General features: G+C 68.1%; 53 protein-coding genes and 1 other RNA gene (1 of these 54 running past the window's edge). 33 read left to right on the top strand and 21 right to left on the bottom strand.

All coding sequences use genetic code 11. From position 1 onward, the window contains the following. Both ACZ7KI_RS02155 and ACZ7KI_RS02150 read right to left on the bottom strand, forming a co-directional pair. On the bottom strand, positions 1-872 hold the 5' portion of the coding sequence (locus ACZ7KI_RS02155; protein ID WP_470271414.1) for a sensor histidine kinase. Its footprint begins 268 nt before the window's first position; the window shows 872 of its 1,140 coding nt (coding positions 1-872); it begins with the start codon at positions 870-872; the stop codon falls past the left edge of the window. After that, positions 869-1,564: a sensor domain-containing protein gene (locus ACZ7KI_RS02150; protein ID WP_470271413.1), complete on the bottom strand. Its 696-nt coding sequence runs from the start codon at positions 1,562-1,564 to the stop codon at positions 869-871. The genes ACZ7KI_RS02155 and ACZ7KI_RS02150 overlap by 4 nt, the downstream gene beginning before the upstream one ends. A gap of 152 nt (positions 1,565-1,716) precedes the next feature. Between ACZ7KI_RS02150 and ssrA the strand changes: the two genes are divergently transcribed. The 6 genes from ssrA (at position 1,717) to ACZ7KI_RS02120 (ending at position 5,035) form a co-directional block, all read left to right on the top strand. Next, positions 1,717-2,089, top strand: a transfer-messenger RNA (tmRNA) gene (gene ssrA, locus ACZ7KI_RS02145). 245 nt (positions 2,090-2,334) lie between these two features. Then, positions 2,335-3,258 (top strand): type IV toxin-antitoxin system AbiEi family antitoxin, encoded by a 924-nt coding sequence (locus ACZ7KI_RS02140; protein WP_470271412.1) that lies wholly within the window; start codon positions 2,335-2,337, stop codon positions 3,256-3,258. Positions 3,259-3,289: 31 nt separating this feature from the next. Further along, entirely contained in the window at positions 3,290-3,421 is a 132-nt protein-coding gene (locus ACZ7KI_RS02135) for a hypothetical protein (RefSeq protein ID WP_470271411.1), read from the top strand. Positions 3,422-3,680: 259 nt separating this feature from the next. Then, positions 3,681-3,839, top strand: a complete 159-nt coding sequence (locus ACZ7KI_RS02130) for a hypothetical protein (RefSeq protein WP_470271410.1) — start codon at positions 3,681-3,683, stop codon at positions 3,837-3,839. A gap of 107 nt (positions 3,840-3,946) precedes the next feature. After that, positions 3,947-4,684 carry an alpha/beta fold hydrolase gene (locus ACZ7KI_RS02125; RefSeq protein WP_470271409.1) on the top strand — a complete coding sequence of 246 codons (738 nt, stop codon included), beginning with the start codon at positions 3,947-3,949 and terminating at the stop codon, positions 4,682-4,684. A gap of 135 nt (positions 4,685-4,819) precedes the next feature. Next, positions 4,820-5,035 carry a hypothetical protein gene (locus ACZ7KI_RS02120; RefSeq protein WP_276367184.1) on the top strand — a complete coding sequence of 72 codons (216 nt, stop codon included), beginning with the start codon at positions 4,820-4,822 and terminating at the stop codon, positions 5,033-5,035. Here the strand turns inward: ACZ7KI_RS02120 and ACZ7KI_RS02115 are convergent. After that, positions 5,023-5,808 (bottom strand): IclR family transcriptional regulator, encoded by a 786-nt coding sequence (locus tag ACZ7KI_RS02115; protein ID WP_470271408.1) that lies wholly within the window; start codon positions 5,806-5,808, stop codon positions 5,023-5,025. The genes ACZ7KI_RS02120 and ACZ7KI_RS02115 overlap by 13 nt on opposite strands. Before the next feature lie 177 nt (positions 5,809-5,985). Here ACZ7KI_RS02115 and hutH point away from each other — a divergent pair, with 177 nt between their 5' ends. From hutH to hutI, 5 genes are read left to right on the top strand one after another with little or no spacing between them, the layout of a single operon-like run. Beyond that, positions 5,986-7,512 (top strand): histidine ammonia-lyase, encoded by a 1,527-nt coding sequence (gene hutH, locus ACZ7KI_RS02110; RefSeq protein WP_470271407.1) that lies wholly within the window; start codon positions 5,986-5,988, stop codon positions 7,510-7,512. A 4-nt stretch (positions 7,513-7,516) separates the two neighbouring features. Further along, positions 7,517-9,169: a urocanate hydratase gene (gene hutU / locus ACZ7KI_RS02105; protein WP_470271406.1), complete on the top strand. Its 1,653-nt coding sequence runs from the start codon at positions 7,517-7,519 to the stop codon at positions 9,167-9,169. Beyond that, positions 9,166-10,362 (top strand): allantoate amidohydrolase, encoded by a 1,197-nt coding sequence (locus ACZ7KI_RS02100; RefSeq protein ID WP_470271405.1) that lies wholly within the window; start codon positions 9,166-9,168, stop codon positions 10,360-10,362. The genes hutU and ACZ7KI_RS02100 overlap by 4 nt, the downstream gene beginning before the upstream one ends. Further along, positions 10,359-11,654 (top strand): formimidoylglutamate deiminase, encoded by a 1,296-nt coding sequence (locus ACZ7KI_RS02095; protein WP_470271404.1) that lies wholly within the window; start codon positions 10,359-10,361, stop codon positions 11,652-11,654. Before ACZ7KI_RS02100 ends, ACZ7KI_RS02095 begins: the two co-directional genes overlap by 4 nt. After that, complete coding sequence (gene hutI, locus ACZ7KI_RS02090) at positions 11,642-12,805, top strand: imidazolonepropionase (protein ID WP_470271403.1); 1,164 nt, start codon at positions 11,642-11,644, stop codon at positions 12,803-12,805. The genes ACZ7KI_RS02095 and hutI overlap by 13 nt, the downstream gene beginning before the upstream one ends. A gap of 30 nt (positions 12,806-12,835) precedes the next feature. On the opposite strand, the gene ACZ7KI_RS02085 is transcribed toward hutI, so the two are convergent. Beyond that, positions 12,836-13,594, bottom strand: a complete 759-nt coding sequence (locus ACZ7KI_RS02085) for a hypothetical protein (protein WP_470271402.1) — start codon at positions 13,592-13,594, stop codon at positions 12,836-12,838. Beyond that, complete coding sequence (locus ACZ7KI_RS02080) at positions 13,591-13,800, bottom strand: hypothetical protein (RefSeq protein WP_470271401.1); 210 nt, start codon at positions 13,798-13,800, stop codon at positions 13,591-13,593. The genes ACZ7KI_RS02085 and ACZ7KI_RS02080 overlap by 4 nt, the downstream gene beginning before the upstream one ends. A gap of 140 nt (positions 13,801-13,940) precedes the next feature. Here ACZ7KI_RS02080 and ACZ7KI_RS02075 point away from each other — a divergent pair, with 140 nt between their 5' ends. Together ACZ7KI_RS02075 and ACZ7KI_RS02070 are read left to right on the top strand one after the other, a co-directional pair. Next, entirely contained in the window at positions 13,941-15,521 is a 1,581-nt protein-coding gene (locus ACZ7KI_RS02075; protein ID WP_470271445.1) for a sensor histidine kinase, read from the top strand. Then, a complete protein-coding gene (locus tag ACZ7KI_RS02070) occupies positions 15,496-16,170 on the top strand; it encodes a response regulator transcription factor (RefSeq protein WP_470271400.1) in 675 nt (224 codons plus the stop codon). Before ACZ7KI_RS02075 ends, ACZ7KI_RS02070 begins: the two co-directional genes overlap by 26 nt. On the opposite strand, the gene ACZ7KI_RS02065 is transcribed toward ACZ7KI_RS02070, so the two are convergent. After that, a complete protein-coding gene (locus ACZ7KI_RS02065) occupies positions 16,115-17,236 on the bottom strand; it encodes an FAD-dependent monooxygenase (RefSeq protein WP_470271399.1) in 1,122 nt (373 codons plus the stop codon). The two genes, ACZ7KI_RS02070 and ACZ7KI_RS02065, sit on opposite strands and share 56 nt — an antisense overlap. A gap of 43 nt (positions 17,237-17,279) precedes the next feature. Between ACZ7KI_RS02065 and ACZ7KI_RS02060 the strand changes: the two genes are divergently transcribed. Then, positions 17,280-17,825 (top strand): TetR/AcrR family transcriptional regulator, encoded by a 546-nt coding sequence (locus ACZ7KI_RS02060; RefSeq protein WP_465503060.1) that lies wholly within the window; start codon positions 17,280-17,282, stop codon positions 17,823-17,825. Positions 17,826-18,075: 250 nt separating this feature from the next. Here the strand turns inward: ACZ7KI_RS02060 and ACZ7KI_RS02055 are convergent, their stop codons facing one another. Genes ACZ7KI_RS02055 through ACZ7KI_RS02045 form a run of 3 tightly spaced genes read right to left on the bottom strand, consistent with a single transcriptional unit; the run spans position 18,076 to position 20,767 of the window. After that, positions 18,076-18,822, bottom strand: coding sequence for an ABC transporter permease (locus ACZ7KI_RS02055; protein ID WP_470271398.1), 747 nt, complete (start codon positions 18,820-18,822; stop codon positions 18,076-18,078). Next, positions 18,819-19,853, bottom strand: a complete 1,035-nt coding sequence (locus ACZ7KI_RS02050) for an alpha/beta hydrolase family protein (RefSeq protein WP_470271397.1) — start codon at positions 19,851-19,853, stop codon at positions 18,819-18,821. The genes ACZ7KI_RS02055 and ACZ7KI_RS02050 overlap by 4 nt, the downstream gene beginning before the upstream one ends. Continuing rightward, the gene (locus ACZ7KI_RS02045) at positions 19,850-20,767 is read right to left on the bottom strand and encodes an ATP-binding cassette domain-containing protein (protein ID WP_470271396.1); all 918 of its coding nucleotides are present in this window, start codon (positions 20,765-20,767) and stop codon (positions 19,850-19,852) included. The genes ACZ7KI_RS02050 and ACZ7KI_RS02045 overlap by 4 nt, the downstream gene beginning before the upstream one ends. 135 nt (positions 20,768-20,902) lie before the next feature. Here ACZ7KI_RS02045 and ACZ7KI_RS02040 point away from each other — a divergent pair, with 135 nt between their 5' ends. Beyond that, on the top strand, positions 20,903-21,691 hold the full coding sequence (locus ACZ7KI_RS02040) for an ion transporter (protein ID WP_470271395.1): 789 nt from the start codon (positions 20,903-20,905) through the stop codon (positions 21,689-21,691). Positions 21,692-21,695: 4 nt separating this feature from the next. Here ACZ7KI_RS02040 and hrpB read toward each other — a convergent pair whose 3' ends face one another. Together hrpB and ACZ7KI_RS02030 are read right to left on the bottom strand one after the other, a co-directional pair. Further along, positions 21,696-24,083, bottom strand: coding sequence for an ATP-dependent helicase HrpB (hrpB, locus tag ACZ7KI_RS02035; RefSeq protein ID WP_470271394.1), 2,388 nt, complete (start codon positions 24,081-24,083; stop codon positions 21,696-21,698). Next, complete coding sequence (locus tag ACZ7KI_RS02030; RefSeq protein ID WP_470271393.1) at positions 24,080-24,910, bottom strand: glutamate ABC transporter substrate-binding protein; 831 nt, start codon at positions 24,908-24,910, stop codon at positions 24,080-24,082. The genes hrpB and ACZ7KI_RS02030 overlap by 4 nt, the downstream gene beginning before the upstream one ends. Before the next feature lie 91 nt (positions 24,911-25,001). On the opposite strand from ACZ7KI_RS02030, the gene ACZ7KI_RS02025 reads away from it, so the two are divergent. Together ACZ7KI_RS02025 and ACZ7KI_RS02020 are read left to right on the top strand one after the other, a co-directional pair. Continuing rightward, entirely contained in the window at positions 25,002-25,490 is a 489-nt protein-coding gene (locus ACZ7KI_RS02025; protein ID WP_470271444.1) for a MauE/DoxX family redox-associated membrane protein, read from the top strand. Positions 25,491-25,492: 2 nt separating this feature from the next. Then, positions 25,493-26,293 (top strand): DsbA family protein, encoded by an 801-nt coding sequence (locus tag ACZ7KI_RS02020; protein ID WP_470271392.1) that lies wholly within the window; start codon positions 25,493-25,495, stop codon positions 26,291-26,293. 74 nt (positions 26,294-26,367) lie between these two features. Here ACZ7KI_RS02020 and ACZ7KI_RS02015 read toward each other — a convergent pair whose 3' ends face one another. Then, positions 26,368-27,252 (bottom strand): LysR family transcriptional regulator, encoded by an 885-nt coding sequence (locus ACZ7KI_RS02015; RefSeq protein WP_470271391.1) that lies wholly within the window; start codon positions 27,250-27,252, stop codon positions 26,368-26,370. 134 nt (positions 27,253-27,386) lie between these two features. Here ACZ7KI_RS02015 and ACZ7KI_RS02010 point away from each other — a divergent pair, with 134 nt between their 5' ends. Continuing rightward, positions 27,387-28,202: a ThuA domain-containing protein gene (locus ACZ7KI_RS02010; protein WP_470271390.1), complete on the top strand. Its 816-nt coding sequence runs from the start codon at positions 27,387-27,389 to the stop codon at positions 28,200-28,202. Between the two features lie 72 nt (positions 28,203-28,274). Here the strand turns inward: ACZ7KI_RS02010 and ACZ7KI_RS02005 are convergent, their stop codons facing one another. Together ACZ7KI_RS02005 and ACZ7KI_RS02000 are read right to left on the bottom strand one after the other, a co-directional pair. Continuing rightward, positions 28,275-28,982 carry an RraA family protein gene (locus ACZ7KI_RS02005; protein ID WP_470271389.1) on the bottom strand — a complete coding sequence of 236 codons (708 nt, stop codon included), beginning with the start codon at positions 28,980-28,982 and terminating at the stop codon, positions 28,275-28,277. Positions 28,983-28,991: 9 nt separating this feature from the next. Further along, positions 28,992-29,942 (bottom strand): hypothetical protein, encoded by a 951-nt coding sequence (locus ACZ7KI_RS02000; protein WP_470271388.1) that lies wholly within the window; start codon positions 29,940-29,942, stop codon positions 28,992-28,994. 183 nt (positions 29,943-30,125) lie between these two features. Here ACZ7KI_RS02000 and ACZ7KI_RS01995 point away from each other — a divergent pair, with 183 nt between their 5' ends. From ACZ7KI_RS01995 to ACZ7KI_RS01975, 5 genes are read left to right on the top strand one after another with little or no spacing between them, the layout of a single operon-like run. Further along, positions 30,126-31,319, top strand: a complete 1,194-nt coding sequence (locus ACZ7KI_RS01995) for a lipid-transfer protein (protein WP_470271387.1) — start codon at positions 30,126-30,128, stop codon at positions 31,317-31,319. 20 nt (positions 31,320-31,339) lie between these two features. Next, a complete protein-coding gene (locus ACZ7KI_RS01990) occupies positions 31,340-31,771 on the top strand; it encodes a type II toxin-antitoxin system Rv0910 family toxin (protein WP_470271386.1) in 432 nt (143 codons plus the stop codon). After that, the gene (locus ACZ7KI_RS01985) at positions 31,768-32,613 is read left to right on the top strand and encodes a MaoC/PaaZ C-terminal domain-containing protein (RefSeq protein WP_470271385.1); all 846 of its coding nucleotides are present in this window, start codon (positions 31,768-31,770) and stop codon (positions 32,611-32,613) included. The genes ACZ7KI_RS01990 and ACZ7KI_RS01985 overlap by 4 nt, the downstream gene beginning before the upstream one ends. 10 nt (positions 32,614-32,623) lie before the next feature. Then, positions 32,624-33,493, top strand: a complete 870-nt coding sequence (locus ACZ7KI_RS01980) for an SDR family oxidoreductase (RefSeq protein WP_470271384.1) — start codon at positions 32,624-32,626, stop codon at positions 33,491-33,493. After that, positions 33,490-34,704: an acyl-CoA dehydrogenase family protein gene (locus tag ACZ7KI_RS01975; protein WP_470271383.1), complete on the top strand. Its 1,215-nt coding sequence runs from the start codon at positions 33,490-33,492 to the stop codon at positions 34,702-34,704. The genes ACZ7KI_RS01980 and ACZ7KI_RS01975 overlap by 4 nt, the downstream gene beginning before the upstream one ends. Positions 34,705-35,940: 1,236 nt before the next feature. On the opposite strand, the gene ACZ7KI_RS01970 is transcribed toward ACZ7KI_RS01975, so the two are convergent. After that, positions 35,941-39,735 (bottom strand): DNA topoisomerase (ATP-hydrolyzing), encoded by a 3,795-nt coding sequence (locus ACZ7KI_RS01970; RefSeq protein ID WP_470271382.1) that lies wholly within the window; start codon positions 39,733-39,735, stop codon positions 35,941-35,943. 29 nt (positions 39,736-39,764) lie between these two features. Then, entirely contained in the window at positions 39,765-41,816 is a 2,052-nt protein-coding gene (locus ACZ7KI_RS01965) for a DNA gyrase/topoisomerase IV subunit B (RefSeq protein WP_470271381.1), read from the bottom strand. A gap of 284 nt (positions 41,817-42,100) precedes the next feature. On the opposite strand from ACZ7KI_RS01965, the gene ACZ7KI_RS01960 reads away from it, so the two are divergent. Next, on the top strand, positions 42,101-43,042 hold the full coding sequence (locus ACZ7KI_RS01960; RefSeq protein WP_470271380.1) for a hypothetical protein: 942 nt from the start codon (positions 42,101-42,103) through the stop codon (positions 43,040-43,042). Here the strand turns inward: ACZ7KI_RS01960 and ACZ7KI_RS01955 are convergent. Beyond that, positions 43,026-44,453 carry a glycoside hydrolase family 76 protein gene (locus ACZ7KI_RS01955; protein ID WP_470271443.1) on the bottom strand — a complete coding sequence of 476 codons (1,428 nt, stop codon included), beginning with the start codon at positions 44,451-44,453 and terminating at the stop codon, positions 43,026-43,028. The genes ACZ7KI_RS01960 and ACZ7KI_RS01955 overlap by 17 nt on opposite strands. Before the next feature lie 158 nt (positions 44,454-44,611). Between ACZ7KI_RS01955 and ACZ7KI_RS01950 the strand changes: the two genes are divergently transcribed. The 5 genes from ACZ7KI_RS01950 to ACZ7KI_RS01930 all read left to right on the top strand — a co-directional run bounded on the left by ACZ7KI_RS01950 (position 44,612) and on the right by ACZ7KI_RS01930 (position 48,464). After that, complete coding sequence (locus ACZ7KI_RS01950) at positions 44,612-45,697, top strand: LLM class flavin-dependent oxidoreductase (protein ID WP_470271379.1); 1,086 nt, start codon at positions 44,612-44,614, stop codon at positions 45,695-45,697. Then, positions 45,694-46,278 carry an FMN reductase gene (locus ACZ7KI_RS01945; protein WP_470271378.1) on the top strand — a complete coding sequence of 195 codons (585 nt, stop codon included), beginning with the start codon at positions 45,694-45,696 and terminating at the stop codon, positions 46,276-46,278. The genes ACZ7KI_RS01950 and ACZ7KI_RS01945 overlap by 4 nt, the downstream gene beginning before the upstream one ends. A gap of 115 nt (positions 46,279-46,393) precedes the next feature. Further along, positions 46,394-46,807 carry a PGPGW domain-containing protein gene (locus tag ACZ7KI_RS01940; protein WP_465503037.1) on the top strand — a complete coding sequence of 138 codons (414 nt, stop codon included), beginning with the start codon at positions 46,394-46,396 and terminating at the stop codon, positions 46,805-46,807. 20 nt (positions 46,808-46,827) lie between these two features. Continuing rightward, positions 46,828-47,520, top strand: a complete 693-nt coding sequence (locus ACZ7KI_RS01935) for a TetR/AcrR family transcriptional regulator (RefSeq protein ID WP_470271377.1) — start codon at positions 46,828-46,830, stop codon at positions 47,518-47,520. Positions 47,521-47,606: 86 nt separating this feature from the next. Next, positions 47,607-48,464, top strand: coding sequence for an oxidoreductase (locus ACZ7KI_RS01930; protein ID WP_470271376.1), 858 nt, complete (start codon positions 47,607-47,609; stop codon positions 48,462-48,464). A 58-nt stretch (positions 48,465-48,522) separates the two neighbouring features. On the opposite strand, the gene ACZ7KI_RS01925 is transcribed toward ACZ7KI_RS01930, so the two are convergent. Both ACZ7KI_RS01925 and ACZ7KI_RS01920 read right to left on the bottom strand, forming a co-directional pair. Next, a complete protein-coding gene (locus tag ACZ7KI_RS01925; RefSeq protein WP_470271375.1) occupies positions 48,523-49,347 on the bottom strand; it encodes an ABC transporter permease in 825 nt (274 codons plus the stop codon). Then, positions 49,337-50,233, bottom strand: coding sequence for an ABC transporter ATP-binding protein (locus ACZ7KI_RS01920; protein WP_470271374.1), 897 nt, complete (start codon positions 50,231-50,233; stop codon positions 49,337-49,339). The genes ACZ7KI_RS01925 and ACZ7KI_RS01920 overlap by 11 nt, the downstream gene beginning before the upstream one ends. Positions 50,234-50,387: 154 nt before the next feature. Between ACZ7KI_RS01920 and ACZ7KI_RS01915 the strand changes: the two genes are divergently transcribed. Beyond that, entirely contained in the window at positions 50,388-50,846 is a 459-nt protein-coding gene (locus tag ACZ7KI_RS01915; RefSeq protein WP_470271373.1) for a hypothetical protein, read from the top strand. 67 nt (positions 50,847-50,913) lie between these two features. On the opposite strand, the gene ACZ7KI_RS01910 is transcribed toward ACZ7KI_RS01915, so the two are convergent. Both ACZ7KI_RS01910 and ACZ7KI_RS01905 read right to left on the bottom strand, forming a co-directional pair. Beyond that, positions 50,914-51,261, bottom strand: a complete 348-nt coding sequence (locus ACZ7KI_RS01910; RefSeq protein ID WP_470271372.1) for a hypothetical protein — start codon at positions 51,259-51,261, stop codon at positions 50,914-50,916. Positions 51,262-51,313: 52 nt separating this feature from the next. Further along, entirely contained in the window at positions 51,314-51,940 is a 627-nt protein-coding gene (locus ACZ7KI_RS01905) for a hypothetical protein (RefSeq protein ID WP_470271371.1), read from the bottom strand. 370 nt (positions 51,941-52,310) lie between these two features. On the opposite strand from ACZ7KI_RS01905, the gene ACZ7KI_RS01900 reads away from it, so the two are divergent. From ACZ7KI_RS01900 to ACZ7KI_RS01890, 3 genes are all read left to right on the top strand, one after another. Beyond that, positions 52,311-52,484 carry a hypothetical protein gene (locus ACZ7KI_RS01900; RefSeq protein WP_470271370.1) on the top strand — a complete coding sequence of 58 codons (174 nt, stop codon included), beginning with the start codon at positions 52,311-52,313 and terminating at the stop codon, positions 52,482-52,484. A gap of 89 nt (positions 52,485-52,573) precedes the next feature. Further along, positions 52,574-55,186 (top strand): CHAT domain-containing protein, encoded by a 2,613-nt coding sequence (locus ACZ7KI_RS01895; protein ID WP_470271369.1) that lies wholly within the window; start codon positions 52,574-52,576, stop codon positions 55,184-55,186. Between the two features lie 227 nt (positions 55,187-55,413). Continuing rightward, the gene (locus ACZ7KI_RS01890; RefSeq protein WP_470271368.1) at positions 55,414-55,929 is read left to right on the top strand and encodes a lytic polysaccharide monooxygenase auxiliary activity family 9 protein; all 516 of its coding nucleotides are present in this window, start codon (positions 55,414-55,416) and stop codon (positions 55,927-55,929) included. Positions 55,930-56,044: the final 115 nt, after the last annotated feature.

Here is a 56,044-nt window from a genome sequence, read left to right as displayed (position 1 = left end):
TCGACCGCCGCGGGTGGCCGCGGTTCGACGTCCACCTTGACGTCGACGTGGATCGGCGACTTCGCGGCCTGCGCGGACAGTGCGGCGTCGAGGCCGCGGTCGCCGAGCACTGCCGGGTAGATGCCCCTGGCGAGGTCGCGCAGCTCCGACACCGCGAGCTTCGCGTCGAGATGTGCTTCGTCGATCAGTTCACGCACGGCGTTGGGGTCATGGTCGAATTTCGACTTCGCGCGGCCGAGGCTCATCGCGACGGCGACCAGGCGCTGCTGCGCGCCGTCGTGCAGGTCGCGTTCGATACGGCGCCGTTCGGCTTCGGCGGCATCGACACCGCGGGCCCGCGATGCCTGCAGGTGCTCCGCCTTCTGCTCCAGCCGCTGAGTGCGGTTCGGGCCGAGCATCGAGAACGCCAGATTGCCGTGCAGCCAGGCGATCCACGGGGTCACCCAGATCGCCATCGGCAGCAGCACGATCGACGCGATCGCGATCGGGAGTTCCACACAGGCCAACGGGAACGCCACCATCAAGTAGGCGAAGTCGCGCCAGGTCGTCGGGTCGGTCAGCCGGGTCAGCCACCGCTTGACCAGTGAGAGTCCCTCGACGGGAAGCCGCTCGATCGGCTCCAGCGGGGTGTCGAGCATCTTCCTCGCCCAGCCCCGTTCGCGGTCGCCGGACCAGCGGATGAAGCTGGTCGTGGCCATGAGGATCGGGAAGCCGATCCACACCACCGCGGTCGCGATGCCGACCGCGAGACCGACGATGATCAAAATGAACTGGAGGAGCCGGAACAGGAAGCTGACGAACATGTAGACGATCGATCTCAGCGGCCGTGGCCGCGGAATCTCGACGTGCTTCACCTGCTGTTCGATCGTCATCCGCGCACCGCGTCCATCGTTGGAACCTCGCCCCATGAATCCTCCAGACGGCGGCGCTGGGCATAAGTGGGCCCGAGCAGCGCCGTCGCCAGCCGGGCATGCATTCCCGCCAGCGCTTTCGTCAACGCTACCGAGAGCGCGACGCACAGCACGCCGAGAGCCGCCCAAGGCAACGCCGAGACCGTCGAGTCGACGGTGAACCACGGCAGGTCCCAGCTGGGGAAGCGGTACTCGCCACCCGGGAGGAAGCGGTAGTAGATCGGCAGGCCCGCGAGCCCGAGACTGGTCGCCCAGAAAACCGTGACCAGCACGAACTCGATGACGCCGATCGGGAAGAGCAGGAAGAAGTAGCCGAGGTCGCGCCACGTCGAGCCGTCCTTCAGCCGCGCCTTCCACCGCGAGGACTGGCTCGCGTCGGGCAACGGGAGGTACGGCAGGTCGATGTAGCGGTCGAGCAGCGCGTACACCCTGGCGCGTTCCATCCGGGCCGCACCGCGGACCGACAGGATCACCAGCGCGAGAATGGGGACGCCGATCCAGATGATCACCGTGCCGATGCCGAGCCAGAAGAACGACATCAGCAGCGCGAAGGCCAGCACGCCCATCGGCAGGTTCATCAGCAGGTAGGCCAGCGAGCCGCCGAACGACGGATCGGACCTGCTCGGCTCCCGCTCGGCCGCTAGCGAACTCATGGTCGTGCTCCCTTCCGAAGTCGATGGGACGAGCATCGCCCTCCGGAGGGGCCGGACGACATGGTGTGCGCGGGCATCTCGCAGGTGGGGCTAGCCCCACCGCCGGAAATAACCCTGTTGCCGTCCGCGTTATGATGGACAGGTCCCTACAAGGGGGTGAACGGTTTCGACTTTGGACGTTGAATCAGGAGAAGCGTGCCGGTGCAGGCGAGAGACCACCGTAAGCGTCATCGCAAACCAATAAGCGCCGAGCCTAAGAGCCAGCGCGAGTTCGCTCTTGCTGCCTAAGCAGTAGAGCAACTCTGTCGGTCCGGGGTCGCCTCCGACCCGGTCACCGGCATCAGCTAGGAGGCTTACCGCCACACTCGGCTACGGGGTGTGGTTGGGAAACAAACAGTGGCTGGGCTCGTCACTTCAGCTTGTTCGCGTGACTGAAGGGGCCAAGTAGAGACATAGCGGACTGCGCACGGAGAAGCCCTGGTGATACGCCAGAGGACCCGGGTTCAATTCCCGGCACCTCCACTGGACGACTGAAGCGGTCCTGCCTCTCGGGGTGGGGCCGCTTCGTCATGTCGGGTGGTGGCGGCGAGTTGCGCTGAAGGGGTACGTGCGTTCAAAATATCGGCATGTTCAATTTGAATGAACATGAGGGATCACTGAACGCGGCTGGTTGGCCTGCGGAAGTGCGCTCTCGGCTTCAGGAACTGGGCCTCCATGTCGACGTACTCGGCACAGAAGTACGAGATCCTGGGGACCCGCAGGGGCATCGATTGGATGCCCTCGTAAAGCTCACCACAGGATCCGGTGCGACCCGGACGTACGGTGTCGAGCTCAAGCAACGGATGACCGCGGAGCTGGCCACGGCGGTCCATTTCCCGTCGACCCCTCGGCCGCTGCTGTTCACCACGTACCTCAGCGAACCGATCGCCGAGCGGCTGCGTGCCCGGGGGATCGACTACGCGGACACCGCGGGCAACGCCCACCTCGCCTGGGATGACGTCCTGATCGACATCCGTGGCCGTCGCAAGCCCGCCATGCCCGCCGGACGAGTCTCGCCGCGCGGCGCGGGTGCCTTCGGCCGGGCCGGCCTCCAGGTTCTGTTCGTCCTGCTCAGCTGGCCGGAGACGGCTGACCTTCCGTACCGCCGGTTGGCCGCGATGAGCGGCGTGTCCCTCGGCACGGTCAAGACCGTCATCGAAGAACTCACCGGCGCCGGCTACCTGTACGAACGGGCAAAAGAGCGACGGCTCGCCCGGGGAGCGGAGCTGCTCGACCGGTGGTCGGAGGCATACTCGATCACCCTGGACGCCGCGCTGGCGCTCGGTGAGTTCACCGCGGCCGACCTTGCGTGGTGGCGCGGCGCGGAAGCCGACTTGCTTTCCTCGGGAGTCCAAGTGGGTGGGGAAGCAGGGGCGAGTCTCATCGATCCGCGTCTGCGGCCCGCCTCGCTCACTCTCTACGCGACCGGGCTGCCGGTACAGCTCATCGGCCGGCATCGCCTGGTCCGGGCGGAAAACGACGGCAACGTACACGTCCGGACCCGGTTTTGGCAGGCGCCCGGACCGGAGCCGTGGATCGTGCCGTCCACTCTGATTTACGCTGATCTGCTGGCCTCGGGGGAGCCTCGCCAACGCGAGCACGGGGACCGGATTCGGAGCGGTGATGATCGACTTAAGCGCATCGACCGAACCTGATCTTCTTCTCGCCGCGAGAGTGCTGGCTCGGGTGGACGCCGTCGCCCGTGCCGTGGCAGTCGAATACCTCGTGGTCGGGGCGACCGCGCGCACGATCCTTTCGATCGGGCTGGTCGGTGGCCCGCCGGACGGGCCACCCAAGACATCGACATCGCAGCGGTGATGGGGCACCTGGGACGACTTCGAACGTTTCGTGGGCAGACTGCGACGGCACGGCGGGACCATCGTATGAACGTCCGCGGGCTGAGTGAAGCCGTGGCATCGGCCGAGTCGGTCCTCCTGCCCGGCGGGCTCGTCGTGAAGGTTCCCGCCGTACCGGCGTTGGCGCTCCTCAAGCTCTTGACCTGGTGGGATCGGCGTGCCAAGACCACACGCGACGCCATCGACCTCGGGACGATGATCGGCTGGTACTCATCGGGGCCGTGCTGGGCGGTCTGCTGGATTCCGAAGGTGTGGCGGTACTGCTCGACATCGTCGGTGACGACGATGTGCTTGCCCGGTTGGCCAACGATGTTCGACTCGCTCGTGGGTCGGACCTTGTCGGCGCGCTGGCCGACGGCATCAAGGAAACGCACCCTTAGTACGACGGACTCGGCGCACTGCTTGTCACTCATGCCGTGCTGTGGAGTCCGCGGAGTGTGCCCGATCGGGCACACTCAACGCGCGAGAACGTCCTAGCCTCATGGGTATGCGGCTTCATGTACATCAATGGGGATCGGGACCGCGCGTCGTGCTCGTTCATGGCGTCCTGCTCGGCGGACGGGAGGCGTGGCGGGCGCAGCGGCCGTTGACCCAGCGGTGGACGCTCCTCGCGCCGGACCGTCTCGGTCACGGGAGGTCGCCGGACGGCGTGCAGGACTTCGAGGTCGACGCCGGGCTGATCGCGGAGCAGCTGCTCCACGAACCGGCACATCTGGTCGGCTTGTCCTATGGCGCGATCGTCGCGATGGGGGCGGCCGTCCTACGGCCGGAGATGGTCCGGTCGCTCACCGTGGTCGAGCCGCCGGCGACCGGGGTGGTTCGCGGGAACGAGGTCGTCGACGCGTGGGACGCGGAGCTGCGGAGGTTCCTCGACGGGCCGTTGGAAGACTCTCGCGAGGTCTTCGAGGCGTTCTTCCCGCTCGCGGGTGTGCCACTGCCGATCCCGGATCCGGTGCCGGAGACGCTGCGACGCGGGGCCCGCGCCCTGATCGGGATGCGACCGCCGGGAGACGCGGAATTGCCGCTCGATGTGTTGGCATCAGCGGATTTCCCGATGCTCGTGCTCACCGGTGATCATCGGCGGGAGTACGAAATCATCGCCGACGAGATCGCGAACAGAACCGGTGCGCACCGCCACGTCGTGGCGGGGATGGGGCATTTGGTGCCCGATACAGGGGAGCCGTTCAACGCCCGGCTTGAGACATTTTTGGATCACGGAGAGTAGTAAAACCAAGGTCATTTTCATCTCAATTCACCCGCGCCGGGAACAGCTGCGGGGCGGGATGTCATGCTGTGTGTTCGACCATGGCCCTCTTTCGAACCGACCCCGTGTCGCCGGAGGGCCGGAAGAAGGTGTCAGATGACCTGGGCCAGGCATTCCAGTCGTCCCGATCCCGCAGAAGACCAGAGCCGCATGGCAGGTGTGCGGGCTGAGGAAGAAATCCGCCTCACCGTGCAGAACGGCAGGGCCGCAAGGACCGTTGCCGGGCACTCTTCGGACGCACTCGACTGCGCCGAACTGCTGGCGATGCTCGGCCTCGAGGGAGTCCAGAAAAGGCACGCTCAGCGCGCCTGACCCCCGATCCGGGTGGTCAATTCGGCCGCGGTCAAGCGGACTTCCTCAGCGAGGTCAGGCCAGGTTCCTTCGCATCCTTCCGCCCCTGGGCAAAGGTGGCGCAGGGTCACGCTGATCGCGGCCATCGGACGGCCGCCGTGGTCGAAGACCGGGCAGGCGACCGAGGCGAATCCCTCGGTGACGTGGCCGTCTTCGACCGCCCAGCCGAGCCTGCCCTCCGCGTTCAGCGTGCGGCGCAGTTCGGCGAGGGTGCGCGGGCCGCGGCCGGTACGCAGGACGAACGCGGACGCGGCCGGGAAAAGCGCGCGCACATGCGGCGACGGCAGATGCCGCAGGATCGCCCTGCCCGACGCCGTGAGCTGGCCCGGTAGCCGGACGCCGACCTCGGTGACCAGCGTTTCCGGGCGTGTGGGCCGCTCCTTGACCAGGTAGAGCGACTCGTTGCCGTGCAGCACGCCGAGATGCGCGGTGTGGCCGACGCGGTCGGCGAGTTTGCGCAGCAACGGGACGGCGAGCCGCTCCAGCGGGTCGTGCCGCAGGTAGGCCGAGCCGAGTTCGAACGCGGCGATGCCGAGGCCGTATCGGCGCTCGGTGGGCAGGTGCGCCACGAAACCGGCGGACTCCAGTTCGGCGAGCAGGTGATACGTCGTCGAGCGCGGAAGACCCAGTTCGCGCGCGATCGCGGCCGCGGACACCGGACCCGGACGCGCGGCGAGGGCGCGAAGGATGCCCAGGCCGCGTCGCAGAGCTGGTACTTCGCTGCTCTCACCCATCTCGACCTCCTCTTCGTTCGACTCCGGGAGAGCAAGGGACCTTTGCTATCGCTTGCTGAGCATGCCTAAGTAAGCGATAGCAAAGGTCCCTTGCTCTCTTCCGCTGTGTCTTGGATATCAGACACAACCACCGGTTGGGGCCGCCCACCAGCGGGCATGGCGTTGTCCAATGGGGCTATGCCGGAAACCGTACTTCTGGGGACCGAACCGCTTCGGCCCGAACAGGTCGTCGCGGTCGCCCGTGACCACTCGCCCGTCGCGGTCAGCGAAGCGGTCGAGAAGAACCTCGCCGCGACGCGTCAGCACATCGACAACCTCGCCCACGCCGAGACGCCGACGTACGGCGTGTCGACCGGCTTCGGGGCGCTCGCCACCAGGCACATCCCGCTCGAGAGGCGCACCGCGCTCCAGCGGTCGCTGATCCGCTCCCACGCGGCAGGCGCGGGCCCGGTCGTCGAGACCGAGGTCGTGCGCGCGCTGATGCTGTTGCGTCTCCGCACCCTCACCAGCGGCTACACCGGCGTTCGCCCGCAAACGGCGCAAGCGCTTGCGGCCCTGCTCAACGCCGGAATCACCCCGCTCGTGCACGAGTACGGCTCCCTCGGCTGTTCCGGCGATCTCGCACCCCTGGCCGCCGTCGCGCTCGCGCTGATGGGAGAGGGTGAAGTCGCGTACAGGGGCGAAGTCGTCCCGGCTGGCGAAGCGCTGAAGCACGCTGGGATCGAGCCCATCGTCCTCGCGGAGAAGGAGGGCCTCGCCCTCACGAACGGGACCGACGGCATGCTCGGCATGCTCCTGTTGGCCGCGGCCGACCTGCACAAGCTCCTCGACACCGCCGACATCACCGCGGCGATGAGCGTCGAAGCGCTCCTCGGCACCGATCGCGCCTTCGCCGCCGACCTCCAGGCCCTGCGCCCGCACCCAGGGCAGGCGCTGAGCGCCCAGCGCATGTGGACCGCGCTTCAGGACTCCAAGATCGTCGAGAGCCACCGCGGCCCGGACTGTAACCGCGTCCAGGACGCCTACTCCCTCCGTTGCGCGCCCCAGGTGCACGGAGGCGCACGCGACAGTCTCACGCACGCCGAACTCGTCGCCGAGCGTGAGCTGCATTCCGCGGTCGACAACCCGGTCGTGTTGTCCGACGGCCGGGTCGAGTCGAACGGCAACTTCCACGGCGCGCCGGTCGCGTACGTGCTCGACTTCCTCGCCATCCCGCTCGCGGACGTCGCGAGCATCGCGGAGCGCCGCACCGACCGCATGCTCGACAAGGCCCGTTCGCACGGCCTGCCGCCGTTCGTCGCGTTCGACCCCGGCGTCGATTCCGGCCACATGATCGCCCAGTACACGCAGGCCGCCGTGGTCAGCGAACTCAAGCGGCTCGCGGTGCCGGCGTCGGTCGATTCGATCCCGAGCAGCGCCATGCAGGAGGACCACGTCTCGATGGGCTGGTCCGCCGCGCGCAAGCTGCGCAAGGCCGTCGAGGGGCTCAACACCGTCCTCGCCATCGAACTGCTCACCGCCGCGCGGGCACTCGACATGCGCGCGCCCCTCGTCCCGTCGCCGGTCACCGGCCGCGTCCGGGATCTGGTCCGTACCAAGGTCGAGGGCCCCGGCCCCGACCGTCATCTGGCGCCGGAGATCGCCGCCGCCGAAGAACTCGTCGCGTCGGGCGCCGTCCTCGCCGCGGCCCGACTGGAGGTCTGAGCACATGTCACGCACGGTCCGTGCCGCCCGAGGCACCACACTCACCGCGAAGAACTGGCAGACCGAAGCCGCGCTGCGGATGTTCCACAACAACCTCGATCCCGAGGTCGCCGAGCGCCCCGACGACCTGGTCGTCTACGGCGGCACCGGCAAGGCCGCCCGCAACTGGGCCAGTTTCGACGCGATCACCCGCGAACTGACCACTTTGGAGCGTGACGAGACCCTGCTCGTCCAGTCGGGCAAGCCGGTCGGCGTGTTCCGCACACACGAATGGGCGCCGCGCGTGCTCATCGCGAACTCCAACCTCGTCGGTGACTGGGCGACCTGGCCGGAGTTCCGCCGCCTCGAGGCGCAGGGCCTGACCATGTACGGCCAGATGACCGCGGGGTCCTGGATCTACATCGGCACGCAGGGAATCCTGCAGGGTACCTACGAGACCTTCGCCGCTGTCGCGAAGAAGCGGTTCGGCGGCAGCCTCAAGGGCACGCTCACCGTCACCGCCGGCCTCGGCGGCATGGGTGGCGCGCAGCCGCTGGCCGTCACGATGAACGACGGGGTCGCGCTCGTCATCGAATGCGACCCGCAGCGCGCCCACCGCCGGGTCGAGACCCGCTACCTCGATGAGGTCGCCGACGATCTCGACGACGCGATCCGCCGCGTGGAAGCCGCGAAGAAGGAGAAGCGCGCGCTGTCCGTCGGCGTGGTCGGCAACGCCGCCGAGGTGCTGCCCGAACTGCTGCGCCGTGGTGTCGAGGTCGACATCGTCACCGACCAGACCTCCGCGCACGATCCGCTTTCCTACCTGCCCAAGGGCGTCGGCGTCGACGAGTGGCAGGACTACGCGGACAAGAAGCCCGACGAGTTCACCGAACGTGCCCGCGAGTCCATGGCGGAGCACGTCGAGGCGATGCTCGGCTTCCTCGACAAGGGCGCCGAGGTCTTCGACTACGGCAACTCCCTGCGCGGAGAGGCGAAACTCGGCGGCTGCGAGCGCGCGTTCGACTTCCCGGGGTTCGTGCCCGCCTACATCCGGCCGCTGTTCTGCGAGGGCAACGGCCCGTTCCGCTGGGCGGCGCTGTCCGGTGACCCGGAGGACATCGCGGCGACCGACCGCGCGATGCTGGAACTGTTCCCGGAGAACGAATCCCTCGCCCGCTGGATCAAGCTGGCAGGCGAACGCGTCGCCTTCCAGGGGCTTCCGGCGCGGATCTGCTGGCTCGGCTACGGCGAGCGGCATCTCGCGGGTCTGCGGTTCAACGAGATGGTCGCCAGCGGCGAGTTGAAGGCACCGGTCGTCATCGGGCGCGACCATCTCGACTCGGGCAGCGTCGCCTCGCCGTACCGCGAGACCGAAGGCATGGCCGACGGGTCCGACGCGATCGCCGACTGGCCGCTGTTGAACGCGCTGGTCAACACCTCGTCGGGCGCCAGCTGGGTGTCGATCCACCACGGCGGCGGTGTCGGCATGGGCCGCTCCATCCACGCCGGTCAGGTCAGCGTGGCCGACGGAACCCTGCTGGCCGCGCAGAAACTCGAGCGCGTGCTCACCAACGACCCGGGTATGGGCGTCATCCGCCACGTCGACGCGGGCTACGACCGCGCGGCCGACGTCGCCGACGAGCGCGGGGTCCGCGTGCCGATGCGGGACGCCGAGTGACCGCGTCCTCGCTGCTGGCGGAGATCGCGGACGTCGGCCGCGACCCGAAGCGTGGCGGCTATTCCCGCCACGCCTTCGACGCGGCCGAAACGGAGCTGCGCGCGTGGTTCGTCGAGCGCGCGGGACGACTGGGACTGGGCGTCGAGACCGACCGCAACGGCAACGTCTGGGCCTGGTGGGGCACGCCCGGCCCGGACGCCGTCGTCACCGGCAGCCACCTCGACTCGGTGCCCGGTGGCGGCGCCTTTGACGGCCCGCTCGGGGTCGCGAGCGCGCTCGACGCGGTGGAGACCTTGCAAGCCAGAGGATTTCGCCCCGCCAAGTCGTTCGCCGTCGTGGTCTTCGCCGAGGAGGAGGGCGGCCGGTTCGGCGTGCCGTGCCTCGGTTCGCGGCTGCTGACCGGGACCATCGACGCGGACAAGGCACGCGGTCTGCGCGATCCCGACGGCGTCACGTTCGCCGAAGCGGCGGCGAAATCCGGTCTCGACCCCGAGCGGGTCGGCCGGGACTCCGAACGCCTCGGCCTGATCGGGCGGTTCCTCGAACTGCACGTCGAGCAGGGGCGCGGGCTGATCGACCTCGGCTCGCCGGTCGCCGTCGGCAATACGGTGATCGCGCACGGCCGGTGGCGCTTCTCCTTCCAGGGCCAGGGAAACCACGCAGGTGCGACGCTGATCGGTGATCGTCGCGACCCGATGATCCCGGCGGCCGAGACCGTGCTCGCCGTGCGGAAACTGGCGAAGGCGACGGCCGACGCCAGGGCCACGGTCGGCAGGCTGGTGCCGATTCCCGGCGGGACCAATGTCATCGCGTCCACTGTGGACTTGTGGCTGGACGCGCGGGTGCCGGGTGCCGGCACGCCCGAATTGGTCGCGGAGATCGCGAAGCTGGCCGAGCAGGCGGCGGGCCAAGAGGGCTGCCGGGTCGAGGTCACCAGGGAGTCGTACTCGGGCGACGTGGTCTTCGACGACGCGCTGCGCCGTGACCTGGGTACTTGGCTCGGCGGACCGCCGGAGCTGCCGACCGGCGCCGGGCACGACGCGGCGATCCTCGCCGGGTTCGTCCCGTCCGGCATGCTCTACGTGCGCAATCCCACCGGGATCAGCCATTCTCCGGAGGAGTTCTCGGAGGCGGAGGATGTCGACCACGGTGCCCGCGCGCTCGCGGACGTCCTGGAGAAACTGTCGACATGACGACATATTGGTGTGAACGGGCCTGGTTGCCGGACGGGATCACCGAAGCCGTCCGGATCGAGGTCGACGCCGGGACGATCACGTCCGTGGCGGCGAACGCGCCCCGCGCCGGGATGGTCCTCAATGGACTGACGCTGCCGGGGTTCGCGAACGGGCACTCGCACGCGTTCCACCGTGCACTGCGGGGCCGGACGCACCACGACCGCGGGACGTTCTGGACCTGGCGTGAGCGGATGTACTCGCTCGCGTCCAGGCTCGATCCGGACTCGTACTACCGGCTGGCGCGCGGTGTCTACGCCGAGATGGTGCTGGCCGGGTACACGAGTGTCGGCGAGTTCCACTACCTGCACCACGCGCCGGGCGGAAAGCCTTATGCCGAGCCGAACGCGATGGGGGAGGCACTGCGGCAGGCCGCCGCCGACGCGGGGATCCGGCTCACGCTGCTCGACACCTGTTATCTCGCGGGCGGCATCGGCGTGGAACCCGACGAGGTGCAGCGACGGTTCTCCGACGGGTCCGCCGCGAAGTGGGCGCGACGAGTCGGCGAATTGCGGGAGCGGGAGACGTTCCGGGTCGGCGGCGCGATCCATTCGGTACGCGCCGTTCCCGAAGCTCAACTGTCCGAAGTGGATAGTGGGTCCGGGCCGCTGCACATCCATCTTTCCGAGCAGCGGGCCGAGAACGAGCAATGCCTGGCGGCCTATGGCCGGACGCCGACAGGCCTGCTTCACGACCACGGTGTGCTCAGCGAACGGCTCACCGCGGTGCACGCGACGCAGCTGACCACGGAGGACGTCAAGTGGCTGGGCGAGGCGCGGAGCCGGGCCTGTTTCTGCCCGACGACCGAACGGGATCTCGGTGACGGCATCGGTCCCGCGCGGACGCTGCTGGACGCGGGGGTGCGGCTGTGCGTCGGGAGTGACAGCAACGCGGTCGTCGACGCGTTCGAGGAGACCCGGGCGCTGGAACTGAACGAACGGCTGGCCAGCGAGCAGCGCGGCCGGTTCACCGCGGAGGAGCTGCTCGCGGCGGCGACGGATCACGGCGCGATCGGCTGGCACGAGGTCGGCGAGCTGGCCGCGGGGGCGGGCGCGGACTTCGTCACGGTCGGCCTCGATTCGGTGCGGACCGCGGGAATCGAGCCGTCCGGGGTGGTCTTCGCCGCGTCCGGGGCGGACGTGCGGAACGTCGTGGTCGCCGGGCGTGAGATCGTCCGCGATGGCGCACACCAGCTGATCGACCGGCCGGAAACGGTCTTGGCCAAGGAGATCGAGGCATTGTGGCAGTCCTGATCACGGGTATCGGCGAGCTCACCACGAACGACGCCGAGCTGGGCAAACTCCGCGACGCCGCCATCGTCGTCGAGGGCGAAACGATCGCTTGGGCCGGTTCGGCGGCGGACGCGCCCGACGCCGATGAGCGGATCGACGTCGAGGGACGCGCGGTGCTGCCCGGCTGGGTGGACAGCCACACGCACCTCGTCTTCGCCGGGGACCGGACGGCCGAGTTCGAGGCGCGGATGGCCGGTAAGGCGTACAGCGCCGGGGGTATCGCGGTCACCGTCGAGGCGACGCGGTCGGCTTCCGACGAGCAGCTGGCGGCGAACCTGCGGCGTCACGTCGACGAAGCGGCGAAGCAGGGCACGACGTGCCTGGAGACGAAGACCGGATACGGACTGAACGTCGAAGACGAGGTCCGCTCCGCGCGGATCGCCGCCGACGTGGCCGACGAGGTCACCTTTCTCGGCGCGCATCTGGTGCCACCGGGTGCCGACGCGGAGTCCTATGTGGACTTGGTCTGCGGCGACATGCTCGACGCCGTGGCGCCGCTCGTGCGGTGGGCGGACGTGTTCTGCGAGACCGGCGCGTTCGACGACGCGCAGTCCGGGCGGGTGCTGAAGGCGGCGCGGGAACGCGGCCTCGGGCTGCGCGTGCACGGGAACCAGCTGGGCGAGGGGCCGGGCGTGCGGCTCGCCGTCGAGCTGGGGGCGGCGAGCGTCGACCACTGCACGTACCTGAGCGAAGCGGACGTCGAGGCTCTCGCCGCTTCGGACACCGTCGCGACCCTGCTGCCGGCATGCGACCTTTCGACCCGGCAGCCGTTGGCTCCGGCGCGGCGGCTACTGGACGCCGGGGCGACGGTCGCGCTGGCGAGCAACGCGAACCCGGGCAGCTCGTACACGACGTCGATGGCGTTCTGCGTGGCGACCGCGGTGCTGCAGATGCGGATGACGATCGAGGAGGCCGTCTGGTCGGCGACGGCTGGCGGCGCTCGGGCTCTGCGAAGGGACGACGTCGGGGTGATCCGGCCCGGCGCGCGGGCGGACCTTCAGGTGCTTGAAGCGCCTTCGGTCACGCACCTCGCGTACCGGCCGGGGGTGCCGCTGACGGCCGGCGTGTGGCGGCGCGGAAGGCTGCTGACCAGCGGTTTCGCTGCAAAGTGATAGCAAAGGTCCCTTGCTCCCCCGCCGGGATCAGGAGGCCCGGCCGAGGGTTTCTTCGACGCGCTCGCGCAGGGCGGGCGGGAGTTCGCCGAGCAGGTGTGACCACTGCTCGATCCGCTTCTCGCTCAGGTGGGTGAGCAGGTCGAGCACGGGCGGCCACAGGCTCTCGTCGGCTGCCGCGACCCGGAGGAGGCCACGGAACCGGTCTTCGGACAGCAGGCCGAGGACGTGATCGATCCGGCCCTTGTCGTCGAGGACGAACGCGATCCGGATCAGCGCTTCGTCGCCGATGACGTCGAGAGCCTTCCGAACCGTCGGATCGGGCAGGTGGCCGACGAACCGGCCGACGGTGATCCAGTCCTCTCGACGCACCAGTTCCCCGGCGACCGCGACGACAGTGTCGAGCGGGATCCGGGTGATGATCGCGCTCGCCCGGCGCGGGTCGAGTTCGGCCGCGACGTCGGCCAGGAAGCGCGGCTTCAGCCGCTTCGCGACGTCGACGCCCCGAGAGACGTCCACCAGCCCGGCGATCCGGGCGCACAGAAGCGGACCGAAGACCTTCTCGGCGATCTTCGCCAGGATCGGGCCGGGGACGAGCTTGCTCGCCATCGCCATCCGCTCGAGGACGGCGAGGTTGGCGTCGAACAGCGTGTCCGTCACCTGGTCACGGAACGCCTGCAGTTCGGCGGCGTCCACGCGGTCGAGGTAGGCGAGCCGTTCGGGCGTGGTGCCCAGGACGCGCGCGAGCTTGAGGATCTCCGCCTGCGAGGCGAAGTTTTCGGTGGTCACAGGCCCACCACCCGGCGGACGGTGCCACGAAGAAGGGCGGGTACGTACTTCAGGCCCTCTTCGCCCGCTTCCGCCAAGGCCTTGGCCTGGCGGTGGCGCGCGTCGCGCAACGCGTCGGAGAGGTCCTGTTTCGCGTGGTCGGCCAGCGCTTCGATGCCTGCCGGGACAGGACCGCCTAGCTGACCGGAGAGTGTGCGCTCGGCCATGGTCGATCATCATGCCTCATGGAACCGGGGGAAGCAGGGGACCTTTACTTTCGTCCATGGTGGGCCGCTCGTCACGGCTTGTAGCGTCCAGGTCTGTGAAGGACGAGGAGGAGCCCGCGCGGCGCGGGCGGCGGCTGATCATGGACGTCGCGCTGTGGCTCGGGCTCTGTGGCTGGGTGGTCATCGACGCCGGCTCCAGCACGAAGCACTGGGAACTGCTCTTCGGGCTCACCGCGACCACGGCCGCGATCGCGGTGTCGCGCCGGTACCCGCTGATCTCACTCGCCATCGCCATGGTCGCGAGCTTCGTCGTGCTGGGCAGCTTCGGTGGCCGGGTGCCGATCTGGGAGGGCTTCCTCCTCGTCGCCGTGAGTTACCTCGCGGGCTACCGGCAGCCGGTCGCGAAGCCGATGTTGCGGGTATTCACCGTCGTCTCCTTGATCGCGGTCCCGGTGGCGCTGCTGTGGAGCAAGGACGGTTTCTCGTCCTGGGGAGCGCTGCTCGGCATCCTGGTCTTCGCGTCGGTGACGCCGTGGCTCTTGGGCCGCTACATCCGGCAGCGCGAGGACATGGCGCGGGACGGCTGGCGCCGCGCCGAGGAGATGGAGAGCCGCCAGCGGCTCATCGCCGATCGCGCGCGGCTGCGCGAACGCACCCGGATCGCCAGCGACATGCACGATTCGCTGGGCCACGAGCTGAGTCTCATCGCGGTGCGCGCGGCGGCGCTGGAGGTCGCGGGCGGGCTCGACGAGCAGCAGCGGCAAGCCGCCGGAGAATTGCGGCAGAGCGCCGCGACGGCGACCGAGCGGCTGCGCGAGATCATCGGGGTGCTGCGCGAGGACGACGCCCCGACCGAGCCGGTGGACGAGAGCATCGACGAACTGCTCGACCGCGCGAGGGCGTCCGGCGTGCTGATCGAGTCCTCTGTGGACGCTCCCGTCGACGGCGAGCCGGGGATGGTCGACCGCGCGGCGTATCGCGTGGTCCAGGAGTCGTTGACGAACGTCGTCAAACACGCGCCGGGAGCCGCCGTCACCGTCCGGGTCACGCGTTCGGCAGGGCGGACGGACGTCGTGGTCACCAACGCGCCACCGCCCGCGGGGCCGCTGCCGGGCCGGTCTTCCGGACGCCGTGGCTTGATCGGCCTGCGCGAGCGGGTCCGGCTGGTCGGCGGGACACTGCGCGCGGGGCCGAGCGGCGGCGGGTTCGAGGTCAGCGCGACCCTGCCGCATGACGCGGCGCCTTCGGAGGAATCGCCGGAGAGCCAGGCGGCGATGGACGCGGAGGTCGGGCAGTCGACATCGGCCAGGGAACTGGAACGTGCCCGCCGCGACGTCCGGCGCAGCCTGATCCAGGCGATCGTCGTGCCGATCGGGCTCTTCGGCCTGGTGGTGGGGATCAGCGGGGCGGTGTTCCTCGTCCAGTGGTACGGCTCCGAACTCCCCAGCGGAGCCTACGAGCGGATCCGGGTCGGCCAGACACGGGCGGAGATCGCGCCGGTCCTGCCCGGCGGTCAGCGGATCGCGCGGCCGCGGACGGTGGAGCCGCCGGTGCCCGCCGGAGCGGTATGCGAGTACTACGGCACCGAGCGCACCGTGTTCAACTTGAACTACGAGGCCTATCGGCTGTGTTTCGCCGACGGGAAACTCGTGGCGAAGGACGTGATCAGTGAGGACGAGCAAAGGGGGAACCCGGATGATCCGGGTGGTGCTGGCCGATGACGAGGCGATGATCCGGGCCGGCGTGTCGGCGATCCTGGCCGCCGACAGCGAAATCGAAGTGGTCGCGGAGGCCGAGGACGGCCGTTCCGCCGTCGAGCAGGTGCGCGCGACCAGGCCGGACGTCGTGCTTCTCGACATCCGGATGCCGGTCATGGACGGGCTCAAGGCGGCGGAGGAGATCCGGCGGCTGCTGCCCGAGGTCGGCGTGATCATGCTGACCACGTTCGGCGAGGACACCTACATCGAACGCGCGCTCGGCCTCGGCGCGAGCGGTTTCCTGCTGAAATCCGGTGATCCGCGCGAACTGCTGTCCGGGATCCACGCGGTCGCGGGTGGAGCGGCGTTCCTCTCACCGAAGGTCGCCCAGCGGGTCATCGCCCGGTTCTCCGGCAACCAGGTGTCCCGCGCGGAAGAGGCGAAGGCGCTGATCGGCAAGCTGACGCCGCGTGAACAGGAAGTGCTGGCGCTGCTGGGTTCCGGACTGTCCAATGCGGACATCGCGGGCAAGCTGTTCGTGGTCGAGGGCACGGTGAAGGCCTACGTGAGCACCATCCTCAACCGGCTCGGCGCACGGAACCGCGTGCAGGCCGCGATCACCGCGTACGAGGCGGGGCTGGTCGGCGGGGAACCGGAGGCGTCCAGCCGCTGATGCCTGCGCCGATGCGGGCGGTGAGCGCGCCGGGAAGCAGCCGGAACACGCTGTTGCGTACGGCCACGGCAAGCGGGTTGCTCAGCTGTGGGCCCATTTTTCCCGCCTGAATCGACGATTTGACCACCGACTGGCTGCGCGGACGGCGCTGCTCGTCGTAACTCTTCAGCGCCGCGTCGACGTCCTCGGTGGAACTGAACGCGGCGGCGAGGACGACGGCGTCTTCGATCGCCTGGCAGCCGCCTTGGCCGAGGAACGGCGGCATCGCGTGCGCCGCGTCGCCGAGGAGCGCGACCCGCCCCTTCACGTAGGACGGCAGGGGAGTGCCGAGCAGGTGGAGGTCGTGGTGGAGCAGTGTCTCGGGGGTGGTGGCGTCGATGAGCTCCGGGATCGGTTCGTGCCAGCCGCCGAAGCGTTCACGGAGATAGGCCTTGGGGTCTTCGTGGCGGATGCCTGCTTCGGCGACGTAGCTCGCCCACCAGTAGACGCGGCCGTCGTGGAGCGGGATGACGCCGATCTCGGCGCCGTCGTCCCAGCTGGTGCTGAGCTCCGTCGGATGCGGGAGCGCGGTCACCGCGCGGAAGGCCGTGCTGCCGCTGTAGACCGGTGCGGGATGCCGCGGCCACAGCTGCTTGCGGAGTCCGCTGTGGATTCCGTCGGCGGCGATGACGACGTCCGCGTCGAGATCGCCGACGTCGGTGACCGCGGTGCCGGTGCGGACGCTTCCGGCGGGCAGGGCGTCACGGAGTGCCTCGATGAGGTCTGCGCGGTGGATGGCGGCGAGCGGGCGGCCGTGGTGACGGCGGAACGCGTCGGCGTCCCATCGGGTGATGCGGCGGCCTTTCCGGTCGTGGAGGCCGCCGGACGATTGCTCTCGGAGCTTGTCGAGGCGGATGCCCAGTGTTTCGAGTGAACGCAGGGCATTCGGCCACAGGGAGATTCCCGCGCCCGCGGCGGTGAGTTCCGGCGCCTGTTCCAGGACGGTGACCTCCCAGCCGATGCCGTGCAGCCCGATGGCGGCGCTGAGTCCGCCGATTCCCCCGCCGACCACGATCGCTTTGCGCATGTCGACCTCCTCTACGTTTGTAGAGTACTACTACACTTGTAGAGTGCGAAAGGCGATAATCGGAGACGCGGCCATCGAGGTGATCGCGGCTGAGGGGATGCGCGGGCTGACCCATCGCGCGGTCGACCGGTTCGCGGGGCTGCCGTCGGGATCGACCTCGTATTACGCGCGGACGCGGGCGGCGCTGTTGGAGCTGGCGATCTCGCGGATGGTCGAACTCGACGAGGTGACCATCGAGCCGCGGCCCGGGAAACTGGCCGAGTATCTGGCGGGGTTCGCGCACGCGGCGATCACGCGGGGGCGGACGCGGATGCTGGCGCGGTACGAGTTCGCTCTGGAGGCGACGCGGCGGCCGGAGCTGCGCGAGGCCTACGACCGCGGCGGGCTGGTGATCCGGCGAAGGTGCGCCGAGGTGCTGGCCGACCGCGGGTCGGCGGAGCCGGAGCGGCACGCGCGGGTGCTCGTCGCGTGGCTGGACGGGACGATCTTCGACGCGCTGGCCGGGACCGGGTCGCTGCGGCCGCCGGGGCTGGCGGAGCTGACGCGGGACGCGGGGGAGGTTCTGGCTGGGCTCGGGGTGGCGGGGTAGCAAGGGACCTTTGCTCTCGCCTGGGGCTCTGACCTGCGGAAAGAGAGCGGGGGACCTTTGCTGTCGCTGGAGCCGCGACGGGAGGGGCAGGCCGCGTAGCGATGGGTGCGGACTGTGTGGATTTTGCTGCGTTAGATGGAGCGAAATCCACACAGTCATGGCGTCCACCTGCGGAAAGGGAGCAAGGGACCTTTGCTCTCGCTCGCTTAGGCATGCTAAGTAAGCGAGAGCAAAGGTCCCTTGCTCCCCCTCAGGAGTCCCGGCGCCGGAGCACGGTGGAACCGGTGACGAGACCGGCCGCCGCCCACGCTGTACAGAGCGCGATGCCGACCCAAGGCGCGTAGGGCGCGACGCCGCCGAAGATCGGGTTCGGCTCCCCTGAAGTGACCATCGCGTTGACGCCCGCGAAGCCGGGGAAGTAGTTCACGATGTCCTCCCCGCCCAGCGAACCGGCGAACATCGGGATCATCACCAGGAGCACGAAGACCGTCACGATCGTCCCCGCCGTGCTCCGCAGCGCCGTCCCGAGCCCGAGGCAGAGCAGGCCCAGGAGCGCGAAATAGCCGCCCATGCCCGCCGAGGTCGCGAGGACGTCGCCCACCGAGGAATCCCGCGCGGGGATCAGCGGCGCCGAGATCGCCACGCCGGCGAGGGAGTTCAGGACGCCGTAACCGAACAGCACCGGCAGCAGGACGGCCGATTTCGCCGCGAGGACCCGGTTCCGCATGGGGACCCACTGCAGGGTCGAGCGGATGCTGCCACTGGCGTACTCGCTCGTGATGAACAGCGTCGCCAGCGCGACCACGGCGAACTGCGTGAGATAGAACGCCGCCCCGGTCACCACGGCGTGTGGAGCCATCGAGCGTTCGACGCCGGAGTTCGCGGCAAGGCCCAGCGCGCCGGAATAGGCGAGCATCAGCAGAAGCCCGCTGATCAGGCACCACCAGGTGGAGCGGACCGACCAGAACTTGGTCCATTCCGAAGTGATCGTGTTCATCGTGCGCTCCACTGCTTGAAGAAGGCGGTCAGCCGGTCGCGGTAGAAGTCCAGTGCTTTCCGCGAATCGATCGAGCCGTACTGGTTGCGGACGAAATCGGCGGGCAGTGAAGACCGCAGGCCCAGCTGGTCCATCAGGATCGCGCCGTCGGTCACCGAAGAGTGGCCGCTGTTTTCGAGCAGGTACCGCTCCTTCGGCCCGGTGAGCCGCGGCCAGGTCTCGTCCCAGCTCTTCCCGAAGTTCGTCTCGCCGATCGGGCTGGCCAGCAGCAGCAACGGCCGGTCGAGCGAGACGGTGCCGAAGAACGGGCCGTCGACGTTCACGCCCGCCTTGATCCGCCGGTCGGCGACCATCGACGCGGCCGTCGCCGAACCCCCGGCCGAGTGACCGGCCATGCCGATTTTCGCCGGATCGACGGAGAAGCGCCGGTCCTTCAAGAGGGTGTCGATGACGAACGACACGTCGACAGCGCGGTTCTCGATCGCCGACGGCCAGGGTTCGCCGGGAAGTCCACAAGGGACACATTGGCGGAGGCCGTCGGGGAACTCCGTCGCCCACGCTTCGTAGGCGTGATCGACCCCTGCGACCACAAAGCCTTGTGCGGCAAGGCGTTCGGCGACCGCGGTCAGGGTGATCCGGTTGTTGCCCGCGCCAGGTGAAAGCACCACCAAGGGACGCCGTCCGGGCAGTGAGGGCGCGTTCTCCCTCGAATGGACCCGCACCTCGCTCAGCGTGTCCGGCGGCAGGTCGAGGTTCCGTCCGGCGATCGCCGCCGCCGACTCCGCCCGCGTCATGTACAGCGGGGCGCGGCCGATCGGCGCCGCCGGGTACCAGACGTTGACCATCAGTTCGCGCCGCTTTTCGGGCACCCAGGGGTCGGCTCGCCGCTGATCGGTGAGGTGCAGTGTGCGCACGCCGATCGGGAACGGGCCGCCCGGCGCGGGCAGGGACGGCTCCGGCGAAGCGGCCGCGGCCGCCGGCACCCCCAGCAGGCCGGCGATCACCGCCACCAGGACCATGAGTGACTTCATGCCGCGACTCCCGTTCCGTATTCGACCGACGAGGCGGTCAGTTCCATGTAGGCCTGCTCCAGCGACGCGGTCCGTTCGGTCAGCCCGTGCACGCGGATCCCGAGTTCGTGCACCACGTCGCCGACACGCGCGACGGACAGGTCGTGCACGACCAATTCGCCCTGGTCGGTTTCGGTGCTCGCGCCGAGTGCGCGCAGACGCTGTTCGAGCGCGCGCAGATCGCCCGGAGCGGGTAGCCGCACCGCGACCGACGTCCGCGAATTGCCCGCGATGAATTCGTCGACCGGGGCGTCGGCGAGCAGTTTCCCCTTGCCGATGACGACGAGCCTGTCCGCGGTCAGCTGCATCTCGCTCATCAGATGGCTCGACACGAACACCGTGCGACCCTCCGCGGCGAGTGACCGCATCAGGTGCCGTACCCAGCGGACGCCGTCGGGGTCGAGGCCGTTCACCGGCTCGTCGAACATCAGCACGCCGGGGTCGCCCAGCAGGGCGCCGGCGATGCCGAGCCGCTGTCCCATCCCGAGTGAGAACGCCCCGGCTCGCTTGCCCGCGACCTCGGTGAGACCGACCGTCGCGAGCACTTCGTCCACCCGGCTCGCCGGGATCCCGTTGCTGCGCGCCATCGCCAGGAGATGCTTGCCCGCGCTCCGGCCCGGGTGCAGCGCCTTGGCTTCCAGCAAAGCTCCGACCTCACGCAGCGGATGCCGCAGGTCCGCGTACTTCTTGCCGCCGATGCGGACCTCGCCGTCGCTCGGCGCGTCGAGGCCGAGCGTCATCCGCATGGTCGTCGACTTCCCGGCGCCGTTGGGCCCCAGGAAACCGGTCACCTTGCCCGGCTCGACGGCGAAGGTCAGCCCGTCGACGACCGTCTTCTCCCCATAGCGCTTCGTGAGTCCTCGAAGCGTGATCATCCGCGTCCTCCTTCGTGTCGTGCCAGTTTCCGGCGTGGCGGCCCGCGCGGGCATTGCCCCGAAGTCATCGGTCACCCCTTACTTTCGGCAGGTGCCGTTCGGCACGAGTCACCGCGGAAAGGCACAATCGGCGCCATGACCACCCGTGGACAACGGCGCGTGAATCCGCTCGACCTGGTGATGCTCGCACTCGCCGTGTTCTCCGTCGGCCTGCTCGCCTATGTGACGTTCTTTCCGCATTCGGAGGAGACGGCGCATCGCGTCTTCATCGTCGACACGACGGTGTGCGGGCTCTTCGCGCTCGAATTCCTGTGGCGGTGGCGGCGCAACGGCTGGGAAAAATGGTTCCCGCTGCGCAATTGGTACGAGATCCTCGGCATGATCCCCATCGCGCATCCGGCGCTGCGCGGGTTCCGGCTGCTGCGGATCATCGTGGTGCTCGTCCGGCTCGCGCGGACGGCGGACCGTGCGTTCGGGGAGCAGTTCACCCAGCGGCTGGTCGAACGGCTGTCGCGGCCGATCGTGCTGGCGATCAAGAAGCCGATCACGATCGCGGTACTCGACGAGGTCGTCAAGGTGCTGGAAACCGGGAACTACCCCCAGAATCTCGCGCGTTCGCTGCGCGAGAACCAGACACAGCTGCGGGGCATCATCGCCGAGAAGCTGAAGAACGACCCGCAGGCGGGACGGCTTTCGAAGCTGCCGTTCCACGACGAGGTGGTCCGTTCGGTGATCGACACCGCGATGCGCGTGATCCTCGAAGTACTGACGGATCCGCGGACCGACGAGTTCTTCGCGCATGTCGTGCGGGAAAACCGGGAGCAGATCCGCAGCGCGGTGCAACTGGGACTGAACGAGCAACTGGACGACGAGGAGCTGGCGGAGCGGCTGCCGACCCGGCCTCAGCACCAGATGATGGACTGATCGGTCAGGTCGCGCGTCGCGTGGTCCGCCGGGTGGGGGCTGCGCTCAGTGGGTCGTCCGGCCACGGATGCTTCGGATAGCGTCCGCGGAGATCGGCCCGTACGGCCGCATATCCGTTGCGCCAGAACGATTCCAGATCGGCGGTGACCGCGGCGGGCCGCCCGGCGGGCGAGAGCAGATGCAGAACGACGGGGACGCCCGCCAATTCCGGTGTCGCGAGCCAGCCGAAGGTCTCCTGCAGTTTCACGGCCAGCACCGGTTGCTCACCCGAGTAGTCGACCCGGATCCGCGAACCCGACGGGACCTCCAGCCGGTCCGGCGCCAGTTCGTCCAAGCGCGACGCTTCGGGCCACGGCAGCAGGCCGCGTAGCGCGGCACCCGCGTCCAGCGACGCCAGGTCCGACCGACGTCGCGCCGAGCCGAGGTCGAGCCAGGAGTCCAAAGTGGACAGCAAGGTCGCGTCATCGACCGGCGGCCAAGGTGAACCCACTACCCGATGCAGGAAGGCCAACCGCTCCCGGAGCCGTCGCCCGTCCTCGGACCAGCGCAACAGGCCGAGCCCTTCGGTGCGCAATCCCTCCAGCAGCGCGGCGCGAATCGCGTCCGGCGCGGGTGAGCGCAGTGGTTTCTCCGACAGCACGATCGCTCCGAGCCGCCGTATCGAACGCGCCACGACGTCACCCTGGGACCAGTGCACTTCGTCGGCCGAGGAAACCAGATTCGGTGCCGCGCGGACGGCGAGGTCCTCGTCGGCGGGCGCGGCCAGCCGGATGATGCCCTGCGCGCGGCCGGGGTCGCGGGTCGCTTCGGCCACCGCCAGCCATTCGACGTCGGCCAGTCCGCTGCCGCGCGGCAGTTCCGCCGCCGTGCCACCGGCCATCAGATAGACCGGCGTACCCGCGGAACGCCGCCGGGCGAGCCGTTCGGGATGCGCCAGCGCCACGATCAGCGCCGGATCGGGCGCGCCGCCGCCGTCGGGCACCAGCTTGGCGAGCCGTCGCACGTCGGACTTCCAGCGGTCGTCGCCCCGGACACGCCGCAGTTCGGCTTCGAGGTCGGTGAGCGTGCCGCCACTGTCCAGCAGCGCGACGACCTCGGCGGCTGAACGCGCGTTGGTGCGCGCCGCGCCGTCCAGCAGCGCCCGAGCCAGTCGCGGATGCAGGCCGAGCCCGGCCATCTTCCGGCCGCGTTCGGTCACCGTTCCGTCTTCCGCGGTCGCGCCGAGCGTCGTCAGCAGCGCGCGACCGGCGGCGAGCGCGCCTTCGCCGGGCGGGTCCCACCAGGCGAGCCCGGAACCGTCCGGAGTGGACCAGCACGCGAGCTCCAAAGCGAACCGGGCCAGTTCGGCCGTGCGGATTTCGGGTTCGGGGTACGCGGGCATGGAACCCTGCTCGTGCGCCGCCCAGCAACGGTAGGCGCGTCCCGGCGCTTCACGCCCGGCCCGGCCGGCGCGCTGCTCGGCGACAGCCGCCGAAACGCGCACGGTCGCCAGCCCCGGCAGCCCGCGCCGGTGATCGACACGAGGCACCCGGGACAACCCGCAGTCCACCACCGCGCGTACGCCCGGCACGGTCAAGCTGGACTCGGCGACCGACGTCGAGAGCACCACCCTGCGACGAGCGCGCGGGCGAAGCGCGTCGTCCTGGCTCGCCGCCGAAAGCCGTCCGTGCAGTGGCAGCACGTCGGCGTCCAGGCCACTGAGCAGTCCGCTCACCCTGGCGATTTCGCCGGCGCCGGGAAGGAAGGCGAGGACATCACCGTCCCCTTCGGACAGTGCTTTGTGGATCGCGCGGACCACGGTCGTCTCGATCCGCTCGCCGCGCGCGGGTGGCTGATACGAGACATCGACCGGATAGGTGCGTGCCCGCGCGGTGATCACCGGCGCGTCCCCGAGCAGGGCGGCCAGCCGTCCGGCCGCCACGGTGGCGGATGTCGCGAGCAGGCGCAGGTCGTCCCGCAGCCCGGCGCGCACGTCCAGCAGCAGCGCGAGCAGGAGGTCCGCGTCGAGGTGGCGCTCGTGGCATTCGTCGAGCAGGACGGTCGAAACCCCGGCGAGTTCGGGGTCGCCCTGCACCCGCCGGACCAGCAACCCGGAAGTGACCACTTCGATCCGCGTCGAAGACGACACCTTGCGATCCCCGCGCACCGAATAGCCGACCGTCTCGCCGACACGTTCGCCCAGCAGGGACGCCATCCGCGCTGCCGCGGCCCGTGCGGCCAGCCGCCGCGGTTCGGCGACGATCACCCGGCCCTCGCCGTCGTCGAGGGCGAGCGGTACCAAGGTGGTCTTGCCGGTTCCAGGGGGCGCGACGAGCACCGCGGTGCCATGCGTGTCGAGGGCGGCTCGGAGTTCGGGCAGGACGGCGCGAACCGGCAGGTCGGGAAGGGTCACTGCTCGGTGACCCGCGGTGGGGGAGGGATGCGGTAGCCGGAGGGCCCGATGTTGCGGTTCAGCGAGGCGAGCCATTCACCGGACGAGATCATCTTCTGGATGGCCCTGGCCACTGCCGCGCGCCCTTCGTTGTCGCCCTTGCGCAGGCCGACGCCGTACTTCTCGGCGGAGAACGGCTTGCCGACGACCCTCAGCAGTTCCGGGTTCTGCGCGACGTATCCGGCCAGGATGACGTCGTCGGTGGTCACCGCGTCGACCTGGCCCGCGAGCAGTGCCGTGACGCAGTCCTGGTAGCGCGGGTACTCGACGAGCTGGACGGCCTGGGCGAACTTGTCACGCACCTGCTCGGCCGAGGTCGTGCCGCCCACGGCGCACAGTTTGCGGCCGTTGAGATTCTCCGGACCGGTGATGTCGGTCGACCGGAGGCGGACCAGCAGATCCTGGCCGGTTTCGAAATAGGGGCCGGCGAAGGCGACCACCTGTTTGCGTTTCTCGGTGATCGAATAGTTCGCCACCATCAGATCCGTGAGCCCGGATGTTATGTCCGTCTCACGAGTCGACGGTTTGCTCTCGTGCCAGGTGATGCGGTCCTGGTCGACGCCCAATTCGCTCGCGACGTACTTCGCCACGTCGACGTCGAAGCCGACGTAGCGGCCGTCGACCGTCCGTTTGGAAAGCCCCGGCTGGTCGAAGCGGATGCCGATGGTGAGCTTGTTGGCTCCGACGGCGCGCGCGACGAGCGAATCCGACGGACCGGCCTCCGGCCCGCAGGCCGCCACCGTTGTGACCAGCATCAAGCAAGCCGTCAGCAGAGCACGTCCCCTCATCGGGTGCCTCCGTCCGCCGCCTCACCTTGTTCTCAGGGTCGACCGTTAGCCTAGGCCCGTGCGCAGACCGCCCCAAGTCTTGCTCGACGCCGTGGGCACTTTCGCCCGGCTGGGCCTGGCCGCCGTCTGGTTGGTTTCCGGAGCGCTGAAGATCAGCGATCCGGGGCAGACCTACATCGCGGTGCAGGCTTTCGACGTTCTGCCGGACGGGCTCGTCCGCCCGGTCGCGGTCGGGATGCCGCTCGTCGAACTGGCGCTCGGCCTGTTCCTGCTCGCCGGGTTCGTGACCCGTTGGGTGTCGGTGCTGTCGGTGCTGCTGCTGGCGGTGCTCATCGCCGCGATCGCCCAATCCTGGGCGCGCGGGTTGAGCATCGACTGCGGCTGCTTCGGTGGTGGCGGTCAGATCGCCGCGGATCAGACGCAGTATCCGCAGGAGATCGCCAGGGACCTCGGTTTCGCGCTGCTGGGCGTCTGGTTGATCGTCCGGCCGCGGACCTGGTTCTCCGTGGACGGCTGGCTCGGGAACTTCCGTGCCCCCGCCGACGACGACTATGTGGGTATCGCTGAAGGGAACGAATAATCGTGGGTGGAGCTGAGCGCAACGCTCGGAAACGCAAGCAGCAGCAGCAGACGGCGGCGCGCTCGGTGGCACAGGCCAGAGGCGTCGCCGGCGGCGACAAGAAGAAGGTCGTCGCGATCACGGTCGCCGTGGTCGTGCTCGCCGCGCTGGTGATCGGTGGCGTCATCTGGACGACGTCCAGCAAGGACAGCACCGAGGGCAAGGTGATCCAGCCGCAGGCCTCGGCGCCGGCGGCACCCGGTGTCGTCCAGAAACGTGACGGGGCCGTCGTGGTCGTCGGCAAGGCCGAGGCGAAGAAGACGATCGACATCTACGCCGACTTCCTCTGCCCGATCTGCAAGCAGTTCGAGGAGAAGTTCAAGGACCAGATCCAGGAGCAGGTCAACAACGGCGTCCTGCAGGTCCGCTATCACATGCTGCCGATGCTCAACCAGCGCTCCGATCCGCCGGGGTACTCGATGGACTCCGCCAACGCCTCGCTCGCCGCGGCCGACGCCGGCAAGTTCCTCGCCTTCCACGACGCGCTGTTCAAGGACCAGCCGCAGGAAGGCGGACGCGGGTTCGACAAGGGGCAGCTGATCAAGCTCGGCCAGGACGTCGGCATCACCGACCCGGCTTTCGTCACGGCGGTCAACACCGGTGTCTACGAGCAGCAGATCCAGGACGCGTACAAGAAGACCTCCACGGATCCGTCGTTGCAGCAGGACTTCGGCAACGGACCCGGTTTCGGCACACCGACCGTCGCTTCGAACGGCCAGGTCGTGAAGCTCGAGGACGGCTGGGTGCAGAAGGTCGTCGGCTGACCCCGGTGCATTTAGTCCTCTCGATGCGGTAGTTGCGTGTGCAAGGACCGCGTTTAGAGGACGAAATGCGGGAGTCAGGGGCGCGCGGAGGAGGCGACGTTCGCGAAGGCCTGTACGCGCGCTGTCTCCGCGGAGCGCGGCCAGACGAGGCCCCACTCGACGTCGGGTGAACCGGTGAAGGGCACGAAGCGGATTCTCGGGTGGCTGAAGTACTCCCGCGCGTGCGCGGCGAGGGGACAGATGCCGGCGCCGGTGGCGATCGCGGCGAGCAATTCCTGAAAGGTCGCGAACGGCTTGCCCCGCGTCACCGGATGTCCGGCCGGCGTCAGCCATTGCCTCGGCTCCTCGACCCAGTACGGCTCCGGCGGATGCGCCGCGCGAAGGACGGTGTCGCGGGCGAGATCGTCCAGAGTCACCGACTTCCGCCGCGCGAAGGGGTGTTTCGACGACACCGCGAGTACCATCGGTTCGGAGTACACGGCCGGGCCGGTGGTGAGATCGGCTTCGTCAGCCGGAAGCAGGGTCACCAGGACGTCGATCTCACCCGAGCGCAGCATCGCGAACGGGTCGGCGAAATCAGCCTCCCGGATCAGCAATTCCGTTTCCGGGTAGCGTTGCCGGAAGCGGTCCAGCAGGCTCTCGGCGAGGTCGGCGACGCCGGGGGCTTCGAAGCCCAGCCGTAGCACCCCGCCTATCCCGCGTCCGGCGGTGACCGCGCGCTCGATGCCTTCGTGCAGCGCGCGGTAGGCGGGCCCGAGGTCGTCCCGCAGCCGCCTGCCGATCGGCGTGAGCTGGACCCGCCTGCTGGTGCGGGCGAACAGAGGCGCGCCGATCCGGCGCTCCACCTGCTTGATCGTCTGGCTCACCCGTGCCTGCGAGATATGCAGCCGCTCCGCGGTGCGGCCGAAATGCAGCTCGTCGGCCAGCGTCAGGAAGATCTCGATGTCCCGCAGTTCCATAATCCCCAGGTTATCGATCCGGGACCGTGTCGGTCACCGGTAGCCGTCTTTCTGTTTAGGTCTAGACCACCTGCGGGCTGTCATGCGTTAATTCAAGCCTTGAACTTACGCTCCTGGCTTGGGTGGTGAGCAAGATGAAGAAATTCATACTCCGGCTCGCTCTACTGTTCGCCTCATGTCTCGCACTGGCCATGGCGCCGGTGCCTGCCGGGGCCGCGCCCGCCTTCAAAGTGCTGGCCTTCTACAACGGCACCTACGACGCGGCGCACATCAGCTTCGTCAAGGAAGCCAACCAGTGGTTTCCGAAAACCGCCGCGGAGAACAACTTCGGCTACACCGCTACCAACGACTGGAACCGGCTGAACTCCCTGCAGCCGTCGCAGTACCAGGTCGTGGTGTTCCTGGACGACCTGCCGCAGACCTCGGCGCAGCGCACGGGCTTCGAGCGCTACATGCGTGCGGGCGGCGCCTTCTTCGGCTTCCACGTCGCCGCGTTCACCACCAATCCGTCCACTTGGGACTGGTATCACAACAGATTCCTCGGCACGGGCGCGTTCAAGTCGAACACGTGGGGCCCGACGACGTCGACGTTGCGTGTGGAGAACCGGTCACACCCCTCGACCACGCGGCTGCCCGCGACGTTCACCTCGTCGGTGAGCGAGTGGTACGCCTGGACCAGCGATCTGCGGAAGAACCCCGACATCCGGATCCTCGCGTCGGTGGACCCGGTGAGCTTCCCGCTGGGGACCGACCCGAATCAGTCCTGGTACAGCGGGTACTACCCGATCCTCTGGACCAACGACAAGTACAAGATGCTGTACGCCAACTTCGGCCACAACAAGATGAACTACGAGACGAACCAGCCGTTGTCGTCGACCTTCGCCAGTGAGGTGCAGAACCGCTTCGTCGTCGACGGCCTGCTGTGGCTCGGGGGAGCGAAGACCGCCTAGAGACAGTGCCGGAGGGCCGGGCCGGGGGTGTTTTCCCTGGTCAGGCCCTCCGGCGAGAGCAAAGGTCCCTTGCTACTCCTCGATGGCGCCGCCGACCGCCCGCAGGTGCTCCCGGAACGTCAGCGAAGGTGACTTCTCGCGCTCCACGAGGAAGTCGGCGAAGCGCACCTGTTCGCGAAGGGTCTCTCCGGCGCGGATCCGCTCGGCTTGCCGCCGTTCGGTGTCGCGGATGGCTTCCGCCCGGTCCAGGACTTCGTCGGCGCGGTCGGCCGGGACGAACAGCACGCCGTCCTCGTCGCCGAACACGAAGTGGTCCCTGGTCACCGTCCACTCCCCGACGACGGCCGATTCCAGTGCGCCGTCCGGGCGGGCGGAGACCGAGAGCGGGCCGGTCGGGATCGAGCCGAGGCTGAACACCGGCAGGCCGATCTTCTTGATGTCGGCGGTGTCGCGGTGCAGGCCCCAGATGACGACGCCGCTCAGTCCGGCCGCTTCCGCTTCGAGGACCGCGAGGTCGCCGACGCAGCTTTCGTCGAGCCTGCCGCCGTTGTCGACGACCAGGACGTCGCCGGGGTTCGCCATTTCGTACGCCTCCAGGAAGACGTCGACGCTGCCGACGTGCCGGGCGGGGGTGATCCGCCCGGCGACGCGGCTGCCGGGCACGATCGCGTGCGTTCCGGCCGGCGCGCAGCGGACCGGGACGCGGGCGCGGACGCAGCCGTCGGTCAGGTGCGCGGTGGTCAGCAGGGAGAACCGCTGCCGAAGCTCCTCGGGATCCATGACCCGACTTTAGCCACGGCGCCACACCACGGGCGTCTCGTAAGGCCCGTGCTCCGGCAGGGTGCCCGCGACTTCCCCGTTCTCGCCCGCGATGGTCGCGCAGCCGCGGGACGGCGCGGGAAGCGTCTCGACCTGACCGCCGAGCGACCACACGGCGGGAATCGTCGAGTAGTCCGGTGTTCGCATGCAGCCCGCCACCTGTCCCGAGCTGGTGAGCGTGTTCGCCGTCATGCCCTCCGGCACCGGCACTGAGGTGTCGACGGTGGTCCACACCCAAGCGCCGCCTTCGAGGTCGGCCAGTACTTTGCCGCCCCGGATCGCGAGGGCGCGTGACTCGCGGATGCCGTCGGGGAGCACGAGCTTCTGCGCCACCCCGTCCTTCCAGAGCCAGGTGCTGCCGAACTGTTCCTGCATCAGGATCGTGCCGTCGTGGTCGACGTCCACCGGGCTGAGCAACGGCGAGACGTCCAAACGCACCGGATGCGCGCGGTCGTCGGCGGGCCAGAGCGCTGCCCAGGAGCCGTATCGCGGATCGTTGAACACGGTGCCGACGATGTCGCCACGGTCGTTCATGCCGACGACCCGGCTTTGGGAGTAGCCCGGCACGTTCTCCAGGACCTGGAACGCGCCGTTCTCGAAGACGAACGAACGATTGGCCCGGGTGGAGATCGCGTAGCTGTTGAGGAGAACGGTCCCGGACGCGTTCTCGTCCACGGTGTCGACGGTGTTGTAGCCCGCCGGGATGCCGTGGTCGTGGACGGCCCCGCTGGACCAGGTGAGCAAACCGCCGTCGAAGTGCCCCGCGTAGCTTCCGGCCCCATCGGTGGCCACGACCCGGAGAGCGTCGCCGCCGGGTGGCAGCGGCAGGTAGCTCATCGTCCAATCGCTCGCCGATGCCGTGCCCGCCGACAGCAGTCCGGCGGCGACGGTCGCGGCCAGGACCATGCTCGTTCTTCTCATCGCATACCCCCTGTGAAGTGGTGTTTGCCCTGTTTAGCGGGGGTGTGGTCCGGCTGTCTGCGTCACCTGACACTCAACGTGTGGTAACTAACATCCGTGCAGACCTGTATGTAAGGGGTTGATAAATACAGTCCTGTCTGTATCTTCAGTTCCAGCAGCGACCCGGCAAGCGCAAGGAGCGTCGTGGTGGGCAACAAGGTGTACGTCGTCGGCGTCGGCATGACGAAATTCGAGAAACCCGGTCGCCGCGAGGACTGGGACTACCCGCAGATGGCCAAGGAGTCCGGGACCAAGGCGCTCGAAGACGCCGGGATCTCCTTCGGCGAGGTGCGGCAGGCCTACGTCGGCTACGTCTACGGCGAGTCCACCTCGGGGCAGCGCGCGGTCTACGAACTGGGCATGACCGGCATCCCGGTGGTCAACGTCAACAACAACTGCTCGACCGGATCGACCGCGCTCTACCTGGCCGCGGAAGCGATCCGGGGCGGCCGCGCGGACTGCGTGCTCGCGCTCGGTTTCGAGAAGATGCAGCCGGGTTCGCTCGGTTCGACCTACGACGACCGCGAACAGCCGATGGGCAGGCACCTCCAGGCGCTCGCGGAGATCTCCGAGGTGCTGTTCCCGCCGGCACCGTGGATGTTCGGCGCGGCTGGCCGCGAGCATATGAAGACCTACGGGACGACCGTCGAGCACTTCGCCAAGATCGGCGAGAAGAACCACCGGCATTCGGTGAACAACCCGTACGCGCAGTTCCAGGAAAGCTATTCACTGCAGGACATCCTCGACTCGCGGATGATCTACGACCCGCTCACGAAGCTCCAGTGCTCGCCGACCTCGGACGGCTCCGGTGCGGCGATCCTCGCCAGTGAGTCCTTTGTGGACTCGCATGGGCTGGCGGGGCAGGCGGTCGAGATCGTCGGGCAGGCGATGACCACCGACTTCGCGAGCACGTTCGACGGCACCGCGAAGAACATCATCGGCTACGACATGAACGTCCAAGCCGCCCGCCAGGTGTATGACCAGGCGGGGCTCGGCGCCGAAGACTTCCAGGTCATCGAACTGCACGATTGCTTCTCCGCCAACGAACTCCTGCTCTACGAAGCACTGGGGCTCTGCGCCGAAGGCGAAGCCGGGAAGCTCGTCGATTCCGGGGACACCACCTATGGCGGCAAGTGGGTCGTCAACCCGTCCGGTGGGCTGATCTCCAAGGGGCACCCGCTCGGCGCCACCGGCCTCGCGCAGTGCGCCGAGCTGACCTGGCAGCTGCGCGGTACCGCGGACAAACGCCAGGTCGACGGTGTCGAAGCCGCGCTGCAACACAACATCGGACTCGGCGGCGCCGCCGTCGTCACCGCCTACCAGCGCGCCGAGCGCTGAGCGCACCGAAAGGAACAACCATGGGCAAGATCAGTGCCTCCGTCGAACTCCCCGCCGCTCCCGGCAAGGTGTGGGCGGAGTTCTCGAACCCCAACAACTTCGAGAAGTGGCTGACCATCCACACCAAGTGGAAGGGCGACGTCCCGGCCGAATTCTCCAAGGGCGCGCAGGCTTCCGAGGTCGTCACGATGCTCGGGATGCCGAACACGATCACCTGGACCGTCGACGAGTTCGAGGCACCGTCGAAGCTGGCGATCTCCGGGACCGGGATGGCCGGGGTGAAGGTCAAGTTCGAGCTGTCCGTGGAGCCGTCCGGGGAGGGATCGCTCGCCAGCATCGACGCCGAGTTCGCCGGACAGATGATCGTGGGCGCGCTCGGCAAGGCCGTCGAGAAGGACGGCAAGAAGAACCTCGACGCCTCCCTCGAGAACTTCAAGGCGCTGGTCGCGTGACCGAGGACCGGTTCGATCCGGGCGGGCTCGGCAAGTGGACCGACGAGTCCCGGTTCGAGGTGACCCGCGAGCGGCTGATCGAGTACGCCAAGGCGACCAACGACCCGATCCCGGCGCACCTCGCGGGTGATGTCGCGAGCCCGGTGTTCGCGATCGTGCCGGTGTTCGAGTCGCTGATGGAACCCGCGCTGGAGGTCGTGCCGGTCGGATTGTTCGGCCGGATCGTGCACGGGGAACAGGAATTCCGGTTCCACCGGCCGATCCGTCCCGGCGACAAGCTCGTGTCCCGGGCGCGGATGACCGGCTACGAAGGCCTGCCGAACGGTACGCGCGGCACCATCCACCTCGAATGCCGCACCGAGGACGGCGACCTCGTCAACGAGCAGTACGTGACGTTGTTCGTGCGAGGGTTCGACACCGGGGAGACACGCGGCGAACTCGGGCCGGACCACAAGTTCGACGAAAGCCTGCGCCTACAGCCGCCGGTGGCGAAGGTCAGCCAGCACGTCGACGACGACCAGACCTACCGCTACGCGCCTGCCGCGGGCGATCCGATGCCGATCCACCTCGACGAAGAGGTCGCGAAGGATTCGGGGCTGCCGGGGATCATCGCGCACGGCCTGTGCACCATGGCGTTCACCTCGTGGGCGCTGCTGACCGAGGTCGCCGGGTCCGATGTGGACAGACTGAAGCGGTTCGCCGTCCGGTTCGCCAAACCGGTGCTGCCCGGCCAGGACCTGACGACGTCCATCTGGCGCGCGGGCGCCGGGAGCTACGCGTTCGAAACCACCGTCGGCGAAACCGTCGTGCTCAAAGACGGTCTCGCGGAATTCGCGGAGTAGGAGCAAAGCCATGGGAGCACTCGACGGGCGGGTCGCCGTCATCACCGGCGCCGGCCGGGGGATCGGCCGGGAGCACGCGCTGCTGTTCGCGCGGGAGGGCGCGAGCGTCGTGGTCAACGACCTCGGCGGGGCGAACGACGGCAGCGGGGCCGACACCGGTCCGGCGCAGGAGGTCGTCGACGAGATCCGCGCGGCGGGCGGGAAGGCCGTGGCGAACACGGCCGACGTCGCCGACTGGGCGGGTGCCGAGGAACTGATCGCGCAAGCGGTCGGCGAGTTCGGCAGGCTGGACGTCGTCGTGAACAACGCGGGCATCCTGCGCGACGCGTTCATCGCCGGACTGGAGGAGTCCCAATGGGATTCCGTGATCGCCGTGCATCTGAAGGGGCACGCGGCGGTGCTGCGGCACGCGGCGGCGTACTGGAAGTCGGCGAGCAAGGCCGGTGAGCAGGTGGCCGGTTCGGTGATCAACACCGCGTCGGCGTCCGGCGTCACGCTGCCGAACGCGGGACAGGCCAACTACGGCGCGGCGAAGGCGGGCATCGCCGCGTTGACGCTGGTCGCGGCCGAGGAACTGGACCGCTACGGCGTGCGGGTCAACGCGATCGCGCCGATCGCGCGCACGCGGCTCACCCTGGCGACGCCGGGGATGGGCGCGATCTTCGCGCAGGAGGTCGAGGAAGGGGAGTTCGACGCGTTCTCCCCGGCCAACATCTCGCCGCTCGTGGCCTACCTCGCGACCGAGAAGTGCCCGCTCACCGGCAAGGTGTTCGCGGTGCAGGGCGGGGCGATCTCGGAACTCGCCGGCTGGCACGACGTCAAGGTGATCGAAACCGAGGAAGCCTGGACGATCGACGACATCGCGGCCAGGCTGCCGTGATCGAGTGGTCCGAGACCGAACTGCTGATCCGGGACGCGATCCGCGAGTTCGTCGACAAGGAGATCCGGCCGCATCTCGACGCGCTGGAAAGCGGCACGCTGCCGCCGTACGACATCATCCGCAAGATGTTCGCCTCCTTCGGCATCGACGCGCTCGCGCGGGAATCGGTGTCGAAGCTGCTGGCGAAGTCGTCCGGGTCCGGGTCGGGTGGCGGCGGGCTCGCGTTCGGCGGGCAGGAGGCGATGGTGCTCATCGCGGTGAGCGAGCTGGCCGGGGTCAGCCTCGGCATCGTCGCCTCGCTCGGCGTGAGCATCGGACTGACCGCGCAGACCATCCTGACGAAGGGCACGCAGGCGCAGAAAGAACGCTGGCTTCCCGGGCTGGCGACCTTCGAGAAGGTCGGCGCGTGGGCGATCACCGAACCCGACTCCGGCTCGGACGCTTTCGGCGGCATGAAGACGTCGGTGCGGCGCGACGGGGACGAGTATGTCCTCAATGGACAGAAGACTTTCATCACCAACGGCCCGTACGCCGACACGATCATCGTCTACGCGAAGCTCGACGACGGCTCGGAGGTGCGGGACCGCAAGGTGCTGACGTTCGTGCTGGACAAGGGCATGCCGGGGCTCACACAGGGCAAGTCGTTCAAGAAGATGGGCATGATGTCCTCGCCGACCGGTGAGCTGTTCTTCAGCGACGTCCGGCTCGGCCGGGACAGGCTCCTCGGCGAGTCCGAGACCGGCCGTGACGGCGACAGCAAGGCCGAGGTGAAGTCCGGGTTCGCGGTCGAACGGATCGGGGTCGCGGCGCTGGCGCTCGGGATCATCAACGAATGTCACCGGCTTTGCGTGGACTACGCGAAGAACCGGAAGCTGTGGGGCCAGGAGATCGGGCGGTTCCAGCTGATCCAGCTCAAACTGGCGAAGATGGAGGTCGCGCGGATCAACGTGCAGAACATGGTCTTCCAGCTGATCGAGACCCTGCGCGCGGGCAAGATGCCGACGCTGGCCGAGGCTTCGGCGATGAAGCTGTACTCGTCGGAGGCGGCGACCGAGGTCGCGATGGAGGCCGTGCAGCTGTTCGGCGGCAACGGGTACATGGCCGAATACCGGGTGGAGCAGCTGGCGCGGGACGCGAAGTCGCTGATGATCTACGCGGGGAGCAACGAGATCCAGGTGACGCACATCGCGAAGGCGCTGCTGGGCCGCTGAGAGAGCAAGGGACCTTTGCTATCGCGCGGGTGAGGGGGACGGCGCGCGGGGTGGCCGCAGTTAGAGGACTAAATGCGGCCGAGTCAGCCGAAGGTGACGTGTCTGTGAAGGCCTCCTTCCCGCGCTCAAGGTCAGGGGCCGGCAAAGTCGAAGTAGGGCAGGCCTGATTCTGGACGCATGCCGGGCTTCAGTGTCCACAAGGGACATTTATGAGTAACTGAACGTCCGTGGGGTCGTGAGTGTTAATGAGGGTTATTGAGGGGTAAGGCAAACGTGTCGTGCCTCGGGCGAGACGGCGGGCTGGGTGACGCGACGCCGCACTCGCGTGCTCAGACCCGGATCTCGCGTGCTTAGACTCCGCATCCCTGAGTGCGGCATCCAGGCACGCGAGTCACGCCTTACCGAAGTACATGAAGGCCCCTTCCTTGCGCTAGGCGCCAGGAAGGGGGCTTTCATGTACTTCACGACCGGCCGCCGAGGCCCCAGCCGTCCCACTGTCACCAGGGCTCACATCCGACGGTAGCGAAAGCCTCCTTCACTACCGTCAGAGCAGGGTCCCGGCAAAGTCGAAATCTTGCTGGTCGGAGACCTCTTCGTCATGGCGCAGGCCGACGTCTATGAAGGAATTAGGACGTTGAGTGTCCCAATTCCTTCATAGACGCGGGGTCGCACCCCGGTTGCGAAGCTTGATCAACAGAGGTTCAGGGGTATGCCCCTGAACCTGGTGCACCTCGAGTGTGGAGGATTTGGGACGTTCACCGTCCCAAATCCTCCACACTCGGACCCCGCAGGCATCAGCGATGCCACATCCGGACCACCAAGAACAGTGCCGACCAGCAACTCTGCGACTTTGCCGGGGCCCTGACCGTCAAAGTAGGCAAGGAGGCCTTCATTACCACAAGAACACGTACACAGGAGCTACACCGGCCCCACGCCACGACACATTGCCTTACCCCTCAATAGAACGACCCAAATCACTCACAACCCTCTCGAGAAACCGTGCAAATCACCTAAATCGGGCGCTTTGGTCTCGAAAGGTGTCCCTTATGGACAGTCAAGAGCCGGGCCGAGCCTCTCGTGTCAGTCAACTCCACCACGACCCGGCCGAAACTTGCCAGCCAGTCCGGAGCCAGGCCGGGAAGGCTTCCGCTCTGGCTTGAAGACAGCGAGGAAGCCCTTCACAGGACAGCCGAGCTACGCCAGGTTTGACTTACCCCTCACTAAATGCGGCCGGGGTCAGCTGCGTTCGATCAGGTGGCCGACGACCTCGGGGCCGGGGTGCGCGTGGCCGGAGCCGTCGCGCCGGACGTCGATCTCGGGCAGTTCCACCGGGTCGCCGTTGCGGGCGGCACCGGCCGGGCGCGGGCCGATCCAGCCGACGGCCAGCCGCGTTTCGCCCTTCAGGAACCGCTGTGCCCGGACACCGCCGGTCGCGCGGCCCTTCGCCGGGTACTCGCTGAACGGTGTCACCTTCACGCTCAAGCCTGTCGCGGTGACGACCATCGGCTCGCCGTGCTCGGCGTCATCCGTACGGACGGCGCCGAAGAAGACCACTTCCGCCTCACCGCGCACGGCGATCCCGGCCATCCCGCCGCCCTTGAGGCCCTGCGGTCGCACCAGCGAAGCGGGGTAGCGCAGCAGCGACGCTTCGGATGACAAGAACGCCAGTGTCTCCTCGCCGTCGGTGAGCCAGGTGGCGCCGACGACCTCGTCACCGTCCTTCAGGCTGATCACGTCGAACTCGTCCGAGCGGACCGGCCATTCCGGCGAGCACACCTTCACCACGCCGAGTTTCGTACCGAGTGCGAGACCGGGGGAGCCGGCGGCCTGCTCGCCGAGCGGAGCCAGCCCGATGACGCGCTCACCCTTCTCCAGCGGCACGAGTTCCTTCGCGGCCATTCCGCCACGCAGGGACACGGTGCCCGCCTGCTCGGGCAGCACCGGCAGCGGCAGCACGTCGGTCTTGAACGCGCGGCCGCGGTTGGTCACCAGCAGCACCTGACCGCGTGCGGTCGAGTGCACGACGGCGGACACCGAGTCGTGTTTGACGCGGCCGTTGCGGCGCCGCACTTCCGACGCCTCCTCCGATTCCGCCGCCGTCCGCGCGACCAGCCCGGTGGCAGACAGGATCACCTGGCACGGGTCGTCGGCGACCTCCAGCGGACCCGACGGCTTCGACGCGGCGAGGACCTCCTTGAGATCGCCGTCGATCAGCGCGGTGCGGCGTTCGGTGGGGTGGTCCTTGGCGACCTTGGCCAGTTCGGCCGAGACGACCTTCTTCAGCACCGACTCGTCGTCGAGGATCTTCGACAGCTCGGCGATCTCCTCGCGCAGCTTGTCCTGCTCGGCCTCGAGTTCGATCCGGTCGTACTTCGTGAGCCGCCGCAGCGGGGTGTCCAGGATGTAGGTCGCCTGGATCTCCGAGAGCTTGAACCGCTTCATCAGGCCGTCCTTCGCGGCCGCGGCGTTCTCGCTTTCGCGGATCAGCTTGATCACCTTGTCGATGTTGAGCAAGGCGATCAGCAGACCGTCGACCAGGTGCAGGCGCTCTTCGCGCTTGCGGCGGCGGTAGCGCGTGCGGCGGGTGACGACCTCGTAGCGGTGGCTGAGGAAGACCTCCAGCAGCGCCTTGAGCCCCAGCGTCTGCGGCTGCCCGTCCACCAGCACCAGGTTGTTGATGCCGAAGGACTGCTCCAGCGGGGTCAGCCGGTACAGATCCGCCAGCAGCGCCTGCGGGTTCACGCCGACCTTGCACTCGATGACCAGCCGCGTGCCGTTCTCACGGTCGGTGAGGTCCTTGACGTCGGCGATGCCGGTGAGCCGCTTGGACTTGTTGACCTCGTCGGTGATCTTCTCGATCACCTTCTCCGGGCCGACGCCGTACGGCAGCTCGGTGACGGTGATCGCCTGGCGGCCGCGGCTGCCTTCCAGCGGTCCGGTCTCGGCGCTGGCGCGCATGCGCACCACACCGCGGCCGGTCTCGTAGGCGCGGCGGACCTCGTCCAGCCCCAGCAGCGAACCACCGGTGGGCAGGTCGGGGCCGGGGACGAACTCCATCAGCTTGTCGAGGGTGGCGTTCGGATGGTTGATCAGCCACCGCGCCGCGCCGATGACCTCGGTCAGGTTGTGCGGGATCATGTTGGTCGCCATCCCGACCGCGATCCCGGACGTGCCGTTGACCAGCAGGTTCGGGAAGGCGGCGGGCAGCACCGTCGGCTCGGCGAGCGAACCGTCGTAGTTGGGCCGGAAGTCGACGGTGTCCTCGCCGAGTTCGCCGACCAGCAGCATCGCTTCCGGGGACATTTTCGCTTCGGTATAACGCGAAGCGGCCGGCCCGTCGTCCGGGGAACCGAAGTTCCCGTGCCCGTCGATCAGCGGCACGTTGAGGGAGAAGTCCTGCGCCATGCGCACCATGGCGTCGTAGATCGCGGTATCACCGTGCGGGTGGTACTTGCCCATGCAGTTGTGGACGACGAAACCCTCGGCGACGAAGGCGTGTTCGTCGGTGCCCACCTGGATGTCGTAAGTCGTGTCCGGCTCGACCGGTTCGACGGACGTCACTTCGATGAAGGAGTACCCGGACAGTGCGCCAAGCCTGCCCGCCATCGGCGAACCGATCCGTCGCAGCTTCTCGATCCAGCCGTCCTGCTCGGCGCGAGAGAGCGGGAACGACCGATCCGCCAAGGCGAGCCCGTTCCGGTCCTTTCCGTAGCGCACCTTCGTGCCGCTCGCACCGGACAACGACGACCTGAACGCCTTCCCGGAGGTGTCGCGGTACCAGCCGCCACCCAGGTGGGCGTTGGAGAACTCGGCCATGACGGCCTGGTAGGGCAGACGGTCGTTGCCCTGCTTGCCGTGGTACTGGTACGAGATCTCGCCGATCCTGGACAAGGCGGTCTTCTTGTAGCCGATCCTGATCCACGGAAGCAGGAACCGAGCGAGCTCGTTCGCGTCCTGTCCGCTGAAGGACAGGCCCAATAGGGTCTTGTGGCCTTCCGGCTTCGGCGAGGACCAGTGATGGCCGTGGATACCGAGGTCGGCGAGGATCGAGTAAGTCTGCCGGATCAGCTTTTCGCTTGTGCTGACGAACACGATCTCCCGGCGATCCTTGCGCACATATCCGTCGCCGTCGAACAGGCCGGCGAGGAACGGCGCCCAAGCCGACCGATCGGCCAGGACTTCGAGCGGAATGTGCTTTTGATCGCTCAGGGGGGTGCCGACCGCCAGAAGGCCTTCGTGCCGGGCGAACGTGAGAACGTGCTGATCCCGGTACCCGGCCTGCTGAGCCGCGCGTGTTCCGCGGTGGACGGTCAGTCCGTTGGCGGTGGCCCAGTCGTGTACGGCGTCCAGAGGTTCGACGTCGCACATGTGGATCCGGACTCGTCCGTCGACGCTCCGGGCCCTGTCGACGGCGAAGCCTTCGGCCGCGATCAACCCGAGCAGGTACCCGTAAAGGTCCCCGCCGCCGGTGTGACGGGCGGCGCTGCGGCCGCTTCCGTATCCCACGGTGCGGCGGCCCGCGAGATCCCGCGCGTCGGTCCATTCGAGAGCCGAGTCGTCCGAGACCGTCCGGAAGCGCTGTCCCGGCGTGACCACCATCGTGTGCCCGTTCGACCAGGTGATGCGAACGAGTTCGGACACCGGGTTTTCGTAGACCGCCGTCACCGGGACGGCCTTACCCCCGCCGTCCAGTACGCGCTCTCCGACCTCGATGTCCTCGATCGGGCGCAGGCCGTCCGGAGTCGAGACCAACGCGCCACGAACGAAGCAGTCACCGACCACGCGGGACGACTTCACGTACGCGTGTGTCGGCCGGTAACCGTTCTCATGCATGGAGAAAAGGATCCGGCGGTGCACCGGCTTCAGCCCGTCCCGCGCGTCCGGGAGCGCCCGCGAGTGGATGACCGAGTAGGCGTACTCCAGGTACGAATCCTCGATCTCCGTCTTCAGCGAGTTGTCGAAGACGTTCGCGCCGGGCTTGTCGAACGCGGAGGGGTCGACCTTGGTGGTGGTGCCCTTACGGCGTGCCATTGCTCAAAGCTCCTTGACTAGCAACGAAATCAGGCGTCGATGGCTTCGCGGTCGACCCGGTCGGAGGATTCGACCAGCCAGTTGCGGCGAGGCTCGACCTTCTCGCCCATCAACAGTTCCAGCGCGTTCTCCGCGGCTTCGACGTCGTCGAGGGTGATGCGGCGGACCGAGCGGGTGGCCGGGTTCATCGTGGTGTCCCACAGTTCGTCGGCGTCCATCTCACCGAGACCCTTGAACCGGGGCACCGGCGTGACGATCTGCTTGCCCGCGCGTTCCAGCGCCGCGTACTTGGTCTCCATCTCCTTCTGGGAGAAGGTGAAGTGGGTTTCCGGGTTCCGGCCCTTGGTGACCAGTTTGTGCAGTGGCGGCATCGCGGCGTAGAGCCTGCCGTCCTCGATCACCGGCCGCATGTACTTGGCGAACAGGGTGATCAGCAGCGTCCGGATATGCGAACCGTCGACGTCCGCGTCGGCCATCAGGATCACCCGGCCGTAGCGCATGGTCGACAGGTCGAACGTGCGCCCACTGCCGGCGCCGAGCACCTGCACGATCGAGGCGATCTCGGCGTTCTTCAGCGTGTCACCGAGCGACGCCTTCTGGACGTTGAGGATCTTGCCCCGCAAGGGAAGCAGCGCCTGGTACTCCGACACGCGCGCCATCCGCGCCGAACCGAGCGCGCTGTCACCCTCGACGAGGAACAGTTCGCTGCGGGAGACGCCGGTGGTGCGGCAGTCGACCAGTTTCGGCGGCATGGCCGCGCCTTCGAGCGCGGTCTTGCGCCGGGCGGCGTCCTTCTGCTGCTTCTGGGTGAGCCGGACGCGTGACGCGTCGACCACCTTCTGCAGGACGACCTTGGCCTCGGATTTGGTCTTGCGCTCTTCGGTCCAGGCACGGATGTGCTTGTCGACGACGCCCTGGATGACCCGGGTGATCCCGGCGGTGGACAGCTCGTCCTTGGTCTGCGACGTGAACTGCGGCTCCGGCAGGCGGACGTGCACGACCGCCGTCATGCCTTCGAGCACGTCCTCGACGGTCGGCATGTCCTCCTTGGGCTTCAGCAGCCCGCGGGTTTTGGAAATGGCGTCCTGCAAGGCTTTCAGCACCGCGCGATCGAAACCGCGGCGATGTGTGCCGCCGTGCACGTTGCGGATGGTGTTGGTGAAGCACTCCACCGTCCGCTCGTAGCCGGTGCCCCAGCGGAGCGCGACCTCGATCTCCGCTTGACGCACCACATTGGACTGCATGACCCCGTTGGCGTCGGCCGCGTTCTCCTTGTACGTGCCTTCGCCGGTGATGAACAGCGTGCCGCAGACGGGTTTTTCGCCGGCGGGCGAAAGGAAGTCGACCATGTCGGAGAGGCCGTTGGGGAAGTGGAAGGTCTCTTCACTGATCGAGTCGTCGACAGCGGTGCGCAGTACGTAGGTGACGCCGGGGACCAGGAAGGCGGTGTTGCGCATCTTCGTGCGGACGCCTTCGACGTCGAGCGAGGAGCCCGTCTCGAAGTAGCGCGAGTCGTACCAGTACCGGATCGACGTGCCGCTGCGCTCGCCGCGCTTCATCTTCCCGGTGATGTTCAGCCCGGACTTGCGGGTGAACTTCGCCTTCGGGCCGGGCCCGTCGAACACGCCGGGGACGCCGTGCGCGAACGACATCTGGTGGACCTTGCCGTTCTGCTTCACGGTGACGTCGAAGCGGTGCGACAGCGCGTTCACCGCCGAAGCGCCGACGCCGTGCAGACCGCCGGAGGTCTTGTAGCCCGAGCCGCCGAACTTGCCGCCGGCGTGCAGCCTCGTCAGCACCAGCTCGACACCGGACAAACCGGATTTCGCGTGCGTGCCGGTGGGGATGCCCCGGCCGTCGTCGTCGACCTGGACACTGCCGTCGGCGTGCAGGGTGACCACGATCTTCGTGGCGTGACCCGCCACACCTTCGTCGGTCGAGTTGTCCACGACCTCGGAGAACAGGTGGTTGATACCGCGGCTGTCGGTGGAGCCGATGTACATCCCGGGGCGCTTGCGGACCGCTTCCAGACCCTCGAGATGCGTCAGGTCGTCGGCCCCGTACAGGGTCTCAGCAGTCACTGGGTCTTTCTCCTGGAGTCGTGGCTCGCGAACTTGCTCGTGGAGGTGGCGTTCAACGCGACACCGTACTGGAGGATATCCGGCGGCCCCGACAGTTCGTCTTCTCCAGCGCCCTCGGTGTGGCGAACACCTGTTCGTGGCCACGCCCTGTCATCCGATGTCGCCCTTTCGCGACCGTCCGTGAAGACCGTCGCTTTTACCCTGGTCCTGCTCCTGACACTCACCTGGTGAGGCGTTATGGTTTCCACTGTCACACTGCTGGGGGCGGCAGGGGGAATCGGGAAGTGGCCGTCGGAGTCGGTCCCACGCGCGCGTCGACCGCGCAGCGTGTGGTGAGTCTTTGGTATTTCGTGGTGGTCATCGCGTCACTCGGGCTGCTCGCGCCCTTGCCGTTCGTGCACGCGGCGATCCGGCTGCGCCGTCCGTTCGTGTTGCTGTACGTGCTGATCTACGGCCTGGCCTCCCTCGGTCTGATCTGGCTGCTCGAGACCGGGGGAACAGAGAGCGAAGTCGAGACGGGCATGGCCCTCTCGTGGTTCTTCGGCACGATCCTGTTGATCACCGTGTCCTGCGTCCACCTCGCCCTGCTGCGGAAGAAGATCCTCTACCCGCAGCGGACGGTCTGGGTCGAATCCGGCATGCACTGCGGGCTGTTCTCGATCGACATCGCCGGATTCGGCCAGGTCGGGCGCAGCAGCGACATCTTCGTCCAGGTGCGGCGGATGCTCTTCGGCCTGCTGGCCAACGCCTTCGAGGCCAGCGGGATCTCCTGGAACATGTGTCTCAAACGGGATACCGGCGACGGGATGATCGTCGTCGTCCCGCCGCATTTCCCGAAGTTCCGGCTGCTGCTCCCGCTGCTTTCGCAACTGGCGGCGGAGCTGGCCAAGTACAACGTGGTCACCGATCCGACGCTGCGGATCCGGGTGCGCGTGGCGATCCACGCCGGCGAGGTCACGCTCGACGAGTACGGCGTGACGGGGCGGCCGAAAGTGCTGCTCGCCAGGCTGCTCGATTCACAGGTGCTCCGGAAAGCGCTTGCGGAGGCGCCGGCCGAGTCGCCCGTGGTGGTGCTCGTGTCGGACCGGTTCCACGAGGACGTCCAGGACCAGGGCGGCCCCGGTCTCGACACGATGAGCTACCGGCAGGTGCTCGTCAACGAGAAGGAGACCGAGGTCCTCGCCTGGCTGCACGTCCCGACGCCGGTGATCAGAGGGCTGCCGTGAGGACCTCCAGCGCGCTGTGCTGACGGGCCGCGTCGATGCGGTCGACCGGACCGGCCCAGCGCAGGCCGTGCTGATCGAGTGAGGTGCGGTTGTTCGCGACCGTCGAATTCGCTTGGCGGGTCAGGTAAGCGCGGTACGGCCTGCCCGTGAGCGCCCGGTCCAGTTCGCCGAGGTTGCGGGCGTACGCGCCCTTGAACGACGGGCCGTCCGCGCCGCAGTCGCCGGACTCGCACGGGTCGCGCAGGATCCCGCCGGAATGCAGCGACGGTGCCGTGGTGGAGGCGTCGGCGAGCCGGCGGGCCCTCGTGAGCAGCGCGGCGTCACCGGTCGCACGGTTCAGCTCGACCAGCGCGCCGAGGACGATGCCCTGGTTGTAGCTCCACACGGCGTCACCGTTGTTGGCGCACGAGGAGTTCAGGCCGTCGTTGACGAGGCCGCTCCCGTTGACCATGCCGCTGTTCTCGAACCAGTCCCAGACCTCGCGTGCCCGCGCGAGCTGGACCGTGTCGCCGGGGAGGCGGTTGTGCAAGGACGCGGCGACCTTGACGTACAACTCGTTGGTGACCGCGTTCTTGTACGTCCGCGCCGTCGACCACCACAGACCGCCGCCGCAGGTGCCGTCGCGGTAGGAGTACATGTAGTTCGCCGCGATGACGGCGGTATCGAGGTAGCGGCGGTCCTTGGTCAGGTCGTAGGCCCGGATCCAGGTGAGCGCCCACCAACCGGTGTCGTCGATGTATTCGTTCGTGAAGTTGTTGCCCCGGTTGCGATCGAAGGTGTTCCCGATCGCGTAGCGGTAGTTCGGCGAGCCGGTGCGGAGGCTGTAGTCGAGGATCGCGGTGAGCGCGTTCGCGGAGTTCCACCAGCCCGTGGTCTGCCAGAGCCCGGTGCCGTTGTCGTAGAACTGCATCAACGCGGTGGCCGCCGCTTCGGTGCGGCCGCCCGCGGCGACGGTGGTGCGGAACCACGGCGTGCAGGCGATTTCCGGCCGGTTGCCCGCCTTCCCGCAGCCGCGGAGCGCGCCGAACCGGTGGGTGGCGGGGTCGTCGACGTTGAACATCAGCGTCCGCCAGCCGCGTTGGCCGTCGGGGATCTTCGTGTCGCCGATCCGGCTGTCACCGGTCCAGGTGCGCCCGCCGTCGAAGGAGCGGTCGAGCCACACTTCGTCACCGGGATCGCCGTTTTCGACGCTGCCCCAGCCCATGTCGTCGCCGTCGGAGAGGTGCAGGGTGAGGGCGCGGCCCCAGACCGTCGCCGTGCTGGGTCTTCTGTCGCCGACGGCGACCGCGGGATCGCGGCCGTCGCAGTACTTGGCGCAGATGGTCGCCGTGACAGACGGGGCCGGAGTGATGGGAGTGGCGGGGGAGAGTGCCAATGTCAACGTTGTCACAAGCAGGGAGGTGAGCCACATGGCTTCGAGTGTGAGCGCGCTCACCTCGATGTCCGACCAAGTCACTCGTTCAGCTCGCGCCGAAGGTCTGGACCAGTAGGGCGGTGGCCGGGAATATCTCTTCCGCGCGTAAAGTTGAACGCTCAAGCAACGATAACCCGGTGACAAGGGAGCAGGTCATGCAGTTCGGAATCTTCACGGTGGGCGATGTGACGACCGACCCGACCACCGGGGAGGCGCCCAGCGAGTACGAGCGCATCAAGGCGATGGTGCGGATCGCGCTCAAGGCCGAAGAGGTCGGCCTCGACGTGTTCGCCACCGGCGAGCACCACAACCCGCCCTTCGTGCCGTCCTCGCCGACGACGATGCTGGGCTACATCGCCGCGCGGACGTCGAAACTCGTTCTTTCCACGTCGACGACGCTGATCACCACGAACGACCCGGTGAAGATCGCCGAGGATTTCGCGATGCTGCAGCATCTCGCCGACGGACGGGTCGACCTGATGATGGGCCGCGGCAACACCGGACCGGTGTACCCGTGGTTCGGGCAGGACATCCGGCAGGGCATCCCGCTGGCCATCGAGAACTACCATTTGCTGCACCGGTTGTGGCGTGAGGACGTGGTCAGCTGGTCCGGCAAGTTCCGGACGCCGCTGCAGGAGTTCACCTCGACCCCGCGTCCGCTCGACGGCGTGCCGCCGTTCGTCTGGCACGGTTCGATCCGGAGCCCGGAGATCGCGGAGCAGGCCGCTTACTACGGCGACGGGTTCTTCGCGAACCACATCTTCTGGCCGAAAGAGCACTTCCAGGCGTTGATCGAGCTGTACCGCGAGCGGTACGAGCACTACGGGCACGGCAAGGCGGACCAGGCCATCGTCGGCCTCGGCGGCCAGGTGTTCCTGCGGCCGAAGTCGCAGGACGCGGTGCGGGAGTTCCGGCCGTACTTCGACAACGCGCCGGTGTACGGACACGGCCCGTCGCTGGAGGAGTTCACCGAGCAGACGCCGCTGACCGTGGGCAGCCCGCAAGAGGTGATCGACAAGACGCTGACCTTCCGCGAGCACTTCGGCGACTACCAGCGTCAGCTGTTCCTGATGGACCACGCCGGGCTGCCGTTGAAGACCGTCCTGGAGCAGCTCGACCTGCTGGGCGAGCACGTGATTCCGGTGCTGCGCAAGGAACTCGACTCCCTTCGTCCGGCTCATGTTCCCGAGGCGCCTACGCACGCTTCGCTTGTCGAGGCTTCTTCGGCGGTGACCGCATGACCACGATCGCTGTCGTGACGGCGGGGTTGAGCCAGCCGTCTTCGACGAGGCTGCTCGCGGACAAACTCGCCGCGGCGGTTTCTTCCGCGCTGCCGGACGTGAAGATCGAGGTGATCGAACTCCGGGACCTGGCCCTCGACGTCACGAAGAACATGCTGACCGGATTTCCCTCCCCGGCGCTGCGCGCGGCCATCGACACGGTGACCGCCGCGGACGGCCTGATCGCCGTCACGCCGGTGTTCACCGCGTCGTACAGCGGGCTGTTCAAATCGTTCTTCGACGTGCTGGACCCGAAGGCGCTCGACGGGAAGCCGGTGCTGATCGGCGCCACCGGCGGGACCGAACGGCACTCGCTGGTGCTCGACTTCGCGCTACGTCCGCTCTTCGCCTACCTACGCGCCGAGCCTGTCGCGACGGCGGTGTACGCGGCTTCGTCGGACTGGGCGTCTCCGGGCGATCTCGACGGGCGGGCTTCGCGGGCGGGACGGGAGTTCGCCTCCCGGCTGTCCTCGGAGGGGACGGCGGCGGCTCCGACCAGCGGGTTCGTGCCTTTCGAGCAGCTGCTGCGCGCGGGGGAGTGAGCAAGGGACCTTTGCTATCGCTTCCGCGAAACCGACAGCTCCTGCCGTTGCCCGGACCAGCGCGTTTCCCGTCCGACGGGCACAATCGGAGAAAGACGACGGCGAGGAGAAAACGGTGGGCATCGGAAAACCCGTGAAGCAGGTGCTGATCCTGGTCGCGGGCGGCATTCTCCTGCTGGTCGGCATCGCACTGCTCGTGCTGCCCGGACCGGGCCTGTTGCTCGTGCTCGCGGGGCTGCTCGTGCTGGCGTCGGAGTTCCCGGTGGTGGAGAAGTACGTCGATCCCATCCGGGACAGGGCGATGAAGGCGGCCGAGGACAGCGTTTCTTCGCCGCTGCGCATCGCCGGTTCGGTGCTGGCCGGGCTGTGCCTGCTGGCGGCGGGGGTCGTCTGGTGGCTGGTGCCCGGGCTGCCGCTCGGCGGCTGGAGCACCGGTTCGAGCCTGATCCTGTCCGGGCTCATCCTGTTCGCGCTGCTGATCTGGAGCTACAAGCGGGTGCACGACCGAAGGGCCGCGAAGACCGAATAACAGCCGGGTGGTCTGGTAGCGTGCGGCGCGTGGCCCCCGACTTTCAGCGCGCCCGGCGGCCTGAACAGGTGGAGGCCCGGCGCACGGCGATCCTCGGGGCGGCGCGCGAACTACTGGCCGAGCGGCCGGTTTCCCGGATCAGCCTGCGAGAACTGAGCGATCGCGTCGGCCTCGCGAAGTCGAACGTGCTGCGGTACTTCGACAGCCGCGAGGCGATCTTCCTGGAAGTCCTCGACGCGATCTGGGTCGCGTGGCTCGACGAGCTTGAAGGCGAGCTAGGCGCTCCTCGCGACGCGAAGCCTGGTTGGGAGCGCGAAGTGCGCGTCGCGACCGTCATAGCGACGTCGATCTCGCGGCAGCGGCTCCTGTGCGAGCTGATCAGCACGATGGCCGCCGTGCTCGAACGCAACATCTCCGTGGAGACCGCGCGGACGTTCAAGAGCCGGGCCGCCGAGCGGACCGAACGGCTCGCCGAGGTCGTCCGCGCCCAGGTCCCGTTGGACGCCGAGGCGGCCGGGCACTTCGCTAAGGCCGTCTTCATCCTCGTCGCGGGTATGTGGCCCTACGCGAACCCGGGCGAGGCCGTGGCGACGGTTCTGGCCGAACGGGGAGCACCCGCCGGCCGCGAGATGTTCGTCGACGGGCTGACCGAAGGGCTGGCCAATCAGCTGGTCGGCCTGGTCGTTCGTGCTGGTCAGAGCGTCGGGCGATAGCAAAGGTCCCTTGCTCCCTTCCTGCCCGCGCCGGAGCGGCCGGACCTGCCTAAGGTGAGCGCAACCCACTTGCACAAGGAGCGATCATGAGCCCAGGCGGCACCCTCACTCTCGGCGATCTCACCGTGAGCCGGATGGGCTACGGCGCCATGCGGCTGTCCGGCCCCGGCATCTGGGGGCCGCCGAGTGACCGCGAGACCGCGATCGCCGTCCTTCGCGAGGCTGTCGAGCTGGGCGTGACCCACATCGACACCAGCGACTTCTACGGTCCGCACACGGTCAACGAGCTGATCCGCGAGGCGCTGCACCCGTACCCGGAGAACCTGCACATCGTCACGAAGGTCGGGGCGAAGCGGACTCCGGACAAGGGCTGGCCTTCGGCGCTCTCGCGGGAGGAACTCACCTCCGCGGTCCACGACAACCTGCGCAACCTCGGCGTCGACGTGCTCGACGTCGTCAATCTGCGGCTCGCGGGTGAGCACGGAGTCTTCCCGATCCCGGTTTCGATCACGGAGCCTTTCGAGGTCCTCGCCGAGTTGCGACAGCAGGGCCTGATCCGGCACCTCGGCCTGAGCCACGTCTCGGCGGAGCAGGTCAAGGAAGCCCGCGCCGTCGCGCCGGTCGTCTGCGTGCAGAACGAGTACAACGTCGCGCAGCGTGCCAACGACGGGCTGCTCGACGCCCTCGCGGCCATCAGCGTCCCGTTCGTGCCGTACTTCCCGCTCGGCGGGTTCACCCCGCTGCAGTCCGGCGTGCTCGACGACTGCGCCCGCCGGGTGGACGCGACGCCGATGCAGGTCGCGCTCGCGTGGCTGCTCCAGCGGTCGCCGAACATCCTGGTGATCCCCGGGACGTCGTCGCTGTCGCACCTGCGCGAGAACATCGCCGCGGCGGAGCTGAAACTGCCCAAGGACGTCATCGCGGACCTCGACGCCCTGGCGTAGAAGTACATGAAGGCCCCCTTGCTCGCGCCTGGCGCAATGAAGGGGGCCTTCACGTACTTCAGAGGACATCCCGGCGCTGCAGCAGCCAGCCGCCGAGAACGGCGAAGGCCACCAGGTACCCGGCCACCACCAGCGTCGACTGGGGAACACTGACGAGTTCCCCGACCCCTGGCGTCGCACCCGAAGCGCCGAGCGACGCGGCCAGCGAACCCGCGTTGGCCCCGGGGAGGGCCAGCTGGAGCGTGCCGACCCAGTCCAGCAGCGGGGCCGCGACCCCGAACAGCAGGTTCTGGACCACGAGCAGCCACACCAGGCCGAGTCCGATCGGCAGCGCCACCCCGCGCATCGCGACGGCGAGGGCCGCGCCGAGTACCGCCCAGGTCATCGCGATCAGCCAGCCGGCGCCGATCCCGGTGATCAGCGAACCGAGCGTCGGCCAGTCCATCGGCTCGCCTTCGGAGGACGCGATGAGCGCGCTCGTGACCGCACCGGTCGCGAAACTCGTCAGCACGACGGTCAGCGTCGCGACGGCCAGTGCGAACAACTTCCCACTGTAGACGGTCAACCGCGAAGGACCCTGTGTCAGCACGGTCTTCCAGGTGCTCCAGCCGTATTCGGTGCCGACAGCCAGTACCCCGATCACGAGCAGGATCGCCCCGAGGAACACCGGAAGCCCGCCGATCGAGTTGCCGACCAGGTTCGACGGCATGGTCGAGGCCAGCCCGCGATCCGTACCGGGCGCCCCGCTCGACGAGCCCGCCGCGCCAGCCAGCGGCAGCAGGTAGGTGAACGTCAGCCCGAGCACGACCGCGATCCCCAGCATGAACCAGTTCGCCGGACGCCGGACGAGTTTCGCCAGCTCGGCGCTACAGCTACCCCACATGATCCGCCACCTCTCCGGTGAGCTCGAAGAAAACCTGTTCCAGATCCCGCTCGCGGACATGCAGTTCGCGCACCGCGATCCCTTCCGTCACGAGTTCGCGGTTCAGCCACGACGCGCGCTCCGGGGCGACGGTCAGATCGAGACCGGTCCCGCTCGCCCGCACGTTCTCGCCACCGATCCAGCGCTTCGCCAGCTCGGCGGCGCGGGTGATCTCGTCGACTTCGATGTGCAGCACCGTGCCACCGCGGAGTTCGGCGACCGTGTTCTCCGCGACCAGCCGCCCGTGCGAGACGACGCCGACGCGGTCGCAGATCTGCTGGACCTCGCCCAGCAGATGACTCGACAGCAGTACGGTGCACCCCTCCGCGCCGAGCCGCCGGATCAGCACGCGCATGTCGGCCATTCCGGCCGGGTCGAGTCCGTTGGTCGGCTCGTCGAGGATCAGCAGCCGCGGATCCTTCAGCAACGCCGCCGCGACCCCGAGCCGCTGCTTCATGCCGAGGGAGTACGTCGAATACCGGTCTTTGCCGCGATCGGCGAGATCGACCAGCGCGAGTACTTCGCCGACCCGGAGCGGATCCGTTCCGCTGTACCGGGCCAGCACCTTGAGATTGTCCGAACCGGACAGATACGGGTAGAAGCCGGGCGATTCGATCAGCGCGCCGACGCCGTCGAGGTCGCCGGGCGGCCGCCCGAACAGCCGCACGCCGCCGGACGTCGGCCGCACGAGGCCCAGCAACATCCGCAACGTCGTGGTCTTGCCGGCACCGTTCGGGCCGAGGAAGCCGTAGATCTCGCCGGGCAGCACGGTCAGGTTCATCCGGTCGACGGCGAGGTGTTCGCCGTACCGTTTCGTGAGTTCGTCTGTGTCCACGGGAATGGTCATGGTGACCAATGGTGTCCGCGGCGAGACCGCGCCACATCCGCTCACAGGCGACTCTCGGCGTACGTCGCCGGACGTAGCCGATGGCCGGAATCCTGTGATATCTGTCGAAAACACCGGTACCGGAGGAGCGGGTGACGATCTTAGGCTCGGCGGCGTGTCGAAAGTCCTCTTGATCCTCCATGTCCTCGCCGCCGTCATCGCGATCGGACCGGTCACGGTCGCGGCGAGCATGTTCCCGGCCGCCGCCCGCCGCGCCTTCGCCGAACCGGGTTCCGGTCTCTCCGTGCTGCGCGCGCTGCACCGGATCTGCCGGGTCTACGCCGTCGTCGGTCTCGCCGTGCCGTTCTTCGGGCTGGCGACGGCGGGCAGCATGCGGGTCTTCGGCGACGCGTGGGTCCTCGTGTCGATCGTCCTCACCGCCGCGGCCGCCGGTGTCCTGGCAGCGCTGGTGCTGCCGGGGCAAAAGGCGATCCTCGCGGCGCTGGACGCCGAGCCGCCGTCGGAGCCGCTGACGGCCGGGCGCGTGGCGATGTACACCGGGATGTTCAATCTGCTCTGGGCCGTGGTGACGGTGCTGATGATCGTGCGGCCGGGGTCGACCACCGGCGCCTGAGAAAGTCCGTGAAGGCCTCCTTCCCTACTTTGAGGGTAGGGAAGGAGGCCTTCACGGACTGGTCGGATTACGCCCTGAGCAACTGGTTGAAGAACGACCGGTAGCGGCGGAGCGCGATCCGGAGGTCCTCGGTGGCCGGTTCACCCTGGCTCCACGCGGATTCCAGTTCCTTCTTGTGGTCGGCGAACGTGGTCGCCAGATTCTGGATCACGACGGCGACCAGTTCGTCGGCTTCCTTGACGGCCCGCTGCGGATCGTCCACGAAGGCCGTCTGGATGCCCTGCCAGCTTTCCCGGAACCGTGTCACGTCGGAGTCGTCGAAAAGGGTGTGCTCACCGTCCTCAGTGGACTCTTCGGTGGTGGCGGACTCCGTGGTGGAGTCGGGTTCGGCCGCCACCAGGTCCTCGGTGCTCAAGGTATGCCCGGAGCCGCGGCCTTCGGTGTCCGCGGCGGTTCGGTCGAAACCGTCAGCGGTCCGATCCTCGTCGAGCCGATCCTCCGTCCGCGGTTCCGTTCCCTCGGTTCCCAGAGGCCTGCTTTCCATGACTTTCCGCTCCTTCGTCACCGTCGGTCAACAGATCTTCGAACACCACGCGATAGTGCTTCATCGCTTCACGCATGTCCTCTGTGGACATTTCGGAGTCCCGATGGTGCTCCAGCGTGTCGTGCCCGGCGCGGTAGTGCCGCAACGTGTTCGCGTGCCGGACGGACAGATCCGCGAGCTGCTGGTCGTACCCTTCGGTCGGGTAGCCGCGCTCGGCCATCAGTGAGACCAATACCCGGTCCGCTTCGACGACGGCGCCGGATGGGCGATCGACGAACTGTTCCTGGATCAGCGCCCATTCCTGGGCGTAATGGTCCTTTGTGGTCGCCGGCAGGGGACGGATGTCGAGATCCGAATGGCGTTTCATCCGCGACGAAAGATCGCGTTCCGCTTCCCGTGGGCTCTCGTGTTCCTTGACGGCCCGGTCGTACTCGGGCCCGAACGTCTCTCGCAATCGCCGCTTGCGTTGCCCCGCGATGACGAGCCAGGCGACCGCTCCCACCACCAGGATCGCGGCGATGACGATGATGATGACCAACCACGTTGGCATCGTTATCTCCTCCGGATATTTGCCGGTAAATCCCCCGACAGACCGTGGATGCCCCCGGCTTTGTGCGCGGAAACCCTTGTGTCACAAGAATTTTTGGATCTTAGGCCGGATGGCGCAGTGGAGTTCGTCGCGAATCGGCGTGGCGGTGGACCGAGTAGGGCCATCCGGAGCAAGTCGTGAGGTCCGCTAACGAAGCGTCCCTCTTTTGGATGCCGAGGATGACTCAGTGTAGGTAAACACTCCCGATCACTGCTCCGTTGTGGCACTATTGCCCCATTCGCGGGAAGAGGGCCTGCGAATGGAGGGGACCCGAGGCGATGGGGTCGCCCGGCACGACAAAATAATGATCATCAGGGGAGGAGATCGTCATATGTCGACGCCTACGGACGTCAAGGATCCCATCGGGGAGGAGGAGCCGGTCGACCCGGCTCTGGCCAAGTCCGACCTGCCGCAACACGAACACAGCCCGGATTGCGAGCACTATCGCGACCGGCTGCTGGAGTGCTCGGGTGGCTGCATCCAGACGCCGCCTCCGACGTCCTGACCGGGTGAGCTGAAGGTTTCGGTCCGCCCGCCGAGGTGATCCTCGACGGGCGGACGACTTTCGGCTACGGACTGTGCTGTCATAGATCAGTGCCTGTAACGGAACTCGGGGTGGCGGAAGCCATCCGTAAAGCGCGCGACCTGCAGCGGGCCGGGGTCGACGCGGTCTGCTCGGCGCGGCCACGGGAGGGTTTGAAGCTCCTCCACCGGGGCATGTCGGTCCTCGACGCCGTGGAACGCAGCGTCCACGGCGACCGATCCGAGTGGCTGGCCGCTCGGATCCGCCTCACGAATTCCCTTGTCGCACTCGGCACGGAAACCGGCGGCGAGGTCGCGGTCGGGCTGGCCGAACTGGATGAGGTCCGGTCGCTTCTGGCCGAAGTCGGCGATCAAAGACTGCGTGCCGAGCTGAGCGGTGCCATCGACCACAACTACGGGCTCCTGCTCATGGCTGTCGGCCGGAACGAGGACGGCATCGCCTATTTCGATTCTTCGATCCAGCACAAGGAATTCGTTCTTTCCGCGGCGGAGGATCCCGTTCCCGTACTCCATCCGTATCTGGGCACGATGATCACGCGCGGACTGGCGTATACCCGGCTGGGTGATGTTCGCAGGGCGCGCGAAGATCTGTCTCGTGCGATGGACCTCGCGGAGAAGTACGAGCTGCGCTTGCAAGCGGCCGATGTCCGGCGACCGCTCGGCTCGCTCGAGCTGAGGATCGGGAATGTGCCCGCCGCCCTTCGGCTCTACGAGGAAAGCGAACGGATCTACCGGGCCCTTGAAGTCGAGGTTCATCCGATCCTGCGACTCGAGCAAGGAAAAGCGCTGCTCGCGGCGGGACTCGCCGACGAGGCGGGCGGGCATCTGGACGACGTGCTGGAAAAGATGCGCGAGCAGACCAGTACCACCCGGGATCTGGCCGACGTGGAGTTGTACCGGGCGTCCGCCGCGTTGATGAGCGACGATCTCGAACTCGCCCGCGGCCATGCCACTTCCGCGCGACGCAGGATGCTCCGCTGGGGTTGCCAGACCTGCGTCGCCAACGCGACCATCGTCGGTCTTCGGGCCGACGTGCGGGATGCCTTGCGCACCAACGAAATCCCGCTCACCCTGACCGCCCGTGCGCTGCGCGCGGCGAACCGGATGCCGATGCCGCGGCTCGCCGATCAGGCCGCGCTCGCACGCATGCTGGCCGTCCGGGTCGAGCTGCGGAAGGGGAAGCGTAAACGCGCCGCCGAGCTGCTGTCGCGGATTCCGCGGCCAGGGCGGTTGACTTCCGTCGATTATCGGATGTTGCGCCGCCTCTGCCGCGCGGAACTCGCGGTCGCCGAGGGGGACAAGACCAAGGCACTGGCCGAGATCCGCGCCGGGCTGACCGAACTCGACCGGGTCCGTGACCGCATGGGCGGCCTCGAATTGGTGTCCGGGACGGCGTTGCACGGCCAGGAGCTGGCAGATCTGGCGATCAAGATCGTGCTGGAACGCGCCGACGCGGCCCGGCTGTTCGCCTGGACGGAGCGGACGCGCGCGCAAAGCTACCGGTATGAACCTGTCGCGGCGACCGATCCGGATCTCGCCGAGCGGGTCGGGGAGGTCCGTGGTCTGGATCAGGCGATCCACCAGGCGCAGCACGACGGGCACCCCACGGTGGCCTTGCGCGCGAAACACGCCGAGCGGTTGCGTGAGGCGCATCGGCTCGGGTGGCACACCGGACGCTGGGGCAGGCCGAGGCCGATCGCGCGGCTCGCCGAGGTCGCCGGCGAACTCGGCGAACGCGCGCTGGTGAGTTTCGCCTACTCCGGAGACGACCTGGTGGCGGTGGTCGTCGCGGGCGGACGGTGCGAACTGGTGCGGCTCGGTTCGGCGGCGCTGGCGGCGGAATCCGCGCGGATGCTGAACGTCGACCTCGACGCGCTCGCGCCGGATCAGTTGCCGGCGCCACTGGTGCGGTCGGTGCTCGGGTCGGCGCGAAAGCAGGCCGATCGGCTCGACGTGCAGCTGATCCGGCCGCTGGCCGGGTTGCTCGGGGACCGCGGTCTGGTCGTCGTGCCGACCGGACCGCTGTACGCCGTCCCGTGGGGGGTGCTGCCGTCACTGCGGTCGCGGCCGATCGTCGTCGCCCCCTCGGCGACGGCGTGGCTGGGGGCGGAGCGTTCGACGGCGACACCCGCGCGGAAGGTCGTCCTCGTCCGGGGACCCGGGTTGGTCGGAAACAGGGGTGAGCTGGACAAACTCGCGACGCATTATCGGACCGCGCGTACGTTGGCCGGCGCCGACGCGACGGTGAAGTCGGTTCTGCGCGCGCTGGACGGCGCGAAGCTCGCGCACATCGCCGCGCACGGCGCGCACGAGCCCGAGAACGCCTTGTTCTCCCGGCTGGAAATGGCCGACGGCGCGCTCTTCGCGCACGAGATGGCGGGACTCGCGCAGCCGCCGTCGCAGGTGGTCTTCGCGGCGTGCGAACTCGCGCTGAACCGGATCCGGCCCGGCGACGAAGTCCTCGGTTTCGCCAGCGCGCTGCTCGCGAGCGGTTCGCGGACGGTGATCGCGCCGTTGAGCCGAGTCGGTGACGAGGCCGCCGCGGCGGCGATGGACGACTACCACCGCGGGCTCGCCGAAGGTGCCGGACCGGCGACCGCGCTCGCGGACACCATCGCGGTTGACCCGTTCCGGCGACCGTTCGTCTGTTTGGGTGCGGGCTGAACGCCCGGCTTGACAACCTCTGTTCGATCTTCACGGGTCGAAGTGGCCGGTTGGTTACTCTTGACCAAGTCGTCTGAACCAATTATGGTCTAGACCACATTCGCCCGCTCGGCGCTTCGGCGGATGTGGTCCCAACCGTCCTTGGTTTTCGCTCGCTGTGGCCCCAGAACCTCTGTTCGAAGACGGTTCTGCCACCGGGTCAGCGGTGGGTGTCGAAAGGGGTAAGCATGAGCTTCAAACGAAGGCTTCTGACCCTGGCGGCAGGTGCGGCGATGGTGCCTGCCGCGCTGGTCGCGATCCCGGCGGGAACAGCCAGTGCCCACGGCTACGTTTCCTCACCCGCGAGCAGGCAGGCGCAATGCGCGCAGGGCACCGTTTCCTGTGGTGACATCAAATGGGAACCGCAAAGTGTCGAGGGTCCCAAGGGGCTCATGAGCTGTAACGGCGGTGTCGGCCGGTTCGCGGATCTCAACAACGACAGCAAAGGCTGGAAGGTGCATTCCCTCGGCCGAACCACCTCGTTCCGGTGGACGCTGACGGCTCGCCACCGCACCAGCACCTGGGAGTACTTCGTCGACGGCGCCAAGGTCGCGACCATCAACGACAACGGCGCGCAGCCGGGCGCCACGGTCACGCACAGTGTGAACCTGCAGCAGAGCGGGCGGCACAAGATCCTCGCCCGCTGGAACGTCTACGACACGGCGAACGCGTTTTACGCCTGTATCGACGCCAACATCAGTTAAGAGCAGGTCTCGGGGGGGGGGGGGTGGGGGGGGGAAACCAAAAAGCCCTCCGAACAACCCCACCCCCCCCCCCCCCCAACTCCCCCCCCCGAAAGAGCGCAGAGGAATCCGTTCC

It is taken from the genome of Amycolatopsis sp. NPDC039088 (genome assembly GCF_055598845.1).
This window is presented reverse-complemented; position numbering and strand designations above follow the sequence as displayed.

Bases quoted from the DNA above. Each gene is read 5' to 3' on its own strand.
- ACZ7KI_RS02030 (WP_470271393.1), bottom strand. From the start codon at position 24,910: ATGAGGGGACGTGCTCTGCTGACGGCTTGCTTGATGCTGGTCACAACG.
- ACZ7KI_RS02095 (WP_470271404.1), top strand. From the start codon at position 10,359: ATGACGACATATTGGTGTGAACGGGCCTGGTTGCCGGACGGGATCACC.
- ACZ7KI_RS01955 (WP_470271443.1), bottom strand. From the start codon at position 44,453: ATGTGGCTCACCTCCCTGCTTGTGACAACGTTGACATTGGCACTCTCC.
- ACZ7KI_RS02015 (WP_470271391.1), bottom strand. From the start codon at position 27,252: ATGGAACTGCGGGACATCGAGATCTTCCTGACGCTGGCCGACGAGCTG.
- ACZ7KI_RS01925 (WP_470271375.1), bottom strand. From the start codon at position 49,347: ATGTGGGGTAGCTGTAGCGCCGAGCTGGCGAAACTCGTCCGGCGTCCG.
- ACZ7KI_RS02120 (WP_276367184.1), top strand. From the start codon at position 4,820: ATGACCTGGGCCAGGCATTCCAGTCGTCCCGATCCCGCAGAAGACCAG.
- ACZ7KI_RS01945 (WP_470271378.1), top strand. From the start codon at position 45,694: ATGACCACGATCGCTGTCGTGACGGCGGGGTTGAGCCAGCCGTCTTCG.
- ACZ7KI_RS02050 (WP_470271397.1), bottom strand. From the start codon at position 19,853: ATGAAGTCACTCATGGTCCTGGTGGCGGTGATCGCCGGCCTGCTGGGG.
- ACZ7KI_RS01900 (WP_470271370.1), top strand. From the start codon at position 52,311: ATGTCGACGCCTACGGACGTCAAGGATCCCATCGGGGAGGAGGAGCCG.
- ACZ7KI_RS02005 (WP_470271389.1), bottom strand. From the start codon at position 28,982: ATGGATCCCGAGGAGCTTCGGCAGCGGTTCTCCCTGCTGACCACCGCG.
- ACZ7KI_RS01905 (WP_470271371.1), bottom strand. From the start codon at position 51,940: ATGCCAACGTGGTTGGTCATCATCATCGTCATCGCCGCGATCCTGGTG.
- ACZ7KI_RS01920 (WP_470271374.1), bottom strand. From the start codon at position 50,233: ATGACCATTCCCGTGGACACAGACGAACTCACGAAACGGTACGGCGAA.
- ACZ7KI_RS02055 (WP_470271398.1), bottom strand. From the start codon at position 18,822: ATGAACACGATCACTTCGGAATGGACCAAGTTCTGGTCGGTCCGCTCC.
- ACZ7KI_RS02125 (WP_470271409.1), top strand. From the start codon at position 3,947: ATGCGGCTTCATGTACATCAATGGGGATCGGGACCGCGCGTCGTGCTC.
- ACZ7KI_RS02000 (WP_470271388.1), bottom strand. From the start codon at position 29,942: ATGAGAAGAACGAGCATGGTCCTGGCCGCGACCGTCGCCGCCGGACTG.
- ACZ7KI_RS01890 (WP_470271368.1), top strand. From the start codon at position 55,414: ATGAGCTTCAAACGAAGGCTTCTGACCCTGGCGGCAGGTGCGGCGATG.
- ACZ7KI_RS02080 (WP_470271401.1), bottom strand. From the start codon at position 13,800: ATGGCCGAGCGCACACTCTCCGGTCAGCTAGGCGGTCCTGTCCCGGCA.
- ACZ7KI_RS02010 (WP_470271390.1), top strand. From the start codon at position 27,387: ATGAAGAAATTCATACTCCGGCTCGCTCTACTGTTCGCCTCATGTCTC.
- ACZ7KI_RS02040 (WP_470271395.1), top strand. From the start codon at position 20,903: ATGACCACCCGTGGACAACGGCGCGTGAATCCGCTCGACCTGGTGATG.
- ACZ7KI_RS02150 (WP_470271413.1), bottom strand. From the start codon at position 1,564: ATGAGTTCGCTAGCGGCCGAGCGGGAGCCGAGCAGGTCCGATCCGTCG.
- ACZ7KI_RS02075 (WP_470271445.1), top strand. From the start codon at position 13,941: ATGGACGTCGCGCTGTGGCTCGGGCTCTGTGGCTGGGTGGTCATCGAC.
- ACZ7KI_RS02115 (WP_470271408.1), bottom strand. From the start codon at position 5,808: ATGGGTGAGAGCAGCGAAGTACCAGCTCTGCGACGCGGCCTGGGCATC.
- ACZ7KI_RS02045 (WP_470271396.1), bottom strand. From the start codon at position 20,767: ATGATCACGCTTCGAGGACTCACGAAGCGCTATGGGGAGAAGACGGTC.
- hutU (WP_470271406.1), top strand. From the start codon at position 7,517: ATGTCACGCACGGTCCGTGCCGCCCGAGGCACCACACTCACCGCGAAG.
- hutH (WP_470271407.1), top strand. From the start codon at position 5,986: ATGCCGGAAACCGTACTTCTGGGGACCGAACCGCTTCGGCCCGAACAG.
- ACZ7KI_RS01970 (WP_470271382.1), bottom strand. From the start codon at position 39,735: ATGGCACGCCGTAAGGGCACCACCACCAAGGTCGACCCCTCCGCGTTC.
- ACZ7KI_RS01950 (WP_470271379.1), top strand. From the start codon at position 44,612: ATGCAGTTCGGAATCTTCACGGTGGGCGATGTGACGACCGACCCGACC.
- ACZ7KI_RS02070 (WP_470271400.1), top strand. From the start codon at position 15,496: ATGATCCGGGTGGTGCTGGCCGATGACGAGGCGATGATCCGGGCCGGC.
- ACZ7KI_RS02065 (WP_470271399.1), bottom strand. From the start codon at position 17,236: ATGCGCAAAGCGATCGTGGTCGGCGGGGGAATCGGCGGACTCAGCGCC.
- ACZ7KI_RS01990 (WP_470271386.1), top strand. From the start codon at position 31,340: ATGGGCAAGATCAGTGCCTCCGTCGAACTCCCCGCCGCTCCCGGCAAG.
- ACZ7KI_RS01930 (WP_470271376.1), top strand. From the start codon at position 47,607: ATGAGCCCAGGCGGCACCCTCACTCTCGGCGATCTCACCGTGAGCCGG.
- ACZ7KI_RS01980 (WP_470271384.1), top strand. From the start codon at position 32,624: ATGGGAGCACTCGACGGGCGGGTCGCCGTCATCACCGGCGCCGGCCGG.